The organism is Aeromonas sp. FDAARGOS 1411, assembly GCF_019047125.1.
Lineage (GTDB): Bacteria > Pseudomonadota > Gammaproteobacteria > Enterobacterales > Aeromonadaceae > Aeromonas > Aeromonas veronii.
Genome location: NZ_CP077214.1, coordinates 1092980 through 1150081 on the forward strand (window position 1 = coordinate 1092980; position 57102 = coordinate 1150081).

Here is a 57102-nt window from a genome sequence, read left to right on the forward strand (position 1 = left end):
GCCTGCGGCAAAACGAGGTGCTGAGCGAGACGGATCTGGAGCAGTTGCAACAGGTGTTCAGCCAGACCCGGGAAGAGGTGTCACACTTCCTGTTGACCGGTGAGCAGCATGAAAATTCGTATAATCCCTATTCATCAGGGGATGATCGCATGTCACAGTGAATTAAATAGTAATTATTCTCAACCATCCTGGTTCGGGATATGATGAGCTTTCGTTCGAATCGCCTCCAGCCGGAGGCGATTGTTTTCATTCTTCTATTTCTGCGTGGCTTCTCTGATGGCCGCTCCTTGGAGCGGTCACGGGCAGAGAGCGCTAAAGGTTGGTGGTGTGAGCGTATTTTTACGATTGAGCTGGTTTTTCAAGGAGCAGTGGCCCCGTTATCTGGCCGCCATCTCCCTGCTGCTGATGGTGGCCCTGTTGACCGTGATTCCGCCCAAAGTGGTGGGCTGGGTGGTGGATGGCATCACCAAGGGTGGTCTCGACAATGGCACCCTGATGCGCTATCTGGCGGGGCTGTTTGGTCTGGGTGTGCTGATTTATCTGCTGCGCTACGTCTGGCGGGTGATGCTGTTTGGTGCCTCTTATCGTCTGGCCTATGTGTTGCGCAATCGCCTTTTCAGCCATTTCACCCGGATGAGCCCCGATTTTTATCAGCGCCACCGTACTGGCGATTTGATGGCCCATGCCACCAATGACATTCAGGCTGTTGAGATGACCGCTGGCGAAGGGGTGCTGACTCTGGTGGACTCCATCATGGTCGGGGTATTGGTGCTCTCCATCATGTGCAGCCAGTACTCCTGGCAGTTGACGCTGGTCTCCTTGCTGCCGCTGCCGGTGATGGCCTATTTCATGAACCGCTTCGGCACCCAGATCTACACCCAGTTCAAGGCGGCGCAAGGGGCATTCTCCAGGCTCAACAACAAGACCCAGGAGGCCCTTTCCGGCGTGCGGGTGTTGAAATCCTATGCGGTTGAATCGCTGGAAGATGAAGGCTTTGCCGAGCTGACCAAACAGGCGGGGGAGCGCAATATGGCGGTGGCCCGCATCGATGCCAAGTTCGATCCGGTCATCTATCTCTGTATCGGTTGCTCCTACTTCCTCGCGGTGGCGGGGGGCAGTGTGCTGGTGCTGCGCGATGAGCTGACCCTGGGTGAGCTCACCAGCTTCACCATGTACCTCGGCCAGCTGATCTGGCCGATGTTTGCCATCGCCTGGCTGTTCAACATCATCGAGCGGGGCAGCGCCGCCTACTCCCGTATCGAAAGCCTGCTGGGGGAGCGCAGCGATATCGAAGAGCCCGCCCAGCCGGCCGCGTTTACCTCTGCCTTTCCTTTGCAGATCAAAGGGGTAAGCTATCAACTTGAGCAGCGCACCCTGCTTGCGGATATCGACGTTACCCTCAAACAAGGGGGGATGCTCGGGGTGGTGGGGCGCACCGGGGCAGGCAAGAGCTCCCTGCTCAAGCTGTTGATGCGCCTTGCCAATCCGACTCACGGTTCGATTGTCATGGGTGGCGTTCCGATTGACCAGCTGCCGCTCGCCACACTGCGCAGCCAGTTTGCCTATGTGCCGCAGGAGCCATTCCTGTTTTCCACCACTATCGCCGCCAATATCGCCCTGGGCAAACCCGATGCGAGCCGCGAGGAGGTCGAACGGGTGGCGCGCATTGCCTGTGTCCACGATGATATCGTGCGTTTCCCCAAGGGCTATGAGACCGAGGTGGGGGAGAAAGGGGTGACCCTCTCCGGCGGCCAGAAACAGCGGCTGGCCATTGCCCGCGCCCTGCTGCTGGGTGCGCCCATTCTGGTGCTCGATGATGCGCTCTCGGCGGTGGATGCCCACACCGAGCAGCAAATTCTGCATGCCCTCAAGGCACATCGTCGCACCCTGATCCTGGTCAGCCATCGCATGACGGCGGTGGAGCAGGCCGACGAGATCCTGGTGCTGGAGCAGGGAACCGTTAGCGAACGGGGTCATCACGGCACCCTGATGGCGCACAATGGCTGGTACGCAGATATGGTGCGTTATCAGCGTCTCGAAGAAGCGGTGGAGGAGAGCCTGTGAATCCGACCATTAAACGACTGCTCGCCTACTGCGCCCAGTATCCTCGCTGGCTGATCCAGGCGGGGATTTGCCTGCTGCTCGCCACCGGCGCCGAAGTGGCCGGGCCGCTGCTGATCAAGCTCTTTATCGATGACTATCTGGCGCCTCGCAATATCGTGCTGCCCACCATAGCCCTGATTGCAGCGGGCTATCTGGGCTTGCAGGTACTCTCGGCGGCGGGCTTCTATTTGCAATCCCTGCGCTTTAACCGTATCGCCCAGGCGGTGGTGCAAACCTTGCGCGAGCAGGTGTTTGCCACCGCCATCCGCTTGCCGGCCCGCTACTTTGACAAGCATCGATCCGGCTCGCTGATTTCCCGCATCACCAACGACACCGAGGCGATCATGAACCTCTATGTGCAGGTGATCGGCTTGCTGGTGCAAAAGGTGGTGCTGTTGTGCGGCATCCTCATCTCGATGGCGCTGCTGGATCTGCGGCTGATGCTGGTCTGCTCCCTGTTGCTGCCCGCAGTGGGCGGGGTGATGTGGCTCTACCAGAAACTGAGTGTGCCGGTGGTGCGAGCGACCCGCAGTCTGCTCTCCGACATCAACAGCCGCCTCAACGAGTCGCTGCAGGGGATGCCGGTTATTCAGGCGATGGTGCAGGAGCGCCACTTTGCCAACGCCTTTGCCGAGGTGAACCAGCAGCACTGGTCGGCACGGATCAAGAGCCTCAAGATCAACGGCATTTTGCTGCGTCCGCTCATCGATCTCTTCTACATGATGGTGCTGATCGGTCTGTTGGCGCTGTTCGCCCACGAGGGGGTGAGCCACGCCGGTGCCATTCAGGTGGGGGTGCTCTACGCCTTTATCAGCTATCTGGGCCGGATGATCGAGCCGCTCATCGAGATGACCAACCAGCTTAACCAGTTGCAGCAGGCGATGGTGGCGGGGGAGCGGGTCTTTGCCCTGCTCGATGAAACCCGCGAGAGCACCGAGGGCGAGCTGCGCCCGCTGGAAGGACGGGTCAGTTTCGAGCGGGTGAGCTTCTCCTACGATGGCGAGCAGCAGGTGCTGCGGGAGGTCAGTTTTGCCGCAAAACCGGGCCAGATGCTGGCGCTGGTGGGCCATACCGGCAGCGGCAAGTCCACCATCATCAGCTTGCTGATGGGCTTCTATCCGCTGGATCAGGGGCAGATCCGCTTCGATGATCACGCACTGGATACCCTGTCGCTGGCGGCGGTGCGCCGCAGCATCGGGTTGGTGCAGCAGGATCCCTTTATCTTCGTCGGCACTCTGGCGGAGAACCTGCGTCTCGGCCGCGCCGGCATAGATGACGCGCGGCTCTGGCAGGCGCTGAGCGAGGTGCAGCTGGCCGAGTTTGTGCACAGCTTGCCACAGGGGATCAACACCCTGATGGAGGAGGGTGGCAAGAACCTCTCCGCCGGTCAGCGGCAACTGCTCTCCTTTGCCCGTGCACTGGTGGGAGATCCGCGTATCCTCATTCTGGATGAAGCGACGGCGAGTGTGGACTCCCAGACCGAGTTGGCGCTGTCGCAGGCGATCTCTGCTGCCCGTCGTGGCCGCACCACCATCGCCATCGCCCACCGCCTCTCGACCATCGTCGATGCGGACGAGATCCTGCTGCTCTCCCGCGGTCAGGTGAATGAGCGGGGTACCCATGGTGAGTTGATGGCCCTCGGCGGTCACTATGCCCAGCTGTTCGAGATGCAGAGTCAGGGGGCTTGGCTGGAAGAGAAGCGCGCCTGAGTGGCACATTTGCTGTAACAGCGACATGAACGAAAAGAGGGAACCGATACGGTTCCCTCTGTTTTTTTGGGTTGGGCAAAAGGTCGTAACCGTGAACCCTGTGCTTGTCGAATGGCGCAGATGCAGGCAACATGTTGTTTACATTAACTCATCGGATCAGTTCGCATATGGATTTGCAACGCTTCAAAGCCAATCTGGCGCTTCGGCTGTTTGCCTGGCGCTACATTCCCGTCATCGGGTTTTGTGCCCCGATCATCGAAGAGATGAACGCCAAGGCGCTGCGCATTCGCATTCCTCTTGGCTGGCGTACCCGCAACCATCTGGGCAGCATGTATTTTGGTGCGCTGGCGACCGGCGCCGATCTGGTAGGCGGTCTGCTGGTGATGGAGAAGGGGCGGCAGCGGCGCAAGAAGGTGCACTTCGCCTTCAAGGATGTGCAGGGGGAGTTTTTGAAACGACCGGAGGGGGATGTGCAGTTCGACTGCGCAGCGGGGGAGGAGATTGACGCCATGATCGACGAATCGTTGGCAAGCGGTCAGCGCATCAATCGCCCCATCCGAGTGGTAGCCACCTGCCCGTCATTGAACGGGGATGAGGCGATGGCGCGTTTTGTGCTGACCCTGTCGATCAAGGCCAGCTAGTGGGTTGCCGGAGAGTGGCTCCCCAAGACGGGGTTAGCCAATCTCCGGGCTGACGCCCTCTTTCACCACGACCTTCATGCCGTTGAAGTTGACCACCTGTTCGGCCACGATCTTGCAGCGCTTGCGGGTCTCGACCTGACCGTCCACCTCGACCAGCCCTTCGGCAACGAGGGCTTTGGCGGCGCCGCCACAATCGGCCCACCCTTGATGTTTGATAAGGTCACACAAGGCAACGAAGGGGTGACCTTCGAGCAGAAACGTCTCCATGGGAAATCCTCTAGATGGATGAATGCCGGATACAGCAGGGCGACTATTTTAGGCAGTTCGCTCAGGCAAAGAAAGGAAGAGGGGCCACTCGCTGCGAAAAAGTGGCCGATTGTCCTTAAGGTGGCGCTTTCGCAAGACCTGATGGAGAGGTGAGAGGGCCACCCGTGACGTATCGTGACGCACCTCGTCCCTGCTGGTGTGCCCACACTCTCCCCTGACTGTTAGGATCGGGTCACTCTCAATGGCCCAAGGAACTTCCCATGACACTCTCCCGCCTGCTGCTGGCATGCAGCGCCCTGACTCTGTGCGGTGTCGCGCAGGCCAGTACTCCGGTGCAGGTCTCGCTGCCTGGGGTCAATTTGCCCGCGTCCCATCAGGTGGAAGGGGCGCGCGCCTCGCTGCTCTACGGTCGGACCGGTCAGGTGAAGGGCATTGATCTGCCGATCTTCGCCCTCTCCGATGTGGATCAGTTCAGCGGCCTGCAGCTCGGGGTATTCCTGGGTGCTGGTCGGGTGCGCCACCAGTTTGGCGGGGTGGCCATCAACGCCATCAACTGGCACGAAGGGCAGGATACCGGCGTCAATCTGGGGCTGGTCAACCTGACCAATAACGTACAGGGGCTCAACTGGGGGGCGGTCAATATCGCCAAGGGCAATGCGCTGGCCAACGTCGGCCTGGTCAACTATGCCGAGCGTACCACTTTCCAGATTGGCTTTATCAATGCGACCAAGCACCTCGATGGCTTGCAGATCGGGCTGGCCAACTATGCCGCCAACGGCGTGTTCCCCATTCTGCCGCTGGTGAATTTCCAGAAATCGTTCTGAGTGGGCGGTTCGCTTTGCGTTAAGGGCCTCTGCTGATTACCCTGTGCCTCTTGCAACTTGTGACAGGCGAACAGAGGTAATTGATGACGGCAGGGCAGATGAGTGCAATCGGGATCGGCTGGGATGTGCGTGGCTGGCAGGGCAGTGCCCAAGCGGTGGCCGTGGTGGGCTGGCAGGCCGAATCCAACCGCCTGCACTGGCTCGGGGTGTCGCCTCTGTTTCGTCTGAGCTCGCGGGTGGCGCCGGATCTGGCCGCTCTGCTGCGTCCCGCCCTGCAAAACGAGCTGACCCTGATGCAGGTAGAAGCCTGCCCGCAACTGGCGCTCGGTATCGATGCGCCGCTCGCCTTTCCCCGCACCTTGCGGGATCTGCTCAACGGCCAGCCACACAGCTGCGCCGTGCCCGAGCGGGAGATAGACAACCACTACGCCTATCGCGACTGCGAGCGCTGGTTGTATCAGCAGTACGGCAAGAAGCCGCTGTCGGCCACCTTCGACCGGCTCGGCAACAACGCCACTCTGGCGCTCTCCATGCTGCCGCGGCTCTCTGATCTGCAACTGGTGCCGACCGTTGCCCCGAAGGCCAGTCGTGCCGTGCTGGAGGTCTATCCGGCATTGGCCAAAGTGGGCGGCAAGGCCTCCCCGGCACGGCCCGAGCTGGCGGCCTTACTGCCTGCGGACGTGCTGGTCGGCACCGATCGCTACGATGCGGTGCTCTGCGCCCTGATGGCGCTGCAATATGCCGCTGGTGGCAAGGTGACGGTATTGCCTGAGCTGATTTCGCCACCCAGTGACATGCCTTGTGATGAGGGATGGGTCTATCACTTTGCCCGTCATGCTGTAGAGCACAACGGCATGTGACGACGGGGACGCGGCACATCATGGCGCCGCTCACCCTGTGGAGGCGGGCCAAATGGCGCAAAAAACCTGTCTTTAGTCAGGAAATTGCCTGTTCATCCCGCGCCAAGGTGGCGCATCGTTATCTTCATCCGATATATTGCCCACCTTGCTGATCCTTTGCTGTGGTATTCCCGATGAAATCCGTTCTCTCTATTCAGTCCCACGTGGTCTTTGGTTGTGCCGGCAACAGCGCGGCCGTCTTCCCCATGCGCCGCCTCGGTATGGATGTATGGCCCATCAACACGGTGCAGTTTTCCAACCACACCCAATATGCCCAGGGGTGGCAGGGGATGGCGATGCCGGCGGGCCATATCAGTGCGCTGGTGAAAGGATTGGGCAATATCGAGGTGTTGAGCCAGTGTGACGCCGTGCTGAGCGGTTACCTTGGCTCCGCCGAACAGGGAGACGAGATCCTGACCGTGGTCAACGCCGTCAAGGCGGCCAACCCCGATGCCATCTACTTCTGCGATCCGGTGATGGGTCATCCGGAGAAGGGGTGTATCGTCGCTCCCGGCGTCACCCGTTTCCTGACCGAGCAGGCGTTGCCGGTGGCCGACATGATGGCCCCCAACCTGCTGGAGCTGGAGACCCTCTGTGATACCCATCTGGCTGATCTGGATCAGACCCGCGCGGCAGCCCATCAGCTGCTGGCCCGCGGCGTCAAGCTGGTGCTGGTCAAGCATCTCGGTCGTGCGGCGCAGGACTCCAGCCGCTTCGAGATGCTGCTGGCCACCCCGCAAGGGGATTACCTGATTGCCCGTCCGCTTTATGACTTTGCCCGCCAGCCGGTGGGGGTTGGCGATCTTATCAGCGCCCTGATGCTGGCCAATTTGCTGGCCGGTCACGATGCGGTCAGCGCGTTCGAGCGCACCAACGCCTCGGTGGATGCGGTGCTGCAGGAGACCTGGCGCCAGCAGGCTTACGAGCTGCAACTCATCGCCGCGCAAGATGCCTTCGCCCTGCCAGAGGTAGCAGTGCGAGCGGTGAAACTGCCCTGAGTCAACGCGGACTTTCGTCTATCCCGACAAGGGGTGGGATGCAGATGAAAAAGGCTTGCCAATGGGCAAGCCTTTTTACTGTTTGCCTATTTAGTGCGGCAAGCAATCAGATGCGGGGATGGCGGAGGCGATAACGCTCAGCCATGGCATTGGCCGCTACCATGGCGGCGTAGACATCCTGTTCACTCACTGTCATCGGCATGTTGCCCATGGTATCGAGGGGGTCGCAGGCCAGCTGCGCTACCTTGCGCCACTCGCTTTCATCAAAGTGGGTGAGCCCCAGCTCTTGCAGCGTCATGGGCAGACCTGCACAGTCGATGATGCGAAACACCTCATCAAGCTCATGTTGCGGGGCGCGCTCAAGCACGAGTTGGGTCAGCAGGCCGAAGACCACCTTCTCGCCATGCTGGGCACGATGGAGCTCCGCGATCAGTGACATGCCGTTGTTGACGGCATGAGCGGCGGCCAGTCCACCGGCTTCTGCGCCGACCCCGCTGAGGTAGATGGTGGCCTCGATAACCTGCTCAAGCGCCGGGGTCGAGACATGGTGGCGTATCGCATCCATGGCCAGCTCGATGTTCTCACCAAGCAGCTCGTAACAGAGCTTTGCCAGACCAAGGCCAGTGCGTGAAGGGCGCTTGCCGACCAGATTGAGCCCGTCCGACCGATAGCAGGCGCGCGCCTCGAAATAGGTGGCCAGGGCATCACCAACGCCTGCGGAAAAGAAGCGGGGAGGGGCGGCGGCAATGATGGCCGTGTCAGCCAGCACCACGTCCGGATTTTGCGGCAGGAACAGATAGCGTTCAAATTCACCCGCCTGGTTGTAGATCACCGCCAGCGCCGTACAGGGGGCATCCGTGGAGGCAATCGTCGGGAACAGTACAACCGGACGGCGCAGATAGAAGGCCACGGCCTTGGCGACATCCAGCGTCTTGCCGCCGCCGATCCCGACAATCACGTTCGCACCATATTGCTCTGCAAGGTGGGTCAGGCGGTGGATCTCCTGTTCGGTGCATTCGTAGCGAAACTTGTCGACCACTCCCCTGAGACCTGCCTGCAGGAGCCCCGCCAAAGCTTCTTCCCGTACCCGCTCCAGAATGAACTCATCGCTGATGAGCAACGCATAGTCACCAAAATCTTTAACGTGCTCATGGAGTTGCGGGAGAAGGTGTTGACCGATGATGAACTTTTTGGGGGAGGTAACTGTACGGGGCAAAGTGGGCATCCATTATTCCTCAAGGCAGTGAATAACATAAGATTGATTATCAAATGGGTCTCTTACGATACGCCTGATGAGGCAATAGATGAAGAAGAAAAGGGGGGCGTTTTAATCATTAATTAATCTTTCTATTTGTTTGGCTGTATTTTGGGGCGGCGATTGGCGGTGTTGAGGCATACAGGAGCACTGGCCGTATCGTGGCAATCCGTCGCAAGCCAAATTGCTGCAACAAACAGTCACGCGGGCAACAAGCAGGGCCGCTTGGTGCGGCCCTGCTGTATGTGGATAAGAGATAGGGGATGGTCAGAGCGGTTTATAGAAGATGACGGTCGCAGCAAGAGAGCCATCGGCGTTGCGCGCAAAGATCGGGATCTGGCCCGCCTCCAGATAGCCGAGTTGACGATAGAGGTGGGAGGCCACATCACCGGCGCGAGTATCGAGCACCAGCAGCGAACGGCCCGCGGCATGGGCGCCTTGTTCCATTGCCTGCATCAGCGCATGACCGACACCTTTGCCTCTCGCCGTTTGCAGTACCATCAGTTTTTCCACCTCGGCCCGGTGGCGACCGTTGGCCTTGCCACAGAGCGCGAGCTGAACCGCTCCCACGAGCTGTTGTTGCTCAAGGGCAAGCCACAGCTTTCGGTGACCTGCCACAAGATCCGCTTCAACTCCTTGCCAGTAGCGGGTAGATTCCTCCGTGGTCAGCGGCGGTAAAAATCCGACCGAGGCGCCGCTATCGACACAATCTTGCAGCAGGGTGATGAGCGCACTTTGGTAGGTCGCTGCGCTATTAACTTCCACAATGTCCATCTGACATCCTTGTCGTTGCGCTGTTATGTGGCTGATTGCCACCGTTGGTTCATATGAGGTGGATACGTATGCTTGGCGCAAGCACGACTTGTCAGCGGATCAGCCCCTGCTCAACCAGCCAGACAAACAGCAGGCGGGAGACGGGGGAGAGCTCATCGAGGTGAGAGCTGTCGAGCCAGCGCAGCTCGGCAATTTCGGCCGATGCGATCGGGGTGCCGCTCGCTTCGCCGGTGTAGCAGCGCAGTCTCACCTCGACACCTGCAGGTTTGCCATCGGCCTGGGCGTTGAATTCGCAGGCAAAGCGCAGGGTGTCGGGTTGCAGGGTGACAGCCAGCTCCTCCTCAATCTCGCGGATCAGCGCCGCCTCGTCGCTCTCGCCCGGTTCCCGCTTGCCGCCTGGGATGTAATAGATGCCCTTGCCGTGGGAGCGGGCGCAGAGCAGTTGCTGATCTTTAAAGGTGAGCCAGGCGAGTTTGTCGATCATTGAGTTGCATCCTCTGGTTGTGTGGTGTGTATTGTCTGCATGTACCGGGTGAACAGGGCGCGGTAGGAGCGAGGCTCCTGCGCATCGGGAGAAAGTCCCAACTGATCTGCCAGCGCGAGCAGTTGCTGGCGAAACGCCGGGAGGCGTTCCTCGTCATCGGTCATGATGGCGAGCTCGGCAAAATCCCCGATCTCGGCCAGATGATCCAGGGTGACGTGAAACGGGCCAATGAAGTAGATGCTGCGCCTTTTGGTGATCACGAGTATCTGCCGGTAGTTCATGGTCAATAGCATGCTGACGGCCTTGTCCGCATCATTGATAGTGACCGCCTCGCAGCGATCCGTCTCGGGCCCCTTGACGATCCAGAGCTGGATGCCGGAGGGCTGCATGGTGCGGATAGCCAGACTTTTGCCAGCCTGGGCAAGGGCATCGTCCGGGGTGTCGAAGTAGCGATCCTGCTCCAGATTATCCTCCAGCATGATCTCCGGATTGAGGGCGAGCAGTGCCTTGAGGAAGGCGGTGCGATCCGTCAGCTGATATTTGAACTCGACTTCGAAGCTGCCCTGAAAGTGCGCCTGTGACATCAAGAAGATCCCTCTGTGAGCCTGTGTGGCAGGCAGCCTAACAAAGATGAAGTTGAGTCCCAAGGAGAAAGAGGGGATAGGCCGGAAACGCACTGTTTCCAGCGCGGTGACCGCGTAGCTGAATGAGTGCGCAATGGCTGGTTCGCCACAGCTTTCTCGTCCCTAAAAAAGCGGACTGGCGCACATCACGACAGGGCCGGACTGGGCGAAGGCGGGGTCCTTGTGGTTTAATCTTGCCACTTTAGCGGTAGTAGGCGACGAGCCTGCTACCTTGCGTGGGCAAGATGCAGGTGAGCAAGATGCAGATAGCAGCAGAGAGCAAGTTTATTGGACTCGGGGTCGCGGGCAATTTCGCCGGTCATCTGGAGCAGGCGGGTGAAGCGTCGGACTTCGTAGCGGTCGTGGTGCGCGATACCACCGCGCCCAAGGCGCTGTTCCCCTTCTTCGTGCCGGGCCATCCGGGTCAGCTCGGGGTATTCCCGTTGAGCGACAAGGCGATCTTCCTGCCGGAAGCGGCGGTCAGTGGTGACGAGAAGGTGCAGATCGAGCCGGAAGTAGCCCTCTGGTGCGAGCTGGAGTATGCCGGCAAGCAGGTGGTGGCGATCCATCCCCGCGCCTTTGGTGCCTATAACGACTGTTCCATCCGCCGTCCCAACGCCAAGAAGATTAGCGAGAAAAAGAACTGGGGCGAAGAGAGCAAGGGGTTGGCGGCCAACCTGCTGCCGCTTTCCGGTTTTGCCGCCGGTTGCGAGCTCGATGACTATCGCATCGCCTGCTATCTGGAGCGCGATGACGAGCTGCACGCTTACGGGGTAGACAGCGCCGCCATCGACTACAGCTACTTCCATGGCAAGCTGCTCGACTGGGCTATCGACAAGTTCAATCATCAGCAGGATGAGGGGCCGGCGGAGCACATTCAGGGACTGCTGGCGCAGGCGGGACATCCTCCCCATGCGCTCATCAGTATCGGCGCCACCCGCTATACCCCGTTTGGCGAGACCCACTTCCTCAAACCGGGCGACACTTCCTGCGTGGTGGTCTACCCGGGCAGCCGTTATAGCGAAGCGGATATTCGCGAGGCGATCCGCAGCCGCCACTTTGGTGCTGATATGTCGGTGCTGCTGCAGGCGGTGCAGGCGCGCTAATCAGATTGGCCCGCGGGAAGGTGTCTCTTCCCGCTGGTTATCATATCGAGTCATTTCATGACGATTGTTCAGGTATCCCGGGCCGATTATCCGGCCCTGATCGATCTGTGGGAGGCCTCTGTTCGGGCGACCCACCACTTCCTGCCCGAGGCCGAGATCCTCGCGCTTAAACCGCTTATTCTGGAGCACTACTTCGATGCGGTGACACTGCACAGTGCCCGCTCAGAAGAGGGGCAGATTACGGGTTTTAGCGGAGTGTACGAGGGCAAGCTGGAGATGCTGTTTGTGGCTCCCGGGGCGCGCGGCAGTGGCGTGGGGCGTTTGCTGGTGGCCCATGCCATCACGCAGGGCGGCGCGACGCTGGTTGACGTCAACGAGCAGAATGAGCAGGTGGTGGGCTTCTACCACAAGATGGGGTTCGCCGTGACGGGCCGCTCGCCGCTGGATGGTCAGGGCAAGCCCTATCCGCTGCTGCATATGGCGCTGGCGCCGACCTGATCGTGCCTGATGAGGCGCAGTACCCATAAACCAACGGGGGATGGCATCAGCCATCCCCCGTTTTTTTGATCGTGTTTGTTACTTGCTGGCGACCTTGTTCACCACCTGGATCAGCTGATAGCGCACGGAGGGGGCATCGGCCGGCACATCGGTGAGTTGCTCCTTGCTGACTGTGAGCTGATACCGGTAGCCCGGCTCGAACTGGAAACCTTCGATATTCTGGTAGAACAGCGTCCAGGGCTGCTGCTCATCACTGCGAACCTGCATGCACTGCATCGGGCCAACTCCAACGCAATCGACCAACTGGCTGTTGATATAGAGGGTCTCTTCCTGTGACGGGGCGGGGGCGCTCTGGCAGGCGGTCAGCAGCAAGGCTGCGCTGATAAACAGTGGTTTCATAATGGACTCCTTAACGCGAAAGGGGGCATTAGAGCGGCAAACAAAAAGGCGGTCAATGACCGCCTTTGTAACAAACCATATCAGCGCAGTGGTTAGCGCTGCTCGAGCGGAGTGAACTCGCGCAGCGGGTGGCCCACGTAGAGCTGGCGTGGACGACCAATCTTGCTGTCCGGGTCTGAGTGGAACTCGTTCCAGTGGGCAATCCAGCCGATGGTGCGGGAGATGGCGAAGATCACGGTGAACATGCTCATCGGGATGCCGATCGCCTTCATGATGATGCCGGAGTAGAAGTCCACGTTCGGGTAGAGTTTCTTCTCGACGAAGTAGGGGTCGGAGAGCGCAATACGCTCCAGCTCCATGGCGACGTCCAGCAGCGGATCCTTGATCTGCAGCTCGGTCAGTACTTCGTGGCAGGTTTCGCGCATCACAGTGGCACGAGGGTCGTGGTTCTTGTAGACGCGGTGACCAAAGCCCATCAGACGGAACGGATCATTCTTGTCCTTGGCCTTGGCGATGTACTCGGGGATGCGATCCACCGAGCCGATCTCTTCCAGCATGCGCAGGCAGGCTTCGTTGGCACCACCGTGGGCCGGTCCCCACAGGGAGGCGATCCCCGCGGCGATACAGGCGAACGGGTTGGCACCGGAGGATCCAGCCAGACGAACGGTGGAGGTGGAGGCGTTCTGCTCGTGATCCGCATGGAGGGTAAAGATACGATCCATGGCGCGTTCAACGATGGGATTGACCTTGTACTCTTCGGTCGGCACGCCAAACATCATGTGCAGGAAGTTACCGGCATAGGAGAGGGCGTTACGCGGCTGCATGAACGGCTGGCCGATGGAGTACTTGTAACACATGGCTGCCAGAGTCGGCATCTTGGAGAGCAGACGGAAGGCACAGATCTCGCGATGCTGCTCGTTGTTGATGTCGAGGGCATCGTGATAGAAGGCGGAGAGGGCGCTGACCACACCGCACATGATGGCCATGGGGTGGGAGTCACGACGGAAGCCGCGGAAGAAGAAGGCGATCTGCTCGTGCACCATGGTGTGGCGAGTGACCAGGCGTTCGAATTCGGCATATTGGGCCTTGGTCGGCGCTTCACCGTACAGCAGGATATAGCAGACTTCCAGATAGGTGGCCTGGGTGGCCAACTGGGCGATGGGGTAACCACGGTGCAGCAAGACACCCTGATCCCCGTCAATGTAGGTAATGGCAGATTTGCAAGAACCGGTGGCCATAAAACCGGGGTCAAAGGTGAAATACCCCTGTGATCCCAATTTTCTGACATCGATGACATCCGGGCCGATGGTGCCGGAGAGGATCGGCAGTTCAACCGGATCTTTTCCGGGCAGGTGTAGGGTGGCTATCTTATCAGCCATAGCACGTCTCCTTTGCTCTTTATAATTTGGTTCCAGTCCTACTCTATTACGACTTTTATGACGCTGGCAAAGGTTGTTACCCATACCGAAGTGGCTGGAGCGCCTTATTTGAAACAGAGTTCCTTATCAATGTCAATTTTGCTGGAACCCCATTAATGGCATTAATGAAATGTTAAATTAAATATGCGATCGAGTTTGCGGTTTTGTGTTTTCTTTGTAGCTAATTGATTGTCTTCGGTTAAGGCCGCCGATATACTGCGCCACGTGGGTCATGGCTGCGGGTGTTTGAAACGCTTTGGCAAAGCCTGATGTGAAACCGAAAACTCGCGTTTTGGCTTTTTCAGAGTGTTTTGGTAACAAAAAACCAACAATCACCATTCCGTGCCCTCAAGTGTGAGTTAAAACAATAACTAACGTGCTCAATGGAGCTGAGTGGGCAAGCGTGAAAAACAAACAGAGACCGGTCAACCTCGACCTACAGACGATCAGCTTTCCTGTCACTGCCATTGCATCCATCCTGCACCGTGTTTCAGGGGTCATTACCTTTGTTGCACTGGGCATCTTGCTGTGGATGCTTGGTACTTCACTCGCCTCTCCCGAAGGGTTTGAAACCGTGGTTGCCATCATGGACAACTTCTTGGTCAAACTCGTGCTGTGGGGGATCCTGACTGCGCTGGCATACCACATTGTGGGCGGCTTGCGTCATCTGGTCATGGATATGGGCTATTGGGAAGAGCTGGAATCCGGCAATCAGAGCGCCCGCGTGGCCTTCGTGATCACCGCGATCCTGGCTGTATTGGCGGGAGTGCTTGTATGGTAACCAATTCTGCAACCTTCGGGCGCAGCGGCGTTCACGATTACATCCTGATCCGCGCCACCGCCCTCATCATGACCTGTTATGTCCTCTATCTGGTGGGCTTTGTCGCGTTCAACGACATCACCTACGAGGTGTGGGCAGGCTTCTTCGCCAAAACATTCACCAAAGTATTCACCCTGTTGACCCTGCTCTGCGTACTGATCCACGCCTGGATTGGTCTGTGGCAGGTGCTGACTGACTATATCAAGCCGGTAGGGCTGCGCGGGGCGCTGCAATTTGCCCTGGTCGTGGTGCTGTTTGTCTATCTGATGACGGGTTTCGTCGTGCTGTGGGGTGTGTAAGGTGACTATTCCAACTCGTGAATTTGATGCGGTGGTGATTGGTGCCGGTGGTGCCGGTATGCGCGCCGCGCTGCAGATTGCCCAGTCCGGCAAGAGCTGCGCTCTGTTGTCCAAGGTTTTTCCAACCCGTTCTCACACTGTCTCCGCCCAAGGCGGGATCACGGTTGCGCTGGGCAATGCCCACGACGACAACTGGCAGTGGCATATGTATGACACGGTAAAAGGTTCCGATTACATCGGTGATCAGGAAGCCATCGAGTACATGTGCAAAACCGGCCCCGAGGCTATCTATGAGCTGGAGAACATGGGCTTGCCCTTCTCCCGTTTCGACAACGGGTCTGTCTACCAGCGTCCGTTTGGTGGTCAGTCCAAGAATTTCGGTGGCGAGCAGGCTGCTCGTACCGCAGCGGCCGCCGACCGTACCGGTCACGCCCTGCTGCACACCCTCTACCAACAGAACGTCAAGAACAAGACCACTGTCTTCTCCGAGTGGTATGCGCTGGATCTGGTGAAGAACCAGGATGGCCACGTGGTGGGTTGTACCGCCATCGACATGGAGAGCGGTGAAGTGGTCTACTTCAAGGCCAAGGCGACCGTGCTGGCCACCGGCGGTGCCGGTCGCATCTACCAGTCCACCACCAACGCCCACATCAACACCGGTGACGGCGTCGGCATGGCGCTGCGTGCCGGCGTCGGCGTGCAGGACATGGAGATGTGGCAGTTCCACCCGACCGGCATCGCCGGGGCAGGGGTGCTGGTAACTGAAGGCTGCCGTGGTGAAGGCGGCTATCTGCTCAATAAAGATGGCGAGCGCTTCATGGAGCGTTACGCCCCGAACGCCAAGGACTTGGCCGGTCGTGACGTGGTGGCCCGCTCCATTATGATCGAGATCCGCGAAGGACGTGGTTGCGACGGTCCCTGGGGTCCTCACATCAAGCTCAAGCTGGATCACCTCGGCAAAGAGGTGCTGGAATCCCGTCTGCCGGGCATCTGCGAGCTCTCTCGCACCTTCGCCCACGTGGATCCGGTCAAAGAGCCGATCCCGATCATTCCGACCTGCCACTACATGATGGGCGGCGTGCCGACCAACGTGAATGGCCAGTGCCTGACCCAGGACAAGAACGGCAACGACGTGCCGGTGGTCGGTCTGTTTGCGGTGGGCGAGATTGCCTGCGTCTCGGTGCACGGCGCCAACCGTCTGGGCGGCAACTCCCTGCTGGATCTGGTGGTGTTCGGCCGCGCTGCTGGCATGCATCTGGTCAACACTCTGGGCGAGATGGATCACGGCCGCGATGCTTCCGAGTCGGATCTGGATGCCGCACTGGCCCGCTTCAACCGCTGGGAAAATTGCCGTGACGGTGAAGACCCGGTGCAGATCCGCAAAGACCTGCAGCGCTGCATGCAGAACAACTTCTCCGTATTCCGCGAAGGTGCGGCGATGGCAGAAGGGTTGGCTGAGCTCAAGGTTATCCGCGAACGCCTCAAGTCAGCCCGTCTGGATGACACCTCCAAAGAGTTCAACACCCAGCGCATCGAGTGCCTGGAGCTGGACAACCTGATGGAGACGGCGTTTGCCACGGCGGTTGCCGCCAACTTCCGTACCGAGAGTCGCGGTGCTCACTGCCGCTTTGACTTCCCGGATCGCGACGATGAGAACTGGCTGTGCCACAGCCTCTATCATCCGGACACCGAGTCCATGACCCGTCGCGCTGTCAACATGTCACCCAAGACCCGTGAGGCGTTCCCGCCCAAGGTCCGGACTTACTGATTGCGGAGCCAGCCCTATGAACGTCACATTCTCTGTCTACAGATACAATCCGGATGTTGATAACGTCCCCCATATGAAGGAATATCGTCTTGATATTCCTGAAGGTTCCGACATGATGGTGCTCGACGCACTGATCCAGTTGAAAGAGCTGGATCCCACGCTCGCCTTCCGCCGCTCTTGCCGCGAAGGGGTCTGTGGATCAGATGGTCTCAACATGAATGGCAAGAACGGTCTTGCCTGTATCACCCCGCTCTCCGACCTGCTGAAGAAGGGCAATAACGTCGTTATCCGCCCCTTGCCCGGCCTGCCGGTGATCCGTGATCTGGTGATCGACATGACCCAGTTCTACACCCAGTGGGAGAAGGTCAAACCCTTCCTCATCAATGATGACAAGTTGCCGCCGGTGCGTGAGCACCTGCAATCCCCCGAAGAGCGCGCCAAGCTTGACGGCCTGTACGAGTGCATTCTCTGTGCCTGCTGCTCCACTTCGTGCCCCTCCTTCTGGTGGAATCCCGACAAGTTCATCGGTCCGGCCGGGCTGCTCGCCGCCTACCGCTGGCTGGCTGACAGCCGCGACACCGCGACCACCGAACGACTGGGGAATCTGGACGACGCATTCAGCGTGTTCCGCTGCCATGGCATCATGAACTGCGTGAACGTCTGTCCGAAAGGCTTGAACCCGACCAAGGCGATTGGCCAGATCAAGTCGATGTTGCTCAATCGGGCTGTTTAGTATCAGGGCCGGCCAGGTGCTGGCCCGACCTCTGGATAGCCATCCCACCCGTGGCAGGATGGCTATTTGACCCCTACAAGCTGCGCAGCAGTAACAAGAAGTACAAGGGATAGAAATGCATAACGGCGTGATGAAGGCCTGGTTGGAGTCATCTCACCTGGCTGGTGCGAATGCAAGCTATATCGAGGATTTGTACGAATCCTTCCTGGAAAATCCTGACTCCGTGTCCGACGAGTGGCGCAGCCTGTTTAGCGAGCTGCCCCAGGTCAATGGCCATGCGGTTGAACAACCCCACTCCCAGGTCCGCGATTATTTCCGTCGTCTGGCCAAGGATCCCTCTCGCTACAGTGCCCCCGTCTCCGATCCGCAAGTGGATGCCAAGCAGGTGCGGGTATTGCAGCTGATCAACGCCTTCCGTTTCCGTGGTCACCAGAATGCCAATCTGGACCCGCTGGGCCTGTGGCAGCGTGAAACCGTTGCCGAACTGGATCCTGCGTTCCACAACCTGCAGGGCGCAGATATGGAGGCCACCTTCAATGTGGGCTCCTACGCCATCGGTCGCGAGACCATGGTGCTCTCCGACCTCTACGCCTCGCTGAAGAAGACCTACTGCGGCTCCATCGGCGCCGACTACATGCACCTCACCTCCACGGAAGAGAAGCGCTGGCTGCAACAGCGTCTCGAATCCATTGAGGGGAAGGGGAGCTATACCCTCGAAGAGAAGACCCGTTTCCTCGAGAGCCTGACTGCCGCCGAAGGGCTGGAGAAATATCTGGGCGCCAAGTTCCCGGGAGCCAAGCGCTTCTCGCTGGAAGGGGGCGACGCCATGATCCCCATGCTCAAGGAGCTGATCCGTCGCGCCGGTGAGCAGGGCTGCAAAGAGGCCGTTATCGGTATGGCACACCGCGGTCGTCTCAACGTGCTGATCAACGTGCTCGGTAAACGGGCGCAGGATCTGTTCGACGAGTTTGCCGGCAAGCATGGTGAATCCTGGGGGACCGGTGATGTGAAGTACCATATGGGCTTCTCCTCCGACTTCGCCACCCCGGGTGGCAACGTCCACCTGGCGCTGGCGTTCAACCCCTCTCACCTCGAGATTGTCAACCCTGTGGTCATCGGCTCGGTCCGTGCCCGTATGGATCGTCGTGGTGACAAGGATGGTTCCAGTGTGCTGCCCATCACCATTCACGGTGACTCGGCCATGGCCGGTCAGGGCGTGGTGGCCGAGACCTTCAACATGTCCCAGACCCGCGCCTATGGTGTCGGCGGGACGGTGCGCATCGTCATCAACAACCAGGTCGGTTTCACCACCTCCTATATCCGTGACCTGCGTTCCACCGAATATTGCACCGACATCGCCAAGGCGGTGCAGGCGCCGGTGCTGCACGTCAACGGGGATGATCCGGAAGCCGTGGTGCTGGTGACCCAGATTGCCTTGGATTACCGCAACACCTTCAAACGCGACGTGGTGATCGAACTGGTCTGCTATCGTCGTCACGGTCACAACGAAGCGGACGAGCCGAGCGCGACTCAGCCGCTGATGTACCAGAAGATCAAGCAGCACCCGACCCCGCGCAAGATCTACGCCGATCAGCTGGTGGCCGAGGGGAGCCTCGCTCAGGAGCGGGCGACCGAACTGGTCAACGAGTATCGTGAAGCGCTGGATCGCGGCGAGCGGGTGAGCAAGGAGTGGCGGCCGATGGAGCTGCACTCCGTCGACTGGACCCCTTATCTGGGCCACGACTGGAACATGGCCTATGAGAGTGCCGTGCCGATGGATCATCTCAAGAGCCTCGGCGAGCGGGTGAGCCAGTATCCGGCGACCCACGTGCTGCAGCGTCAGGTCGAGAAGATTTACGAAGACCGCCGTCTGATGGCCGCTGGCGAGAAGCTGGTGGATTGGGGCTTTGCCGAGACCCTGGCCTACGCCACTCTGGTGGACAAGGGGTCCCGCATCCGCTTTACCGGTGAAGATTCCGGCCGTGGCACCTTCTTCCACCGCCACGCCGTGCTGCACAGCCAGACCGATGCCAGCACCTACACCCCGCTGTGCAACCTGCACGACGAGCAAGGCCCGTTCGAGGTGTATGACTCTGTGCTGACCGAGAACGCGGTACTGGCCTTTGAATATGGCTACGCCAGCGCCGAGCCGGCTGGCCTCACCATCTGGGAAGCCCAGTTCGGCGATTTCGCCAACTGTGCTCAGGTGGTTGTGGATCAGTTCCTCTCCTCCGGTGAGCAGAAGTGGGGCCGGATGTGCGGCCTGACCATGCTGCTGCCGCACGGTTACGAGGGGCAGGGGCCGGAGCACTCCTCCGCCCGTCTGGAGCGTTATCTGCAGATGTGCGCCCAGCACAACATGCAGGTGTGCGTGCCCTCTACCCCGGCGCAGGTGTTCCATATGCTGCGTCGTCAGGTGGTACGTCCGATGCGCCGTCCGCTCATCGTGATGACCCCCAAATCCCTGTTGCGCCACCCGTTGGCGGTGAGCAAGCTTGAAGAGCTGGCGGAAGGTACCTTCCAGAACGCCATCGGCGAGATCGATGCGCTGGATCCGAAGGCGGTCAAGCGCGTGGTCTTCTGCTCCGGCAAGGTCTACTACGACCTGCTCGATGCCCGTCGCAAGGCCGAGCAGCAAGATGTGGCACTGGTGCGAATTGAGCAGCTCTACCCCTTCCCGGAAGAGGAAGTGCGCGCCATTCTGGCCGATTACAGCCACGTCACCGATTTTGTCTGGTGTCAGGAAGAGCCGCAAAACCAGGGCGCCTGGTACTGCACCCGTCACCACTACGATGGCGTGCTGCCAGCCGGAGCTACCCTGCGTTATGCCGGTCGCCCCGCGTCAGCCTCACCGGCCGTCGGTTACATGTCTGTCCACGCCAAGCAGCAAAAAGCCTTGGTGGAAGATGCCCTTACCCTGTAAAGCCTCTGGCATAGAAGTAAAAAGGAACTGATTGGATGACTATCGAAATCAAGGTACCGGATCTGCCGGAATCAGTGGCCGATGCCACTATCGCCACTTGGCACAAAAAACCGGGCGATCTGGTCGCCCGTGACGAAGTGCTGGTCGACATCGAGACCGACAAGGTGGTGCTGGAAGTGCCGGCACCGCAAGCCGGTGTGCTGGGGGATATTCTGCAAGGGGAAGGGGCGACTGTGTTGTCCCGTCAACTGATTGCCATCCTCACCGCCGCCCCGGTGGCCGGTGAAGAGACCAAAGAGAAACCCGCTGAAGCGGTTGCCGATGATGGTGCCGATGGCTTGAGCCCCTCGGTGCGCCGCCTGATTGGCGAGCACGATATCGACGTGACCAAGCTGACCGGTACCGGCAAGGGTGGTCGCATCACCAAGGATGATGTGGAAGCCTTCATCAAGGCCAAGAGCCAGCCTGCGGCAGCCGCACCGGTCGCCGCTGCCGCTCCGGCAGCCAAGGTTACTCCGCTGGGTGGTCGCACCGACAAGCGGGTACCGATGACCCGTCTGCGTAAGCGCATCGCCGAGCGTCTGCTGGAAGCGAAAAATACCACCGCCATGCTGACCACCTTCAACGAGGTCAACATGAAGCCCATCATGGATCTGCGCAAGCAGTACGGCGAGATCTTCGAGAAGAAGCACGGCATCAAGCTCGGCTTTATGTCCTTCTACGTGAAGGCGGTGGTGGAGTCCCTCAAGCGCTATCCGGAAGTGAACGCGGCGCTCGATGGTGATGACGTGGTTTACCACAACTACTTCGACGTCAGCATCGCCGTCTCTACCCCCCGTGGTCTGGTGACGCCGGTGCTGCGCGACTGCGACAACATGAGCTTGGCGGACATCGAGAAGGCCATCAAGGATCTGGCGGGCAAGGGCCGTGACGGCAAGCTGACCGTGGATGAACTGACTGGCGGCAACTTCACCATCACCAACGGTGGCGTGTTCGGGTCCCTGATGTCCACCCCGATCATCAACCCGCCCCAGAGCGCCATTCTGGGCATGCACAAGATCCAGGATCGCCCGATGGCCGTTGACGGCAAGGTCGAGATCCTGCCGATGATGTATCTGGCGCTCTCCTACGATCACCGTCTCATCGACGGACGCGAATCGGTAGGCTTCCTGGTCTCCGTCAAGGAGCTGCTGGAAGACCCGACCCGTCTGTTGCTGGACGTCTAAGCCTGTGGTACCCGGGCAAGGGGTTTGCGCCCCGAGCTGAGTGTGCTGCTGGACGTTTGAGTAATACCCGAGCGATTGAAAGATAACGAGGGGCCGCCCAGGCCCCCATTCACAGGGGATTGAGAAACACCAGCCCCGGACGGAAATACCTACAACACGGATAGAGCATCTATGAATCTGCATGAATATCAGGCAAAACAGCTGTTTGCCGAGTATGGCCTGCCGGTCTCCGAAGGTTATGCCTGTGCTACCCCACAAGAAGCGGCCGAAGCGGCCGACAAGATTGGCGGCAATACCTGGGTCGTCAAATGCCAGGTACACGCCGGTGGCCGCGGTAAAGCGGGCGGCGTGAAAGTGGCCAAGAGCAAGGATGAGATCCGTGCTTTTGCCCAAAACTGGCTTGGCAAAAATCTGGTGACCTACCAGACCGACGCCAACGGCCAGCCGGTCACCAAGATCCTGGTGGAATCTTGCACCGACATCGCCAAAGAGCTCTACCTGGGCGCCGTGGTTGACCGTGGTTCGCGCCGTGTGGTCTTCATGGCCTCAACCGAAGGTGGCGTGGATATCGAGAAGATCGCCCACGAAACCCCCCATCTGATCCACAAGGCGGCCATCGATCCGTTGGTGGGTCCGCAGGCTTATCAGGCCCGCGAACTGGCCTTCAAACTGGGTCTGGTCGGCGATCAGATCAAACAGTTCACCAAGATCTTCATGGGTCTGGGCCAGATGTTCCTGGATTGCGATTTCGCGCTGCTGGAGATCAACCCGCTGGTGATCACCGCGCAGGGCAACCTGCACTGCCTGGATGGCAAGATCAACATCGATGCCAACGCACTGTATCGTCAGCCCAAGCTGCGCGAGATGCACGACCCGTCACAAGATGACCCCCGCGAAGCGCACGCCGCCCAGTGGGAGCTCAACTATGTGGCCCTCGATGGCAACATCGGCTGCATGGTCAACGGCGCGGGTCTGGCCATGGGCACCATGGACATCGTCAACCTGCACGGCGGCAAGCCGGCCAACTTCCTTGACGTCGGCGGTGGTGCCACCAAGGAGCGCGTAACCGAGGCGTTCAAGATCATCCTCTCCGACAGCAATGTCAAAGCGGTGCTGGTCAACATTTTCGGCGGCATCGTGCGCTGCGACATGATCGCGGAAGGCATTATCGGTGCGGTCAAGGAAGTGGGGGTCAAGGTGCCCGTCGTGGTTCGTCTGGAAGGCAACAACGCCGAGTTGGGTGGTATCAAGCTGGCCGAGAGCGGCCTCAACATCATTGCGGCCAAGAGTCTGACCGATGCCGCGCAGCAAGTCGTCAAAGCAGCGGAGGCCAACTGATGAGCGTACTGATCAACAAGGACACCCGAGTCATCTGCCAGGGCTTTACCGGCGGTCAGGGTACTTTCCACTCCGAGCAGGCGCTCTCCTATGGTACCCAGCTGGTGGGCGGCGTCTCCCCGGGCAAGGGTGGCACCACCCATCTGGGCCTGCCGGTGTTCAACACCGTCCGTGACGCGGTCGAAGCGACCGGTGCCACCGCCTCCGTCATCTATGTGCCGGCGCCGTTTTGCAAGGATGCCATCCTGGAAGCGATCGATGCGGGCATCAAGCTCATCGTCACCATCACCGAAGGCATCCCGACTCTGGATATGCTGGACGTCAAAGTGAAGCTGCAAGAGACCGGCGTGCGGATGATCGGTCCCAACTGCCCGGGCGTGATCACCCCGGGTGAATGCAAGATCGGCATCATGCCGGGCCACATTCACAAGCCGGGCAAGGTGGGCATCGTCTCCCGCTCCGGCACCCTGACCTACGAAGCGGTCAAGCAGACCACTGACGAGGGCTTTGGCCAGTCCACCTGCGTCGGTATCGGTGGCGACCCCATTCCGGGCTCCAATTTTATCGACATTCTGGAGATGTTCCAGAACGACCCGCAGACCGAAGCGATCGTGATGATCGGCGAGATCGGCGGTAACGCCGAGGAAGATGCGGCCGCCTATATCAAGGCCCACGTCACCAAGCCGGTGGTCTCCTATATCGCCGGTGTGACCGCCCCTCCCGGCAAGCGGATGGGCCACGCTGGCGCCATCATCTCCGGTGGCAAGGGTACTGCCGCCGAGAAGTTTGCCGCGCTGGAAGATGCTGGCGTGAAAACCGTCCGCTCCCTGGCCGATATCGGCAAGGCCTTGCGCGAAGTGACCGGCTGGTAATTCCTGTTAGCCCGTTATCTCTAATAAAAGTGCCGCCCGATGGGCGGCATTTTTTATGGGTTTTAAAGTGGTTTGATTTAACCAATCATCGCGATTCAGGCGCTAAACGAATTTTATTACAGGAGACCAGAAACAGTGTGGATACTAAAATAGTCTGCGATTTGAACTTGTCAGATTGATTTGTTCCTTTACCCATTGCATCGAGTGACCTGTTTGTGGGTAATGCTAAAAGTCATGCAAGGATGTCAGTGAGATAACGTAGTGTCAGGAGGACATAATGATTTCACGTATTTTGGGAATTGGCTGCCTTACCAGTATCTGCTTGCCAACAGCATGGGCGGCGGATTGCCCGAACAGGCAACCGGGGCAGCATCTAGAGTTTCTTGGGCGTTCGGCTGACAATTCGGTATCACTATGGCTTTCAAGTCCAGGTTCCGGGGGGAATTTTCGCCTCTCTGCTCCCGGGGTATCTGAAATCGATAGTTGGAATGCAAACCGCGCGTCGTTGCACTTGAGTGTCTCACCTGTAGTACTTGATGGCCTTAACGGGACTCATAAACTGGATCTCCTCAATGCGGATGGTTCTTTCAACTGCTTCCTCGATTCGAGAAACCAGAACAATCCTGTATTTCCAAATATTCCCCCGATCGATGGGGGAGATAGTAACGGTGGCACTGGTGGCGGAACCGGCGGTGGGGATGGCGGCAATGGTGGAACTGGTGGCGGAACCGGCGGTGGGGATGGCAGCAATGGTGGTAGTGGTGGTGGCACCGGTGGTGGGAGTGACCCGATCCGCAATATTGTGACCAGTATCAGTGCAGATGCCTTGATGGGCTATTTGAGCGGCTCCCTCAGTATTTCAGATCGTGTCGTTGTCGGGCTTGACCAATTTGAAGATATTGCCGGTCAAAAGGGGTTGTGGCAGGTATGGACTGATGTACGCCATACCGGAGTCTCCGATGATCGTAACGAGATAGACACATCCGGACATGCCAACAGCTTTTTGATCGGTATACACAGATCCTTTGGTAAAGACGGGCTGGGCGGTATTGCATTTGCCAATAGCAAAACCTCTCTTGGCACGTTTGGCAGTTCGGTACGAAATGAGGGGGACAGCTTCTTTGTTGGGCCATATGGCGGCTATAGGCTAGATACGCACTGGCTGCTGGATGGCTGGGCTGCATGGGGACGAACTGATAACGATACCGAACTCGATGTACTTAAAGGGAGTTTCAAGACAACGACCGGGTTGATCTCAGCCAACCTGACCGGTGGCTACGATGTTGGTGAATATCTGCTGCGGCCCAAGCTTGCCCTCTTTTACAGTCACAATAAATCCGATGCGTTTGATTACACAGGCTCATTGCCTTATGCAAACCAGATTTATAACGTGACATTGCGGGTTAATGAAAACTCTTTTGAATATGCCACCAGTGAAGCATCAGGGGATATCAGTCGTATTTTCACCACAACCGATGGTGTTCAAATTATACCGGCCCTGCGTCTTGGGGTTCGTTATGATATTGAGCGTCCCAATGATGGTCAGATCCTGAATGAAAATCTGACAATGGAAAGTACGACCCCGTGGAGTGGATCTGCACGGATTGCACTGGCGGTAGCCCCTCAGCGTCATCAGCGTTTTGAAGTTATCACCGGTTATTACAGTATCGGGCGTCAGGACCTTGACCTCTGGGATATTAGATTTAACGCCGCAGTGAATTTTTAACTTACATAGGGAGATAAAAGTACCGATAACTTGGTCGGCACTTTGATTTAAATTACTTGTATGGAGATGGTATTCACCTCATAGTTGCCAACAAAAGGGAGTGGTCATACGGCTTCATACCGAATAACAAACTGCATCCCTTGTGGTGGCCCGTGAGAGCCTTATTTAGTTGATGGATATATCCACAAATGGGTGTGTCAGGAGTGCCGAATAGCTAGAGACGGATATCCGGATGTAGGGCTGAAAAGGGAAAATGTGTGCGCAGGAACGTCAGCTTTGCGAAATAGCAAAAAGGCACCCGAGGGTGCCTTTTTCACAATCTGAGTGGCTTGCCTATCAGGCTGCGGCTTTCAGCTGTACGGCGGCGGCTTTCTTGTGATCGCCGATCGGCATCACGGTGCGGCCGAACTGCTCGTTGATCACGGTGGCCATGGCCAGGTAGATGGCGCTGGCGCCACAGATGATACCTTCGAAACCGGCGATGGTGCCGATCAGGGTGCTGCCGGTGAAGTCACGGGCGGCCAGCAGGAAGAACAGCACGGTCAGGGAGGCGAACACGAACTGCTTGGCGCGCGGGTAGTTGATGGTGCCAACCAGCATGAACAGGGTGAACATGCCCCACATCAGCAGATACCAACCCATATAGGCGTGCGGAGTGGCTTCGGCCAGACCCATGGTCGGCATGATCAGCAGGAACACCAGGCTCAGCCAGAACAGGCCGTAGGAGGTGAACGCGGTCACACCGAAGGTGTTGCCACGCTTGTACTCCATGATGCCAGCGATGATCTGTGCGATGCCGCCGTAGCACAGGCCCATGGCCAGGATCATGGCGCTGATGGGGAAGAAACCTGCGTTATGGATGTTCAGCAGGATGGTGGTCATACCGAAACCCATCAGACCCAGAGGGGCAGGGTTGGCCAATTTTTCGCTCACGTGGCGTTCTCCAAAAATAGAGGTGGGGGTTAACAAAAGACGCGCGATTTTAGGCAGGCTGTGGCGAGCCCGCAAGGGGGCAAGGGGGATAAATCGTAAAAAAACTACGTGATTATTTGCATCAGAGGCCAAATGCTCACCAAGGCAGGCTGTTTGGTGAGCAAAAGGTGTCAAAATAGTTGAGGGGTTGTATTTTTATTACGCTTTTTACGAAGTGCGGCGGCGTCACTGATCCAGTGTCAGGATCACTTTGGCTTCCTTGTCCTCTTCCTTGACCTGGCTGTCGAGCACGAACAGCCGTTCCGGGGCGATCCCCTGGCTGTCGACCAGAAACTCCTTGGTATTTTGGGCGCGGCGCATGGCGAGATTGCGCAGGGATTTGGCGGTGATGAGCTGCTGATCCCGCAGCAGGATCACCGCCTGGGCCCGCAGTGCCGCGCTCTCTTCATCCAGATGGAGGCGGTCCGCCAGATCTTCAAGATCTTCGCCGAAGCGCTCTTCATAGGCCCGGGCCAGCGCCTCTTGCAGGGCCGGGTCCTGTTCCAGCAGGTCGAGATCCGCCTGATTGCCGGTGAGCTTGGCCAGTACCCGCTCCAGCTTTTGTCGTTGCAGGATGGGGCGCTCCTCGTTGAAGTTGACCTTGCCGCGAATGTTCATGCTGAGCTTGGGTCTATCCTTGAGGGCCTGCGCCAGCTTGACCAGTTTCTCCTGCTGGGTGGGGGTGAGATCGGGATCCCCCGGCAGGAAGGGAAGTTCGTCGAGATCTTCGGTGCCATCGGCCAGCGAGGCGAGCAGGGAGAAGGGGGAGGTGATCGCCTTGCTCAGGGTGTTGCCCAGCACATCCCAGAAGATATTGCCGATGCTGAAGTCCGGTTGATCGAGATCCCCCTTCACCTTGAGGTTCATCTGTATCACTCCGTTGGCATCGCTCAGCAGGGCGATGGCCAGCCCCAGCGGCAGATCCTTGGCCTGATCGCTCTTGATCTTCTCGCCCAGTTGCAGCTTCTTGATGGTGATGTCGTTATCCCCCTCCAGCCGGTTGCCCTCCAGCTTGTAGTGCAGCTTCATGGAGAGCTGCCCCTTGTCGATGGCATAACCGGCATAGGTGCCCGAATAGGGGGTAAAGGTGGTGAGCTCCAGATTGTGGAAGGCCACCGCGATGTCGAGGATCGGGTTGGCGACCAGCAGGTTGGTACCGCCGCGAATGGTCACCGGCGCATAGCGATCCACCTTGCCGTTGAAGGCGAGATCGGAGCGTTGCCCCGGAATATTGCTGATATGGCGACTTTGGCCGCTCAGCGAGGCGATATCGGCCACAAAATCCTGACTCAGACTGCGATCAGCAAAGCGCAGGTTGCCCTGCTCGGTGCGCAGCTGGTCGATGGTGAAACGAAAGTCGGGAGCCTTGCTGCCTGCCTTTGCTTCAGTACTTTTTGCTGCCGCCGGTTGCGGCAACAGCAGCTGTTGCAGGTTGGTGGTGCCATCCTCGTTGATCTCGATGCGGGCGAAGGGCTTGTTCAAGGCAATGTCCTTGATCCGCATCTGCTGGCTGATGCCGTCGTACGTCAGACCGGTGAGAGCCAAGGTGTTGAACTCCAGCAGCCGCTGATTGTCTGCCCGATCGACCACCTTGAGCCCGTTGACATCAAGCCCCCCCTGCAGGGTCAGCTTGCTGAGATCTCCCTGGGTGGTGGTGGCGAGATCAAGTCTGGTCTTGCTGCTCAGCAGCCCGTTTTGCACCTTGATGCGTACCAGATCGGCCAGATAGGGCTGTGCCAGCGTCAGGGGCAGCCCCTGCTGGTTGATGTCGCCGCTTAAGGTGAAAGGAGTCAGGGTCAGTTGGCCATCAAAGGCGAGGGGGCTGCTCTGGTTGAAGTGGGTGGCCAGAGTCAGTTTACTCGGTTGCTCCCCCTTGCTGCCCAGTGGCCCCAGCGCCAGCTTGAGGCCGGAGAGCTGGCGTGCCTGCGGTTTGCCGCTGCTCGATTCGGTGAGGGTGAGATCGCCCTTGTCGATAAGGATCTGCTTGATCTGCCACTGCCAGGGTTTGTCTGGCGTATGTTGCTTGCCGTTACCGGCGGTCTTTGCTTGTTGTGCCGACTTGGGCGCCGCATTGTTGGCCACCTCGTTTGCGGCGTGGGCCCCTTTGGCGGGTTTGGCGGGGGCCTGTTCAATCAGCAATTCCGCCAGATCCAGCTCCTGCTGTGGGTTGAGGGTGGCCTTGAGCAGGGGCTGTTGCAGGGTCACCTTGCCGATCTGGAGCGACTGTTTCTGGCCATCGACAGCCAAATCGCTAAGGGCCAGCTGGCCGAAGCGTGCAAATTCGTCGCCCTTGTGTTTTTTAAGCTGCCAGTTGTCCAGGGTCAGCTTGCCTTTGGACAATTGCCACAGCACCCCTTGCTTGCCCTCTTTAAGCTGGTATTCCACCTCTGCATTGGCGTGGCCCTTGGCCAGATCCAGCTTGAGATAGGGTGCCCAGAGCGGGGCGAAGGGTTTCAGGTCGACCTGTTTGAGGCTCGCTTTGCCCTGACCCATGCCGCTCATCACAGCGAGTTTGCCATGAGCGGCGAGGCTGCTTTTGCCGTTGATGGTGGCGCTCAGCTGATAGGCGGTCGGGTGATTTGCCTCGGTGCGCAGGTTATCGAGCTTGAGGGTCACTTTTTCCAGATTGAGGGGCGGCAACCAGCCGGGTTCGCTCTCCTTGCGCTGATCCTGATAGCGCACATGCCCGTCAGTGACATTGACACTTGCAATATCGACCAGCAGCGGGGCGCTGGCTGTTTCGGGCTCGTGGGAGGGCGCAGGGGCGAGCAGGGTCGCTAGCGCATCGGTCAGATTGAGCCGAACATCCCCCTTTTTGTCTGCCAGCCGTTGCAGCAGCACCACGGGTTTGGTCAGGGTGACGGCGGAGAGCACGACCCCTTTCTGCTGCCAGCTGGCTTGCAGGTTTGGGGTGATAAAGAGCTGCTCAAAACGGATGATAGGCTGCTGTTTGGCATCGAGCAGGGCAGTCGCGCCGAGGGTGAGAGAAGGGTTGCGCAGACCTACGTCAATTTCCCCCAGCGTCAGCTGCAGGCCGTAGTGCTCGGCCAGCCAGCCGGGCAGATAGCGCTGGATCAGACGGGGGGTTTGCCACAGCAGCAGAGTGATCAGGATAAGAAACAGCAGGAAAGCGTAGGCAAGGTAGCGCAGCAAGCGGAGCTTGGGGGACGCGGGCTCGGTGGTGTTCATTTGGTGCACTCCCATTTGGTTCCCGCCATGGTACAGAAAAGTTGGATAGTAATCATGGGGTTGCGTGCTGTTGTACGCCGTACTTTGTCCAAAGGCGATTCAGTTCCCCCTTTTGTTGCAGCGCTGCCAGCCACTGTTCCAGCTGGGCAGGGGTAATGGGGGCCTCAGGGTGAAGGATGGCGCGGTGTTGATATCGTTGATCCCATTTCTGCGAGATCAGCAACTGGTCGGCGGTGTCGGGGTGGGCCAGTAGATACTGGTTAAGGTAGGAAACGTTGAGAATGGCTACTTCACCACGCCCTTTGAGTAGCGCTTGCAGGGCGCTGACGTTGTCCTTAACCAGGGTGATATTGAGCTTGCGCTGCAGGTAGACGGGATCGGCATTGAACTGGCCAACGCCGTAGTGGTAGCCGGTCACCCCGATAAGATGATGCCGAGAGGGGTCATCGAAAAAGCGCTGATCCCGACCCACTTTGTTCAGGGCCACATAGACCTCACCACCACCGAGAAAAGGGGCTGTCATTTTGAATTTATCTGTGTCCCAGCCCCACTTGATGTCTTCAAACAGCATCAGCGAGAAACGGCCCAGATCGAGCGCTTTGTAACGGTTGGCGGCCGAGGTGGGAACAAACACGAATCTTACCTCTTGCTGGATCTCGTTTAGCTTGGCGATGAGGTCCAGCGTCAGTCCTTCATAGTGTGAATCGGAGAGTTTGACCACAAAGGGGGCATAGGGGTATCCACCAACCTTGATGAGGGGATGGCTCCAGCCAGAGAGGCTGAACAAGAGCAAAAACCAGCACCAATATCTCATGGGATCCCCAAGGCAATAGCTTGCTCCCAGATTCGGTTAATCTGCGCCAGTTTTCAAGCTGTTAAGGGAATTAACACAGCGCTGTTCGGCGGCTTCCAGCTCGGCCATCACCATCTGGATATCCTCCAGTTGTTGGCGCAGCACGCCGCGTTTTGTCTCGATCAGCTGGATCATGGAGTGGAGCTGGGTTTTGCTCGATTTGTCGGTGTCGTACATATCGAACAGCTCGCGGATCTCGGCCAGGCTAAACCCCAGCCGTTTGCCGCGCAGGGTCAACTTGAGCCGGATCTTGTCCCGATGGCTGTAGATGCGGGTTTGCCCCTCCCGCAGCGGGGTGAGCAGCCCCTCGTCCTCGTAGTAGCGGATGGTGCGCGGCGTGACATCGAACTCGTGGGCCAGCTCCGAAATGCTGTAGGTGATCTCCTTGCCGGGCAGGGAACGGGACATGGTTATGACTCCTGTTGCTGGGCGTGTGGCTGGCAGAGGCGGGCACGCAGCCGCTCGGCATTGGCGTGCAGGGCCTGACCGACCCGCGAGCCATTGGGGCGGCCGAGCTGTTCGCTCACCCACTGGCCGGTGGCCGCCAGTTTGTCGAGATCCACCCCGGTTGTCATGCCAAGGCCGTGCAGCAGGTAGACCACCTCTTCTGACGCCACATTGCCGGAGGCGCCCGGCGCATAGGGGCAGCCGCCAAGCCCCGCCACCGAGCAGTCGATGGTGCGAATGCCGCGCTCCAGCGCGGGTAGCAGATTGGCCAACCCCTGGCCGTAGGTGTCGTGAAAATGGACCGCGAGTCGACCCGCCGGGATCTCGTGCAGCACCGCATCCAGCATGGGCGCCACCGTGCCCGGAGTGCCGACGCCGATGGTGTCCCCCAGCGAAATTTCGTGGCAACCGAGATCCAGCAGTTGCTCGGCCATGGCAGCGACCCGTTTCGGGCGGGTCGGGCCATCGAACGGGCAGGCGATGACGGTGGAGAGGTAGCCGCGCACCTTGATGCCGAGGCGGCGCGCCTCCTGCACCAGCGGGGCGAAGCGGACCAGCGACTCCTCCACGCTGATGCCGATATTGGCGCGGGTAAAACCGTCGGAGCAGGCTGTGAAGAGGCCAATCTCATCGGCGCGGGCGGCAATGGCTGCCTGCAAGCCTTGCAGATTGGGCACCAGAGCGCCGTAACGGGTTGAGCCCTTGCGCGGCAGTGCCTCGAACAGCGCTGCGGAGTCCGCCATCTGCGGCACTTTTTTGGCAGAGACAAAGGCACCCACCTCGATGCGTTGCAGGCCGCTGTCGCTAAGGCGCTGGATCAGCTCCAGCCGCTGTACCAGGGAGAGGGGCGCAGCTTCATTTTGCAGGCCATCTCGCGGCCCCATCTCCACCAGACTGACCCTGTCGTCACGGACGTCCTGTGATCGGTTCATGGGTGATCCTCCTGTATGGCTATCTCTTCGGCAAAGCGTACCAGTACGGCCCCCTGGCTTACCTGCTCGCCCTGTTTGCACTGCAGGGCTTCAATTACCCCGTCCCGCTCTGCACGCAACTGGTGTTCCATCTTCATCGCCTCCAGCACCAGCAGGGGTTGCCCCTTGCTGACCGTTTGGCCAGGTTCGATCATCACGGCTACCACTATGCCGTGCATGGGAGCGATGGCGCCCTGCGCCTTCTCATTTGTCTGATCATGATGGTGGCTGTGCTGCCGATCATCGGCCGCGAAGCGGATGCGCTGGCCCCCCAGGGTCATGACAAAGGTTGCCTCCGAGCCTGCGACCGTTTGGACGGGGATCTGCTGCCAGCAGCCCCCCTGTTGCAGCCAGATATGATCGTCACCTCTCTGGTAGCAACAGGTCTCCCCTTGCCACTCAAACTGACCGTCATGATCGTTAAGGGTCAATACCCGGTGCTCATCACCGATGCGCACCGCCGCCGTCCAGCAGCGATCCGGTCCCAGCCGAAATCCGCAGGCTTGCTGCCAGGGGGAGTGACCCGCAGGGCGGCTCGCCAGCCAGAGGGTGGCCAGCGGCCAGGCGAGTTCAGGAATGGGCTGCGCTGTGGTGGGGATGGGCCACTGGGTATGGTGGCCCATGGCCAGGACGTCAGGCTCTTCACAAAGGCGCAGCAGTAGCGGGCCGTTGTGCACCAGCGGGCCGAGATCCAGTGCCGCCAGCGCATCGGCCAGTTTGGCGAACGCCTCGGTGCGGCTCTGGCCGTGGGCGATCAGCTTGGCGATCATGGGATCGTAATAGGGGCTCACCTCATCGCCAACGGTAACGCCGGTGTCGATGCGCACGCCATCCGGCCAGTGGAGCCAGTGGATAGGCCCGCTGGCAGGCAGAAAACCGGCCGCCACATCCTCGGCGTAGAGGCGCGCCTCCACCGCATGGCCACGCAGCACCACTTCCTCCTGGGTGAGTGGTAGCGGCTTTCCTTCGGCTACGGCCAGCTGCCAGGCCACCAGATCCTGCCCGGTCACCGCTTCGGTGACCGGATGCTCCACCTGCAGCCGGGTGTTCATCTCCATAAAGAAGAACTCATCCTTGCAGAGCAGGAACTCGATGGTGCCCGCCCCCTGATAGTGGATGGCTTTGGCTGCGGCCACGGCTGCCTCCCCCATGGCGCTGCGCAGAGCCGGAGGGATGTCGGGGGCGGGCGCCTCTTCGATCACCTTCTGATGGCGTCGTTGCAAGGAGCAGTCCCTGTCCCCCAGATAGATGGCGTTGCCGAGGCTATCGGCAAAGACCTGCACCTCAACATGGCGAGCCTGGGGCAGATAGCGCTCCAGCAGCACCAGATCGTCGCCAAAGGCGGCCTTGGCTTCCCGTTTGACTGCCGCCAGCGACTCGTCAAAGTCGGCCAGCTGATCGACCCGGCGCATCCCCTTGCCACCGCCGCCACTGGCCGCCTTGATAAGTAGCGGGAAGCCAATCTGGCTCGCCTGATCGCGCAAGAAGTCCGGTCGTTGATCCGTGCCGTGATAGCCGGGCAGCACAGGTACGCCGGCAGCCTGCATCAGCGCCTTGGCGCCCGATTTGTCGCCCATGGCGAGAATGGCGGCGCCGCTTGGGCCGACAAAGCGCAGGCCGCGCTGTTCGCAGGCGGTGGCAAAATCGCTGTTTTCCGACAGAAAGCCGTAACCGGGATGGATGGCATCGGCGCGCGCCTCTTTGGCAATCTTCAGCACCTTGCCGGTGTCGAGATAGCTCTCTCTGGCCGGTGCGGGCCCCAGATGCCAGGCCTCATCGGCCAGACGGGTGTGCATGGCATGGGCGTCGGCATCGGAGTAGAGGGCGATGGTGTGAATGCCGAGGCGTTTCGCCGTCTTGATGATGCGCACGGCGATTTCGCCACGATTGGCAATCAGCAGGCGTTTAATCTGAGTGTGATGGGTCATGTCTCATCCTTGAAACGGGGACGCCAGGCGGGAGGGCGTTTGTCGAAGAAGGCCTGCATCCCCTCCTGGGCTTCGAGTCCCACCCGAACCCGGGCGATGGTCTCGACGGTTTTCTCTTCGTGCAGGCGGGAAGGATGGGCCTCTATCGCCGCCAGCAGTCGTTTGGTCTCTTTCATCGCTTCCGGCCCGTTGCGGCATAGACGAAGGGCCTGCGCCCGTCCCTCCGCCAGCAGTTGATCCGGCTTGCAGAGTTGATGTGCCACATTGAGCCGACAAGCGGTGATGGCATCGAAAGGCTCGGCACTGAGCATGTAGCGGCGCGCCTGACGCATTCCCATGGCACGTACCACGTAGGGGCTGATCACCGCAGGCACCAGACCCAGGCTCACCTCGGAGAGACAGAAGCGGGCATCATCGCTGGCCAGCACCAGATCGCAGGCACAGATCAGCCCCAGCGCCCCGCCGTAGGCGGCCCCCTGCACCAGCGCTACCGTGGGGAAGGGGAGCTCGTCGAGGGTCTGCATCAGCCGCGCCAGTACCCGGGCGTCTTCGCGATTGTGCTCGAAATCGGCGTGGGCCAGATTGCGCATCCAGTTGAGGTCGGCGCCCGCGCAAAAGTGTTTGCCCTCGGCACGTAGCAGCAGGGCGTGAGGACGTTCGGCGAGATCATGACCATGAAGATGGGCCAGATCATCGAGACAGTCGAGCAGCCCCAGCATCAGGTCGGCATCAAAGGCGTTGTGGCGGGCCGGGCGCGACAGCACCAGCTCGGCCAGCGGGCCGTGCCGCTCCAGCCGAAACGGGCCCAGTGTTGAAGAGCCAAGTGCTGAGGAAGTAAGTGGATCTGACATGGGTTTGCTCCTTACATCCGGAAGATGCCGTACTGCTCGGGTTCAATGCGGGCACCCTGACAGGCGGCGAGCGCCAGCGCCAGCACGGTGCGGCTCTGGGCCGGGTCAATGACGCCATCATCCCAGAGGCGGGCGCTGGCGTAGTAGGGGTGACCCTGGCGCTCATACTGCTCGATCACGGGCGCGCGGATGGTGGCTGCTTCCTGTTCGCTCAAGTCTTTGCCCTCGGTAGCCAGCTTGTCCCGACGCACCTGCACCAGCACCCCGGCAGCTTGCTCGCCCCCCATGACAGAGATACGGCTGTTGGGCCAGCTAAAGAGAAAATCGGGCTCATAAGCGCGGCCACACATGCCGTAGTTGCCGGCACCAAAGCTGCCGCCGACGATCAGGGTGATCTTGGGCACCCGGCTGCAGGCCACTGCGGTCACCAGCTTGGCGCCGTGCTTGGCGATCCCATCTTTTTCTGCGCTACTCCCCACCATAAAGCCGGTGATGTTCTGCAAAAAGAGCAGCGGGATGGCACGCCGGTTACAGAGTTGGATAAAGTGGGCCCCCTTCTGGGCACTGTCGCTGTGCAGCACGCCGTTGTTGGCGAGGATCCCCACTTCCATGCCGCAAATACGGGCAAAGCCGGTCACCAGGGTGGTGCCGAACAGCGCCTTGAATTCGTCAAAATCAGAGCCATCCACCAGTCGGGCGATCAGTTCGCGGGCGTCGTAAGGACGTTTGAGACTGGTGCCCACCAGACCGTAGAGCTCCTCGAGCGGGTAGCAGGGGGGCTCGTAGCCGGGGCTGCTCTCTATCGGCTCGTTACCCAGATGAGTAACCAGCGTGCGGGCGATGGCCAGCGCATGGGCATCGTCACGGGCCATATGATCAGCAACGCCGGAGTGGGCACAGTGCACTTCGGCGCCGCCCAGGGCTTCGGCGCTGATCTCCTCGCCGGTGGCGGCCTTGACCAGCGGCGGACCCGCCAGAAAGATGGTGGCTTGCTCCCTGACCATGATGGATTCATCAGCCATGGCGGGCACGTAGGCGCCGCCAGCGGTGCAGAGCCCCATCACCACTGCCAGTTGAGGGATGTTTTGGGCCGACATGCGGGCCTGGTTGTAGAAGATGCGGCCAAAGTGATCCCGGTCGGGGAACACCTCGTCCTGCATCGGCAAGAAGGCGCCTCCGGAATCCACCAGATAGAGGCAGGGGAGACGCAGCCGCTCGGCAATGGTCTGGGCGCGCAGGTGTTTTTTCACCGTGAGCGGGTAGTAGGTACCACCCTTCACGGTGGCGTCGTTCACCACCAGCATGCAGAGCCTGCCCGAGACTCGGCCGATGCCGGTGATGATACCGGCGGCGGGCACCGGCTCGTCATAGACCAGCCAGCCAGCCAGCGCCGACAGTTCGAGAAACGGGGAGCCCGGGTCCAGCAGCTGATTGATGCGCTCGCGGGGCAGCAGCTTGCCACGGGCCTGATGGCGGGCGTTGTTGGCCGCGCCGCCCCCTTGCGCGATCTCGGCAATGCGGGCATTAAGGTCGTCGACCAGCCCCTGCATGGCGGCCCGATTGGCCGCATATTCCGGACTCGCCGTGTCGAGACGGGAGTGGAGCCTGCTCATGCGTTATCCCCCATCAGCTCGCGACCAATCAGCCAGCGGCGGATCTCCGAGGTGCCGGCACCTATCTCGTAGAGCTTGGCGTCCCGCAGCAGGCGGCCGGTGGGGTATTCGTTGATGTAGCCGTTGCCGCCGAGCAGCTGGATGGCATCGAGTGCCATCTGGGTGGCATTTTCGGCGGCAAACAGGATGGCGGCGGCGCAATCTTTACGGCTGGTGCGGCCCTGATCGCAGGCGCTCGCCACCGAATAGACCAGCGCCCGGCTGCTGGCGAGGCGGGTATACATGTCGGCGAGCTTGCCCTGCACCAGCTGGAACTCGCCGATGGCTTGACCAAACTGCTTGCGCTCACGCACATAGGGCAGCACTACATCCATGCAGGCCTGCATGATGCCAAGGGGGCCCGCCGCCAGCACCACCCGCTCGTAGTCGAGTCCGCTCATCAGCACCTTGACCCCGCCATGCAAGGGGCCCAGCAGGTTCTCCTGCGGCACCCGGCAGTTGTCGAACACCAGCTCGCAGGTGCTAGAGCCGCGCATCCCCAGCTTGTCGAGCTTCTGGGCGGTAGAAAAACCGGGAGTGCCAGCTTCAACGATAAAGGCAGAAATTCCTTTGGGGCCCGCACTGGTATCTGTCTTGGCATAGATGACGAAGGTGTCGGCATCGGGCCCGTTGGTGATCCACATCTTGTTGCCGTTCAGCACGAAGTGATCGCCCTCGCGCTCCGCGGTGAGGCGCATGCTGACCACATCGGACCCGGCTCCCGGCTCGCTCATGGCCAGCGCCCCCACATGCTCGCCGCTCACCAGCGGGGGGAGGTAGCGTGCTTTTTGCTCCGCCGTGCCGTGGCGGTGGATCTGATTGATGCAGAGATTGGAGTGGGCGCCGTAGGAGAGGCCGACCGAGGCGCTGGCGCGGCTTACCTGTTCCATCACCAGCACGTGGGCCAGATAGCCGAGGTTCACCCCGTCATACTCCTCCGCCACCGTGATGCCGTGCAGCCCCAGTTCACCCATCCGGGGCCAGAGATCACGGGGGAAGGCGTTGCTCTGATCGATCTCGCTGGCGCGCGGGGCGATCACTTTCTGGCAGAAGGCCGCAACCTGTTCGGTCAGGGCATTCAGGGTCTCATCCATCTGCATCCATGCTCTCCTTGCGGATATGACAATCGGGTAGGAAGGTTGGGTCGACCGGCTGACTCGGCGTTACGGCTGGCAGTGGTCGGTCCATTTTGTACTTCACTTCTGCCACAAGTTTACGTTAGCGTAAACGTAAATCAATTGTTAATCTGTTGTGTGTCGATAAAGCGGTGGTAGTGAGAGCGTCAGCAGCTACCACGACAACAGCGCCATAGTGGCAGATCCGACTGACGCAGCGTGTGGGTGCCGCGTCATAAAGCGCTAACGCGGGAAAATAAGCGCGTGGCAACAAGGGAGAGAACGACGAGATGGATTTTACCCTGACCGATGATCAACAGGCGTATGTGGAGGCGGCCGCCGCCTTTGCCGATGAGGCGCTCAAACCCCATGCCGCGCGCTGGGACAAGGAGCATGAGTTTCCGATCCCGACCATCAAGCAGGCGGCCGGGCTAGGTTTTTGTGGTCTCTATACCCCGGAGCAGTTTGGCGGATTGGGGCTGCCGCGCCTCGATGCGAGCCTCATCTTCGAACGCCTCGCCATGGGGTGTACCTCGACTACTGCGTATCTGACCATCCACAACATGGTGAGCTGGATGCTGGGTAACTGGTTGCCCACCGAGGTTGCCAAGGAGTGGGTGCCCAAACTGGCCAGCGGCGAGCTGCTGGGCTCCTATTGCCTCACCGAGCCGGGGGCGGGTTCCGATGCTGCGGCACTCAAGACCCGGGCGGTGCGCGAGGGTGACAGCTACCTCATCGAGGGGACCAAGGTCTTTATCTCGGGAGCAGGCAGCAGCGATGTGCTGGTGGTAATGGCCCGTACCGGTGGTGAAGGTGCGAAGGGGATCTCTGCCTTTATGGTGCCGGCAGATAGCGCGGGTATCGTCTATGGCAAGCCGGAAGAGAAGATGGGCTGGAACAGCCAGCCGACCCGGGAGGTTGTTTTCAACGGGGTTCGCATTCCTGCCTGTTATCGGTTGGGCGAAGAGGGGGAAGGATTCAAGTTCGCCATGCAGGCCCTCGATGGGGGGCGCATCAATATTGCCACCTGTTCGGTGGGCACCGCCCAGCAGGCGCTGGACGATGCGCTGGCCTATGTGCAGCAGCGCCAGCAATTTGGTCACCCGATCAGCGAATTCCAGAGCGTGCAGTTTCGCCTGGCCGATATGGCGACCGAGCTGGCTGCCGCCCGTTTGCTGGTGCGTCAGGCCGCCGACAAGCTGGATCGCGGGGCACCCGACAAGAGTGCCTGGTGTGCCATGGCCAAACGGTTTGCCACCGATGTGGGTTATCGAATCTGTGATGAGGCTCTGCAACTCTTTGGCGGCTATGGTTATATCCGCGAGTATCCGCTCGAGCGCTATCTGCGCGATACCCGGGTACACCGCATTCTGGAGGGCACCAACGAGGTGATGCGACTCATCATCGCACGCCGCATGCTGGCCGATCCCGGCTTGTCGCTGGGCTAACCGGTGGTCGCATCAAGGGTGTGTTGCCTGCCACCCGATTTGCACCATGCCATGCCGGTTTCGGCTTTGTGAGCCAGCCACAGGTTGGCGTCATTCAAGACTGTCATCATGGCGGCAGCTTCATCGACAAGGACAATGTTATGACAAGGATCAGACTCGAATATCATGGCCACGTGGCCTATATCACCCTCGACCATCCCTCTGCCAACACCTGGACCCTTGCCAGCCTGCAGGCCTTTTTGCAGATGATGGTGGAGCTCGACAGTCGTCCCGATGTGGTGGCGCTGGTGATCCGTGGTGCGGGCGACAAATTTTTCTGCGCCGGTGCCGACCTCAATATGTTTGTCGAGGGGAATGTCGAGCTGGCCCGCGAAGTAGCCGAGGCCTTTGGCAAGGCCTTCGAGGCGCTGGCCCGTTTTCACGGCGTCAGTATCGCCGCCATCAATGGTTATGCCATGGGCGGTGGCCTGGAAGTGGCGCTGGCCTGTGATATCCGCATCGCCGAGCAGCAGGCGTTGCTGGGACTTCCGGAAGCCTCGGTGGGCTTGCTTCCCTGTGCCGGTGGCACCCAGCGTTTGACCGAGCTGGTGGGGCCGGGCTGGGCCAAGCGGATGATCCTCTGCGGTGAGAAGGTGAGTGCCTCGCTGGCCTACGAGATGGGGCTGGTGGAGGAGGTGGTGAAAACCGGTCAGGCGTGGGAGGCGGCGCACCAGATGGCCCATCTGGTGGAGCGCCAGAGCCCGAGCGCCCTGCGCGCCTGCAAAACCCTGATCAATCAGGGCCGCAGTGGCCCGCGGGATGCCGCCTTGCCCCTTGAGCGGTCGCTGTTTCTCGATCTCTTTAGCGATGCCAATCAGCGTGAAGGGGTGGCCGCCTTCCTGGAGAAACGCTTACCGCGCTGGCAATATGGCCCAACAGAATAAATCCATACGGAGCCGTTTATGAGTGAGCCGGTCAAGGTTAGCTGTTATCCCACCGAAGATGGCCATCAGGTCGGGGTGTTGACCCTCGACAGCCCTGCGTCTCTCAACGCATTGAGCCTGCCGATGATCCAGATCCTGCAACAGACGCTGACCCGTTGGGAGCAGGATCCCGCCGTCGTCTGCGTGCTGTTGCAGGGGGCGGGTGAGAAGGCATTTTGTGCCGGTGGCGATATCCGCTCCTTCTATTACCGCAAACAGGAGGCGAGCGGTTCGGAACTGTTCGAATATGCCCGCGACTTTTTCGAGCAGGAGTACCGGCTCGACCACCACATCCACTCTTACCGCAAGCCCCTGATCTGCGTGGCGGACGGTATCTGTATGGGGGGCGGTATTGGCCTGTTTGCCGGAGCCGATTTTCGGGTGGTGACCGAAAGAAGCCTGTTCGCCATGCCGGAGGTGACCATCGGCCTCTACCCCGATGTGGGAGCGAGCTGGTTTTTAAGCCGGATGCCGGGGCGGCTCGGGCTCTGGCTCGGTCTGACTGGCGCCCGCTTTAATGGCGCAGATGCCCTTGGGGTTGGGTTGGCGGATCACGCCATCGCCAGTGGCGAGCGCAGTGCGCTGTTATTACGCCTCGCCGTGCTCGACTGGACTGGCAGTGGTGATCCCCGTGAGCAGATCGATCTGCTGCTCAGGGGATTGCACCGTGAGGTGGCGGCCCGCTTGCCTGCGCCTGTGCTGCTGCCCCATCAACAGAGGATCGATGCCTTGCTGGCGGGGCGCACGTTGCAAAGGGTATTGGTGCGGTTGTTCGAAGCTCAGTTCGATGAACAGGAGACGGTACTCCAGCAGGCGCAGCAGCTCTGCCGCACCGGCAGCCCCATCAGCCGCGCCATTTTGTGGCGTCAATATTGGCAGGCTCGCCGCAACTCACTGGCAGAGGTATTTGCCGAGGAGCTGACCCTCTCGGTCAACTGCGTGCTGAAGGGGGATTTTGTGGAAGGGGTGCGGGCACTGCTGATCGACAAGGATAAAGCTCCCCGCTGGCAACAGTTGCCACCGGAGGGGGAGTGGCTGAATGAGTTCTATCGCTGGCCTCAGGGGCGCAATCCGTTGGCCTGCAAGGAATAACATCTTGGCAACCGGCGGAAGCCGCCATCAGCAACGCAAGGAGCAAGCGGGATGACAAGGATAGGGTTTATCGGGCTCGGCAACATGGGGGGCCCCATGGCGGCCAATCTGGCCAGGGCCGGGCATACGGTGCAGGTGTTTGATCTGGTTGCCCAAAACATTGAGCGCGCTATCGCCGCTGGCTGCATCGCCACGGGGGATGCCCGTGAGGCGGTGACCGGCTGCGAGGTGGTGATCAGCATGCTACCTGCGGGGGAGCATGTGCGCGACCTTTGGTTGTCTGAGGGGCAGGATCTGCTGGCAGCCCTGCCGGTTGGTGCACTGGTGATCGACTGCTCCACCATAGATGTCGACTCTGCCCGTCAGGTCGGGGAGGCGGCCCGCGCACGCGGTTTGCGCTTTATTGATGCCCCCGTATCGGGCGGTGTCGCCGGTGCGGCCGCCGGGACGCTCACCTTTATCGTTGGCGGCAACGCGGCGGATTTCGAGGCGGCGAAACCTCTGCTCGCCTGCATGGGGCAGAACCTGTTTCACGCCGGGGCGCTGGGTGCCGGGCAGATCGCCAAGATGTGCAACAACATGCTGCTTGCGATCCACATGGCGGGCACTGCCGAGGCGCTGGCCCTCGGGGTGAAGGAGGGGCTGGATCCCGCTGTGCTCTCCACCATCATGGGCAAGAGCTCCGGCAACAACTGGAGTCTGGAGCGCTACAACCCCTGGCCCGGGGTGATGGAGAATGTCCCTGCCGCCCACAACTATCAGGGGGGCTTTATGACCCGTTTGATGGTGAAAGATTTGGGATTGGCCATGGCGCTGGCCGAGCATGGCCACAGCGCTGTGCCCATGGGGGCGCTCGCGCGTAACCTGTTCAACCTGCATGCCGCTCAGGGGCAGGGGAGCCGCGATTTCTCCAGCATCGTCGAACTCTATCTGGATAAACAGGATCCCGCCTGACGGGCACCTCTCTTCAAGGCATCTCCCCTCGACCAGCTACAAGGAGCATTGATGGATATCAAAGATAAGGTCATCGTTATTACCGGTGCCGGACGTGGCTTGGGACGGGCCATTGCGCTGGCCCTGAGCGCACAGGGGGCGACGCTGGCGCTGCTCGACATCAATCGCGCCGATCTGGAGGCGACCGCCGCCATGGTTCACTGCCAGAATGATCAGTGCGATCAAGATAGCCAGTGCGAGCTGTTTGTCTGCAATGTGGCGAGCGAAGCCGAGGTTGAGTCGGTTTTTGCTGGCATCAAGGAGCGTTTTGGCGTGCTGCACGGTCTTATCAACTGCGCCGGTATTTTGCGCGATGGCATGCTGATCAAGGTGAAAGAGGGTGAGCTGGTGGAGAAGATGACGCTGGCCCAGTGGCAGAGCGTGATTGACGTCAACCTCACCGGTACCTTCCTCTGCGGGCGCGAAGGGGCGGCGCTGATGGCGCAAGGGGGGCAGGGGGGCGTTATCATCAACATCTCTTCCATCGCCCGTGCCGGCAATATTGGCCAGAGCAACTATGCCGCCAGCAAGGCAGGGGTTGCCTCGCTGGTGGTGACCTGGGCGCGGGAGTTGGCGCGCCATGGCATTCGGGTGATGGGGATTGCCCCCGGGGTGTTTGCCACCGACATGACGGCGGCGATGAAGCCGGAGGCGATGGCGCGGATGCAGCAGGCCATTCCGGTCGGCACCCTTGGCGAGGCGCAGCAGCTGGCCGAGACGGTGAGCTTTATTTTTGCCAACGACTATCTGTCGGGAAGGATGATAGAACTGGATGGCGGTTTGCGTTTATAGGGATTTACATAATGGGCCCCGGTGTTTCCACCGGGGCTTTTTTATGCAGATTATTTATACAGAGAGTGCCTGAATGGCGATGCATAGGAACCATGCGAGTCAGGTTGTGTTGGCAGAAAAATGAGAAATATCAATGGGTCTTGGTTAATTTGAGCCAGCTCACAGGCCATATGGGCCAGTGCTGTAAAATTGCGCGCGGTCAAGGCGGTGCATGATTGACGGGACGAGGGATTGCGGTCGGAATAGTCATGCAATATAGTTGCCGCCTTTTTCACGGGGTCAGGATTCCCAGCCCCTCCCATATTGCGCGCAGTATGAATACGGACGCTCTGCCGCCGCCTAAATAAACAGGATTGAAATGGACAAGAAACTAGGGCTGGGCGCCCTCATTTCGCTGGTGATCGGCTCCATGGTCGGCGCCGGGGTCTTCAGTCTGCCACAAAACATTGCTGCGCATGCCAGTGCCGGGGCGGTCGCCCTGGGTTGGGCCATCACCGGTCTGGGCATGATCTGTCTCGCGCTGGTCTATCAGAACCTCTCCATGCGCCGCCCCGATCTCGATGGCGGTATCTTCAGCTATGCCAAAGCCGGTTTCGGCGATTTTATCGGTTTCAACGCCGCCTGGGGTTACTGGCTCTGCCAACTGCTGGCCAACGTCTCCTACGCCATCGTGGTGTTCAGCGCCCTGAGCTACTTCTTCGATACACCTGACAACGTCATCTTCGGTGACGGCAATACGCCGGTGGCCATCACGCTGGCCTCCATCCTGATCTGGTCGGTGCATGCGCTGGTGCTGCGCGGGGTACAGGTTGCTGCGCTGGTGAATATCGTCACCACCATCGCCAAGATGGTGCCGCTCATCGTCTTCTCTGTTGCGATCCTGCTGGCTTTCAACATGGATACCTTCACTCTGGATATTTGGGGCCAGAACAACATGGAGCTGGGCTCCGTGATGGATCAGGTCAAGTCCACCATGAAGGTGACCCTCTGGGTCTTTATCGGGATTGAAGGGGCCGTGGTGGTCTCTGCCCGTGCCCGTCATCGCAAGGATGTGGGCCGAGCTACCGTGCTGGCGCTGCTCGGCGCCCTGACGCTTTACGTGATGGTGACCTTGTTCTCGCTGGGTGTCATGAGCCAGCCGCAACTGGCGGCGCTCAAGAACCCTTCGACCGCCATGATCCTTGAAGCCGTAGTCGGCCCCTGGGGCGCCTGGCTTATCAACATCGGTCTGGTGGTGTCGGTAATGGGTGCTCTGCTCAGCTGGACCGTGCTGGCCGCTGAAGTGCCCTATATCGCAGGCAAGACCGGCGTCTTCCCGGGCTGGTTTGCCAAGGAGAACAAAAACGGCTCGCCGCAGGTGTCCCTCTGGTGCTCCACCTGTCTGGTGCAGATCTTCCTGATCATCATCTACTTCCAGAGCAGCACCTATCTGGCGCTGGTCAACATCGCCACCTCGGCGGCGCTGGTGCCCTACGTTTTCTCCGGTGCCTATGGCCTGAAGCTGGCATTGAAAGGGGAGACCTATCAGGGTCAACCTCATCAGCGCAAGCGTGACCTGCTGCTGGCCCTGGTGGCGACCGTTTACGGCTGCTGGCTGGTCTACGCTGCCGGTGTGGAGTACCTGTTGCTGGTGGCGCTGCTCTATAGTCCGGGCATCTTCATCTACTGGAAGGCGCGTCAGCATCACGGTCTGCGCGGCCTTAACCGGTTGGAGCAGGGGATGACGGCGGCCCTGCTTGGCTGTGCCGTGCTGGCCTTCTACAAGGTGATGGACGGTACCATTCCACTGCACTAACCGGCACAATGAAGAGATGGCCCTCGCGCCATCTCTTTTTTTTCATGCTGATATCCACAGTTGCCCGGCCGTGTTGGCCAGTTTTTGTTTAACACAGGAATTTTTATGCTGTTTATGGGTTACCTCCTGCTGGGCGCCTTTGCCGGTATGCTGGCGGGACTGTTCGGGATCGGCGGCGGTCTTATCATTGTCCCCGTGCTGGTCATGACTTTTCGCGCCCAGGGCATCGACCCTGAAATCATTACTCATCTGGCCCTTGGCACCTCGTTGCCCACCATGATCTTTACCGGATTCAGCTCGCTGCGGGCCCACCGGGAGGCGGGCGCCGTCGACTGGGTGATGATCCGCCGACTCGGCGCCGGCATGCTGATCGGGGGCTGGCTTGGCGGCATGACCGCCAATCTGCTCAGCACCAGCACCCTCAATATAATCATCGGTTGTTTCGCCTGGAGCATGGCGCTACAGATGGGGCTCAACCTTAAACCCAAAGCGGAGCGCCATATGCCGGGGGCGCTCGGCACAGGTATCGCCGGTACCATCATTGGCTGGATGTCAGCGCTGTTTGGTATTGGCGGTGGCTCGCTGACCGTCCCTTATCTGAGCTGGAACTCGGTGCCAATGCGCAATGCGGTAGCGGCATCTGCAGCTTGCAGCATGCCCATCGCGCTAGCGGGGAGCCTCAGCTACCTCTATGCGGGTTGGGGTCATGCCGATCTGCCCGAGTGGAGTGTGGGCTACATCTATCTGCCCGCGCTGCTCGGCATTGTGCTGACCAGTACCCAGTTTGCCCGCCTTGGTGCCAAGCTGGCACACCGCCTGTCACCAAGACGCCTCAAGCAGGCATTTGCTCTGCTGATGCTGCTGGTGGGGGCGAAATTTATGCTGTTTAGCTGAACCCTTGGCCAGTTTGTTGAAAAATAAGGCAAACGATCTGTTGGAGGGTAGAAAGCCGTTGCATTGAACGCCCAGTTTGCCTATTCTCCTCGCCGGTGGTCCTATTGGTCCTCTCGCATTGATAACCCGTCGACCTGGTCAGGACCGGAAGGTAGCAGCCAAGGCGGGGGACTCGAGTGCCGGGATGTGGCTGGTAGGGCCACCACTTGTTTCTGTAATTCAATAAGTTAGCTTCCTAAAGCCCTTGGTCATCCACTTTGTGTGGACGACGAGGAGCTCATCGATGAATCTCTGGCTCAGTCCCCACGGCATCTGGTATTACCGGAAAGTCACCACGCTCCCCTGTGGTCGCCGTAAAGAGATCAAAAAATCCCTGCATACCCGAGACAAACTTTGTGCACGTCATAAGGTGACTCAGCTGCTTGCCTGCGTGCGTTCCAGACCCAAGCCCATTCAGTTGCCTGTAGACGTCAATGCTGCCCCACATGAGCAATCAGTAGCCCAGCCGATGACTCCGGCGACCAAACCGCGTGCACCGCTCCTGTCAGTCCTGAGTGACCGTTATCTGAAAGAGAAGGCCCTCTCTTGGGCACCGAAAGAGCTCAGCAACCAGAAGAACTACATCGGCTGCTTCATCAAGGCGCTGGGTGATAGACCGGCTGCTGACTATGCGAAAGCGGATGTGGTCAAGTTCAAGGAGGACCTGCTGAACTCCGGCAAGAGTCCGACCACCATCAACAAGTATCTGCAGAAGCTCTCCCTGCTGTTTAGCTGGCTGGCTAACCATCAGGATGGGGTCATCAACCACTTTGCCGGATTGAAGCTACAGCGAGCCAAGGAGGTGAACTCACGAAGTGGGTACACAGCGGAAGAACGTCGCAAGTTTATCGGGTGGGCTAAGCAGCAAGAGCCCCACCGTAGGTGGATTGCTCTGCTGGGTCTGTTCACCGGAGCTCGTGCCAACGAAATCTGTCAGCTCTATGCCGATGATGTGCAACAGGTTGACGGTATATGGTGCTTGAATATTCGCAGTGGACGGCCAGACCAGAAACTCAAGACGGCCAACAGTGCTCGTCTCGTTCCTCTCCATCGACACCTCCTCCAGAGCGGTTTCATCGAGTTTGTGAAGGGGAGGATAGGGGGACGCCTTTTCCCTGAACTGCCACATCGCCAGGATGGATACAGCCACCTGTGGGGGCAGTGGTTTAGCCGCCATCGCCCCGTCGACAAGGACTTCCACAGCCTGCGGCATACCGTGGGAACCGCCCTCAAAGATCACGGAGTGCCATTGCAGTATGCGGCGGCGATCCTGGGCCACACCAACGGGGCGATCAGCTATGACCGATACGGAGGGGATGTCTCGCTGGAGAAGCTCAAAGAGGTGATAGAAGCGGCCCTTTCATCCTTTGCTGATGCCGGATAAAGGGAAAGATGGGTCTGCTGAGATGCTGAAATTTTGGCATTTTTAAGAACTTTTTCTACGATGTCTCATACAGGAAAAGTTCTATAAATAGCTGAAATTTCGGCAGATTGACTGCTTGGTTTGGTCCATTTTCCTTTGTTGGCGGGCAAAACGGGAAAGTCAAAAACGGCAGATGTGATTTGGTTTTGTGGTCTTGCATGTCAGCACAAGGGAGAGTGGATTCATTCGTCTTCAATGTGCCCAAGACTATGTCTTTGCATCACATTTCTTCTAACCCAAAGTAGATACTCGACATATCTCCTTGATAGCTTAGTCGCCTCGACATGTTTAGCCTTGGACTGCCTGCCAGCTTATCGAGTCGGGATTTACTAATCATATTGAGCATCATGGAGAGTCGTATGCGTTATGTTGCGTTTGCTGTTGGATTAGCACTTTTTGGTTCGGTTGCCCATGCAGCCACCCAGTACACAGGCGATAAGGTCCAAGGTATACCTGTGATTTCAGCACTCGATGTCGCTGATCTTGCTACAGGCCAGCACCGTTTTATGTTCGAGGGCGTCGAGACCGGAACTGGTCAACGTTGGTACGTGCCGATCATGGTGGCCAAAGGGGCTACCGATGGTAAAAAAGTATTGCTACAGGCTGGAGTACATGGTGACGAACTCAATGGTGTTCGGATCGTACAAAAGGCGATGGCACAACTTGAACCGGCCAAGATGAAAGGGACCGTCATTGGGGTTATTGGCCCCAATCGTTCCGGTTTAGAGCGAGTGTCGCGTACATGGGCAATATCGACTGACGGTGGTGATGTGATCGATTACAACCGGATTCATCCAGGTAAAGAGACAGGTAATGCTCCCGAGCGTCAGGCATGGCTGATGTGGAACAAAATCTACAAAGGGAATGTCGATTTGGCCATCGACTATCACACTCAGTCTACTGGGACGGCATACCCACTCTTTATTTATGCCGATTATCGCAATGCGGATGTAAAGACCATTGCGGAACTGTTCCCTGCCGACCAAATTAAAAAGGATCCTGGTGAAGCGGGGTCGATGGAAACTACGTTTGTTGAGAATGGCATTCCGGCTATAACCGCAGAAGTAGGCGAGCCACGGGTGTATCAACAGGATATGATTGATCGAGGCTTACAGGGGGCCTTAAACGTATTGCGTCACTACAAGGTGATAGATGGAAAGCTTGGGGCCACCGCCGAGAGCCACAAGACATACATAGGTAATGAAATGAGCTCGATTCGGGCAACGACTGGTGGCTTTGCAGAAGTCCTCGTCAAGTTGGGGGACGATGTGAAGAAGGGCCAGAAGGTTGCTTTGCAGCGTAATGCTTTTGGTGATGTAGTGGCTGAATATACTGCGAATATGGACGGTAAAGTGCTTGCAGTCGGCACTGATGCTGTACGTGAGCCTCGGGCGTTACTGGTTCGGATTCTGGGGCAAAATCCTGCGGACACTTGCAAAAATGGCTGCTAAGTAAGGGATGCAGCTATCGCGACAAGGAACATGTTTCCGTCAAGGTCAGCTTTGGATGCACGACCAAACACTCTATATTGAGCGTCACTTTTAGATCAAAGTATGAGGGGCCCGCAGGCCCCTCGTTTGGTTATACGGTGTAGTTGGCACCGAGCTCTGTCTTACTGGTGGATGATGCCGTCATGTCAGCCATCTCGCTATCGAGCAGGGTCAACCCGATGACGGTTGCCTTGCTGTTGTAGCGGGGGACTGCAAAGCCCTTCTCCATCAGCTTCTTCTTGAGGGCCAACTGCTTCATGGCCCATTCACCGTTCTGCTCTGCCCAGCGGCTGTAGGCCGCATAGACCTCGCTCATGGGCACTTTGGCCCCTGCTCTGGCCTGGGTGCACTCTTCAAGGAAGCAGCCAACCATATCCGACTCGGCACGGTAGGTCTCGACATCCTGCTTGAGGCGAGCAGGAATCGACGCCTTGAGCCTCTGCTCTTGCCACATCTGGCAGCCCTGGATGGCCCAGTTCAGAATGCCGGGCATCTCGGCTCGCAGCTTCTCCATCAGCATGGGGTCCAATTGTGCCTTCGTGAAGGAGGCATTGAAGGGCAGCATCAACATCCGACGCCACATGCCATTGCTGGTATCGCGGATCTCGGGCTTGTGGTTGCCCACCATCACCAGAGAGAAGGTAGGACGGAACTCCATCTCCTTCTTGGCGTAGGGTGCACGAGCGACAATCACGTCATCCCCTGTCATGGCCTTCACCAAGTTCTCATCCATACGGGCCCCCTCAGGCAGCTCGTTGGCGACCACGAGACGTGCATCCACCAGCTTGGTCAGGGACGGGTTCGGCCCGGTATTGCCGTTGCGGTTGAACAGCAAGACGTTACTGCTGATCTGCCGACTGAACTCTCCCAGCAACTGCTGAATGACCGACATGAAGGTACTCTTGCCGTTGCAACCGCCTCCGTAGAGGAAGAACAGGAGTTGTTCATCGGTGCGGCCGGTGATCCAGTAGCCCACACAACGTTGCAGGAAGGCGGCATACTCGGCATCGTCACAGGTGATCTCGCTGATGAACTGCTCCCATCGCGGGCAGACAGCGGCTGGGTCATAGGCCACTGGGCTATGGTGGGTAATCATGAATGCCCGTCTCGGTGCCAATAGGCGACCCGACTTCAGGTCGATGACACCATTCGCCGTGCCCAACAGCATCGGATTGGCGTTCAGCTCGTGCAGTCTTGCCGTCATCATCGGCTTGGCCAGCTCCAGCATATTTTGAATGCCAGCCCGGTTAAGGCTGCTTGAGCCGTGTCTGAGCACTGCATAGGCCCAAGACAGCTCCTCTTTCTTGCACGCTTGCTTGATCAACATCTGTCCGATTTCCTGGATCTCTTTGCCCACGGTTTGAGCAAGGGTCATGGGCGTCAAGTCATTCTGGGTCCAGTGCGTACCATCGAAGTAGATAAAGCCACCTAACTCAGGGACGAACTTCAGGTTATGCCCGTGCATCTGCACAAACCGTTCGGCGTTGGCCGAATCGTTGAGCTCGTTTTCAAAGATGGCAGTACGTGGCATGACCTTGACGACTTCCGGCTGCTGATCATCGTCCTGAAAGGCTTCGGCTTCGGCTTCGGCTTCGGCTTCGGCCAAACTGCAAGATGCGGTAGATGATGGGGCTACCCTGCAGATCCTTTACGAGGGAAAGACTGCCGACAGTGCCATCAACGATAAGTCTGGTTTCGACACAAAGTTCGAAGACCTGTTCAAAGATCGCTCCGAGGCAGAACTATTGGCCATTCGCCGCAAGTACGGGGCGGAAGGGGATATCCTGGAGGCCAAGGCCCGTATTGAGGCCATTGCCAGAGATTTGGTAAAACACTACCTTCGCAACATTTTGCCATCCGGTTTCAAGGCTCAGGTTGTCTGTTCTTCCAAGTTGGCAGCTATCCGTTATCAGGAAGCCATTGACAAGGCTCTGGCCGAAGAGATTGCAGCCTACGAAAAGCAGCCGCCCTCGTCAGTAAGCCCTGAGTGGCTGGTTCGTCTCAAGTTTCTCAAGACTGCAGTGGTTATCTCTTCGGATGGTACTAACGAGTCGGCTGCATTTATTCAGGCTCGCAAACAGGCCAATGAGCTCAATGCGGTTGAGAACTTCAAGAAAAAATTTGACGAGGCCAATCCCAATACGGGTGTCGCGTTCCTGATCGTTTGTGACATGCTGCTTACCGGCTTCGATGCCCCCATCGAGCAGGTGATGTACCTGGACAAGAAGTTGCGGGAACACAACCTGTTGCAAACTATTGCGAGGGTAAACCGAACCGCCAAGGAGAAGACTCGTGGCTACATCGTCGATTACATCGGTTTGGCCCATCATCTGCACGAAGCTCTCGCTATGTACTCACAGGATGATCGAAACGATATCCTGAACAGTTTGCAGAGTATCGACAGTGAACTGCCGGTACTTGAGAGCCGTTATCGCCGCTTGCTACAACTTTTTACCGATGCTGATGTTCAACAAATTGAAGCCATGGTGATGCAAAAGCTGGGGCCAGATGAACATTATCAGGTGCAGTTGAATGCTATCGAAGTGTTGGAAGACCCCAGACGGCGGGACAGTTTCAACGTGTTCCTGAAAAAGTTTTTGCAGAGTATGGATATCGTCATGCCAAGTGCCCTGGCCAATCCATACAAGATCCCCATGTACCAGTTTGTCCACATTCAGGCGAAGGCGAAGGAGCGTTATAAAGACGAGACCATGAGCTTTAGCGGGGTGGGCGAGAAGATCCGCAAGCTTATAGACGAACACCTGATCAGCCTGGGTATCAACCCCAAGATCAAGCCGATGGAGCTGTTTAGCGACAGCTTTATGACCCAGAACGCCCAAGAGCCTGACTTGAAGGCTCAAGCCAGCGAAATGGAACATGCCATCCGTAAGCACTGCAAGGTAAATGCGGAAGATGACCCGGTTTTCTTCAAAAAGATGAGCGAGAAGCTGGAGGAGATCATCAAGAAGCACGCTGGCAACTGGGAGCAGATGATGCTTGAGCTGGCTGCTTTGCGTAAAGATGTGCTGGCGGGGCGAGGCCCCGACGCCAAAGTCGAAGATCCCTTCTTTGATTTGATAGTCAGTATCGCCTTTACGAGTGGCAATTTGACTGAGTATGTGGAGCAGGTGAAAGCATGCCTCGACAAGATCATGGAATTGCTGAATGAAAATATCGGCAATCTGGATTTTTGGGAAAGGGCCGATCTGGTATCGGACCTGAAAGGGCAAATCAAGAAAGAGTTGTTTCTCAGCAAAGTACCGCAACTGAAGGCTCAACGGGAACAACTGGCGGTTGAGGTTGTTGCTCTGGCTCGTCGTCGTAGTGCCGAGGTATTGGGCATGAGCCATATGGCAGACAGTAGTGAGTCGATTTGATGCTCTGTTACAAAGACATCCAGTACCGGCTCAAGCAGAGCAAACGCAAGACGACCAGCATCTTTATTGAGCGAGACGGCAGCGTGTCAGTGTTGGCTCCAGAAGGATATGATGCCGAAAAAATCGAGCAGATCCTGGAGCAGAAGCGTAGCTGGATTTATCGTAATCTGGCCGAGTGGGAAGACCTTAACCGAACTCATGTCGAGCGTCAGTTTGTCAGTGGTGAAGGGTTCCCCTATCTAGGCAGCAACTATCGCCTCAAGCTGGTGGATGATCAGCAGGAAGACCTGATCCTCAAGAATGGTTACTTCTTGATGAGGCGTGACAGAGCTGATCGGGGAATGGAGCTGTTCAAACACTTCTATCGCAATAAGGGATTGGCCAGGGTAACAAAGCGAGTTGCCTATTACGCTCCCAAACTTGGAGTAGACTACCGGACAGTCAGAGTGATGGAGCTGCAGCATCACTGGGCTTCCTGTTCGACCAAGGGGGATCTGAATTTCCACTGGCGTTGCCTGATGGCACCGCTGTCTGTGCTGGATTACATCGTTGTGCATGAATTGGCCCATCGGCTCCACCGCAACCATAACGCTGCATTCTGGGATGCTGTCGATAAGGTGCTGCCGGATTACCAGAAGCAAGTCTCCTGGCTGAAACACAATGGGGCAGGGATGACGCTTTAGATGTGCCTATCGCCCGGAAAAGGGGATACACAGAGCCATAGGGGGCGACTCAGAACAGCCATTCTGCTGAAATTTTGGCATTTTTAAGAACTTTTTCTACGAGATTTCAAACAGAAAAAGTTCTATAAACAAATGAAATTTCAGCAGATTGAACATCCGACATGGCCCCTTTGCCTTTGATGGCGGGCAAAAGGGCCAGATCCAAAATCAGCAGATATTAGCTTTGCGGATTTCGCAGTGGGCGCCAGACGTATCCTGATAGCTCTTTGGCATTTGCCGGGGGCAGAGTATGCAGATCATCTGCTTCGAAACCGAAAAGATTCATCATCTCTGACAGGGAGTGACAGAGGTACTCGCCATCAGCTCGGCTGAATGTGCCGTCATAGCGCTGGATGAAGTTCGGGGTGAAGCTCTCACCTGTTGTGCAGACTGGTTGTGTCTGTATCTTGAAGTCTTCTGACTCACCTTCTGTAATCTTGACGGCGTATCCGAGCAATGGGTAACGCTCAAGGGTCGTTTCTCCGTTGTCATTTGGTTCGACAATGATGTAACCGTACTCACTGGGCTGAGCGGGGATAAAATGAGTAGTTGCCACTGGTGTTCTCCTTCACACAAAACGAGACGATATTGCTAAAGATTGGTCTCAAGTGAGTTTTAATCCCTCTTTTTTTGACCACAAGTGGAAACATATCGCGTCATAAAAGGGAAAACCGTGAAATCCGTCTAAAAATTTTTAAGAGGGCTCATAGGTGAACGTGGGCCCCTGCACCCCTTATACCGGTTCCGTTCGGATTCAATAACAACTAGGCCCCCTGGCATAAGTAACTCGTGTACCCAAACGACGCGAGGTTACTGTTATGACACATCACTACGACGATCACCCCGGACAGGGCGATCACATCATCAATCAGGCATTAGCGATTCTGGAAAGCCGACAGCGGCATCTGGGCCACGTCTTCACTCAGCCCAAAGCGGCAGCAGACTTCCTGCGGCTCAAGATGGGGGAGTACGAGCGGGAAGTGTTTGCCGTCATGCTGCTCGACAATCAACACCGACTACTCGATTACCAGGAGCTGTTCTTCGGCACCATCAATGCGGGCACTATTCATCCCCGTGAGGTGGTCAAGGCGGCCCTCAACAGAAACGCCGCAGCGGTCATTCTGGCCCACAACCATCCCTCCGGTATGGTCGACCCTTCAGACGCAGACAAAGCGATTACTACTCGTCTCAAGGATCTACTCGAGATGGTAGACGTGCGAGTGCTTGACCACTTTGTGGTGGGACAGCATGACATCGTCTCGTTTGCCGACAGGGGGCTGCTATGACCCCATCCGAACCGTTACAGGCTCTGTTCACCAAGATCATTGGCAGCTACCCCGATGCCACTGCCCTGACCCTCAACTTCCGCAGTCCCGATTATTCCGCCGACACCGGTGGTTACCGTCCGGTCGAAATCCGTCTGGAAAAACGGGCTGGTAGCTGGGGGATGGCCTACGTCACTGAGTTCACTTACCTCGGTGGTGAGCTGGTCAAGGATCTCGATTTTGACTTCAACGCCGGGCTGACCTCACAGCTCTGGTGTGGAGAGCGGCCGCTGGCCATCACCATGGACCTCTACCGGCTTTGGGAGAGGAACTTTCTCGACTATCACCGGATGGAGGTCTACCGCCTGAAGATAACCCCTGAGTAATCGCTATGAATGACTTCATGAAAACCTTGCTGCTGGACGCCTTGAAGGCAGCACTGACGGCGTTCGCGTCTGTCATCGTCAACGCGATGATGGCCCGCTACATGCCGCCACACTTCTACAACATGAACGAAGAGGACTACCCATGAACAAAATGATCCTGACCTAGGTGACTCTGGTTGCCATTGCAGGGGGAACCCTGATGATCCGCCTAATCGCTCGTGACAAGGCTCATGCCGAGGAGCTGGCCAAGGTATTGCGGATGCCGGGCGGGGCGACGCGTCATTGAGATCCCCCGGTCGGCACCCTGTATGACCAATACATAGAGCAGCCAGAGCATCTGGTTGACTACCCCTGCGGGCCCTCCATCACGGAGTGGCCCGTTTTCATTTGTATCACTGGCACAGGTCAATAGACCAAGCCCGTGTGACGCGAGCGAAAGTGCCACTTTTTGCCGGTCATATGGGTTCCTTTCGACCTTCTGACCGGTCGCGTCAGTGTACCTTGCCCTATTGACCAGGAGGAGACCATGGCACTGGTGGGATATGCACGTGTCAGCACTGTGGGGCAGAGCCTGGATGCCCAGCTTCAGGCGCTGGCCGAGTGCAGCAAGATTTTTCAGGAGAAGGTGAGCGGGGCCAAGGATGATCGCCCGCAGCTCGCGTTGATGCTGGATTTTGTTCGTGAGGGAGACGTAGTGATGGTGACCAAGCTGGATCGCTTGGCTCGCAACACTCGCCACCTGTTGGAGATCTCGGAGTACCTACACGCTAAGCGGGTTGCTCTGAGGATTTTGAATCTGGGTATCGATACCTCGACACCTACCGGAAAACTGATGTTAACCATGATCGGTGCCATCGCCACGTTTGAGCGGGAGCTGATGCTGGAGCGTCAGGCAGAAGGGATTGCTATGGCAAAACAGCGTGGGGTCTACAAAGGTCGCAAGCCGACCGCCATGGCTAAAGGGGAGGAGGTGCTGTCACTCGCTGAACGGGGACTAGCCAAGGCCGAAATCGCACGTCGAACGGGGATCAGTCTCTCCAGTGTGCAGCGGATCTTGCGTGGACTGTCTGGCGAATGAATAGTTTTGACAACAAGGAAAACGACATGGAACAAGAGAAGACGAAACAAGAGTCCGGCCGGTTCTTCGAGCAGCGGGAAACTGCATCGGCACAGGTCGCAGGTAAGTGGGCCCGCTATCGCGATTGGCTAAAGCAATCTGTGCGACTAGAACTTCCGTCCAATTCAAGCGAGGTCAACAACAACCCTTATCTGCGGGGCGGGATCTGCAGTTATAACGCCTATCTCTCGGGCATGCTGAGGGCTCACCTGTGGGGGTTGTGGCTGACGGCACTTCTCGTGCTCGCTTGGCAGTTTCTACTGCCTCGAATGGGATTAAGCATTAACTACAAAGCAGGGCTATGGCTCATCATGAGCACAGTTGTCGTTGGGACATTGCATTGGGCCATTCTGGTCTTTATTGGCTACGAGAAACGCCTCCAAGCAGCCGCACTCACAGACCCACTGAGCCGCATGATTGGTGTAGCGATCGTAGCGATGACAGCTGCAGGGGTGATCCTTGGGTGGTTCCTAAGCATTGAGCGGTCAGCGTGGTTCACAATGTTTGCCGAACATTCGAGAATTAATGCAGAGGTCTATGGGCGGGGCTTTGATGTGAAAGCCAAGACAGCAGAGCAGCTGTCCTCAATGGGTTACGATTCATGGATATTGGCAGGCCAAGTGATGGTCTACATTGGCTTGGCTTTGCTCTTCCTGATTCCCAGTTACCGCAACAGCGATAACCTTGCAGAAGAGGCGAAAGAGGCGCTAGGGAAGGCACAGGGCTATCCTACTCCGATCCTGTTGGTGTTCCATTTGCTTCTGCTGTTTCCGGCAGTGGCGATTCTGGCCTAAGGCATCGAATAAAAGGAGTTCAAAATGGGCTCCTTTTTTGCTTTAACTCTCACAAGTCGATACTGTTTGCGTGTTTTACTAACACTTGCTCTCTTGATTCAACTACGCTGGCGATTTTTAAACAGGAGGCATGGTGGTGGCCGATCAAGAGTGGCGTTGGGTGGTACAGCAACTGACTCTCTCTATGGGGAGTGATGTCATCATTTTGGGGGATTTCAACTGGTTATGTGATGACTTGCTTAGGCTAGTCGAGGGGGCGGCGCTGTGTGCGGAGGATAGCAGTGCATCACTGCAGTTGTGGGGGGAAAGCCTTTCACTGCTGGGACTAGATTGGTGTGCTCAGTGGCACGTATCTGACCTCGGGCTTACGATCAACTTTCTCCCGCTCAGTGAGGAACCAAATCATGGATCTTTATGGTGGTTGATCCAGCTATGGTATTTGAGTCTTCGATATTGTTATCCCGATCTTGAGTGGCGCTTACTCTGGCCGAAAGTCCGTGGTATATCTCAAGAACTTCCTTCGTTTCTTCTTTCTTGCCGTTATCACCGAACACCTACATTACACATTGATACTGTACAGGTGAATCGCATGCCTTCTGGGCCATTAATGGCAATGAAGGGGGCGTTGAGATATATGCTTCATCGTCTGTCACATTTTACGACCAAACCACAGGGAATGTTAGAGCAGGTCAAGAGTCAGCTGCTTCAGTCTCTACCTTATCCTCTTCCTCTTGCCGAGTTAGCCAGGGTTCGTCAAACCCCAGTCAGAACGTTGCAACGGCAATTGGGGGACCAAGGCACTACCTATAACCAGTTGCTCGAAGAAGTTCGG

54 protein-coding genes and 1 other RNA gene (2 of these 55 only partly in view) are annotated in these 57102 nt (G+C 58.4%); 36 read left to right on the forward strand and 19 right to left on the reverse strand.

Annotated elements, in window-relative coordinates:
- From I6L41_RS04820 to I6L41_RS04835, 4 genes are all read left to right on the forward strand, one after another.
- Nucleotides 1–161: the end of a response regulator gene (locus tag I6L41_RS04820; RefSeq protein ID WP_216962333.1), read on the forward strand. 2644 nt of this gene lie to the left of the window's left edge; the window shows 161 of its 2805 coding nt (coding positions 2645–2805); its start codon lies beyond the left edge, outside the window; the stop codon is at nt 159–161.
- A 166-nt stretch (nt 162–327) separates the two neighbouring features.
- Complete coding sequence (locus tag I6L41_RS04825; protein WP_216962338.1) at nt 328–2064, forward strand: ABC transporter transmembrane domain-containing protein; 1737 nt, start codon at nt 328–330, stop codon at nt 2062–2064.
- Nucleotides 2061–3812, forward strand: a complete 1752-nt coding sequence (locus I6L41_RS04830; protein ID WP_206874625.1) for an ABC transporter transmembrane domain-containing protein — start codon at nt 2061–2063, stop codon at nt 3810–3812. Before I6L41_RS04825 ends, I6L41_RS04830 begins: the two co-directional genes overlap by 4 nt.
- A 167-nt stretch (nt 3813–3979) precedes the next feature.
- Nucleotides 3980–4453, forward strand: coding sequence for a DUF4442 domain-containing protein (locus I6L41_RS04835; RefSeq protein ID WP_005352552.1), 474 nt, complete (start codon nt 3980–3982; stop codon nt 4451–4453).
- A gap of 33 nt (nt 4454–4486) precedes the next feature.
- Here I6L41_RS04835 and ybcJ read toward each other — a convergent pair whose 3' ends face one another.
- A complete protein-coding gene (ybcJ, locus tag I6L41_RS04840; RefSeq protein ID WP_005361116.1) occupies nt 4487–4720 on the reverse strand; it encodes a ribosome-associated protein YbcJ in 234 nt (77 codons plus the stop codon).
- 260 nt (nt 4721–4980) lie between these two features.
- Between ybcJ and I6L41_RS04845 the strand changes: the two genes are divergently transcribed.
- The 3 genes from I6L41_RS04845 to pdxY all read left to right on the forward strand — a co-directional run bounded on the left by I6L41_RS04845 (nt 4981) and on the right by pdxY (nt 7441).
- The gene (locus I6L41_RS04845) at nt 4981–5544 is read left to right on the forward strand and encodes a phaC PHA synthase (protein ID WP_107684906.1); all 564 of its coding nucleotides are present in this window, start codon (nt 4981–4983) and stop codon (nt 5542–5544) included.
- 83 nt (nt 5545–5627) lie between these two features.
- Nucleotides 5628–6404 (forward strand): DUF429 domain-containing protein, encoded by a 777-nt coding sequence (locus I6L41_RS04850; RefSeq protein ID WP_216962341.1) that lies wholly within the window; start codon nt 5628–5630, stop codon nt 6402–6404.
- A gap of 173 nt (nt 6405–6577) precedes the next feature.
- Nucleotides 6578–7441, forward strand: coding sequence for a pyridoxal kinase PdxY (gene pdxY / locus I6L41_RS04855; protein ID WP_019446110.1), 864 nt, complete (start codon nt 6578–6580; stop codon nt 7439–7441).
- Between the two features lie 106 nt (nt 7442–7547).
- On the opposite strand, the gene I6L41_RS04860 is transcribed toward pdxY, so the two are convergent.
- From I6L41_RS04860 to I6L41_RS04875, 4 genes are all read right to left on the reverse strand, one after another.
- Nucleotides 7548–8666, reverse strand: coding sequence for a glycerol dehydrogenase (locus tag I6L41_RS04860; RefSeq protein WP_139436296.1), 1119 nt, complete (start codon nt 8664–8666; stop codon nt 7548–7550).
- A gap of 297 nt (nt 8667–8963) precedes the next feature.
- Nucleotides 8964–9470, reverse strand: a complete 507-nt coding sequence (locus tag I6L41_RS04865; protein ID WP_216962344.1) for a GNAT family N-acetyltransferase — start codon at nt 9468–9470, stop codon at nt 8964–8966.
- Nucleotides 9471–9561: 91 nt separating this feature from the next.
- Nucleotides 9562–9954, reverse strand: coding sequence for an NUDIX domain-containing protein (locus I6L41_RS04870; RefSeq protein WP_075115100.1), 393 nt, complete (start codon nt 9952–9954; stop codon nt 9562–9564).
- Complete coding sequence (locus I6L41_RS04875; protein WP_216962347.1) at nt 9951–10538, reverse strand: class IV adenylate cyclase; 588 nt, start codon at nt 10536–10538, stop codon at nt 9951–9953. The genes I6L41_RS04870 and I6L41_RS04875 overlap by 4 nt, the downstream gene beginning before the upstream one ends.
- A 299-nt stretch (nt 10539–10837) precedes the next feature.
- Here I6L41_RS04875 and I6L41_RS04880 point away from each other — a divergent pair, with 299 nt between their 5' ends.
- Entirely contained in the window at nt 10838–11683 is an 846-nt protein-coding gene (locus I6L41_RS04880) for a DUF5718 family protein (RefSeq protein ID WP_216962350.1), read from the forward strand.
- 57 nt (nt 11684–11740) lie between these two features.
- The gene (locus tag I6L41_RS04885) at nt 11741–12181 is read left to right on the forward strand and encodes an acetyltransferase (protein ID WP_216962352.1); all 441 of its coding nucleotides are present in this window, start codon (nt 11741–11743) and stop codon (nt 12179–12181) included.
- Between the two features lie 78 nt (nt 12182–12259).
- Here the strand turns inward: I6L41_RS04885 and I6L41_RS04890 are convergent, their stop codons facing one another.
- The 3 genes from I6L41_RS04890 to I6L41_RS04900 all read right to left on the reverse strand — a co-directional run bounded on the left by I6L41_RS04890 (nt 12260) and on the right by I6L41_RS04900 (nt 14337).
- Entirely contained in the window at nt 12260–12580 is a 321-nt protein-coding gene (locus I6L41_RS04890) for a DUF4377 domain-containing protein (protein WP_216962355.1), read from the reverse strand.
- 92 nt (nt 12581–12672) lie between these two features.
- The gene (locus I6L41_RS04895) at nt 12673–13959 is read right to left on the reverse strand and encodes a citrate synthase (RefSeq protein WP_005333572.1); all 1287 of its coding nucleotides are present in this window, start codon (nt 13957–13959) and stop codon (nt 12673–12675) included.
- Nucleotides 13960–14136: 177 nt separating this feature from the next.
- Nucleotides 14137–14337, reverse strand: a complete 201-nt coding sequence (locus I6L41_RS04900; protein ID WP_124929313.1) for a hypothetical protein — start codon at nt 14335–14337, stop codon at nt 14137–14139.
- A 64-nt stretch (nt 14338–14401) separates the two neighbouring features.
- Between I6L41_RS04900 and sdhC the strand changes: the two genes are divergently transcribed.
- The 9 genes from sdhC to I6L41_RS04945 all read left to right on the forward strand — a co-directional run bounded on the left by sdhC (nt 14402) and on the right by I6L41_RS04945 (nt 25703).
- The gene (gene sdhC, locus I6L41_RS04905) at nt 14402–14779 is read left to right on the forward strand and encodes a succinate dehydrogenase cytochrome b556 subunit (protein ID WP_005333571.1); all 378 of its coding nucleotides are present in this window, start codon (nt 14402–14404) and stop codon (nt 14777–14779) included.
- Nucleotides 14773–15117, forward strand: coding sequence for a succinate dehydrogenase, hydrophobic membrane anchor protein (gene sdhD / locus I6L41_RS04910; RefSeq protein WP_005333558.1), 345 nt, complete (start codon nt 14773–14775; stop codon nt 15115–15117). Before sdhC ends, sdhD begins: the two co-directional genes overlap by 7 nt.
- A gap of 1 nt (nt 15118) precedes the next feature.
- Nucleotides 15119–16885 (forward strand): succinate dehydrogenase flavoprotein subunit, encoded by a 1767-nt coding sequence (gene sdhA, locus I6L41_RS04915; RefSeq protein ID WP_040066317.1) that lies wholly within the window; start codon nt 15119–15121, stop codon nt 16883–16885.
- A gap of 16 nt (nt 16886–16901) precedes the next feature.
- Nucleotides 16902–17618: a succinate dehydrogenase iron-sulfur subunit gene (locus tag I6L41_RS04920; protein WP_005333549.1), complete on the forward strand. Its 717-nt coding sequence runs from the start codon at nt 16902–16904 to the stop codon at nt 17616–17618.
- 115 nt (nt 17619–17733) lie between these two features.
- The gene (sucA, locus tag I6L41_RS04925; RefSeq protein ID WP_005333548.1) at nt 17734–20541 is read left to right on the forward strand and encodes a 2-oxoglutarate dehydrogenase E1 component; all 2808 of its coding nucleotides are present in this window, start codon (nt 17734–17736) and stop codon (nt 20539–20541) included.
- 35 nt (nt 20542–20576) lie between these two features.
- On the forward strand, nt 20577–21767 hold the full coding sequence (gene odhB / locus I6L41_RS04930) for a 2-oxoglutarate dehydrogenase complex dihydrolipoyllysine-residue succinyltransferase (protein ID WP_043824260.1): 1191 nt from the start codon (nt 20577–20579) through the stop codon (nt 21765–21767).
- Between the two features lie 171 nt (nt 21768–21938).
- Nucleotides 21939–23105 carry an ADP-forming succinate--CoA ligase subunit beta gene (gene sucC, locus I6L41_RS04935; protein ID WP_005361097.1) on the forward strand — a complete coding sequence of 389 codons (1167 nt, stop codon included), beginning with the start codon at nt 21939–21941 and terminating at the stop codon, nt 23103–23105.
- Nucleotides 23105–23977, forward strand: a complete 873-nt coding sequence (gene sucD, locus I6L41_RS04940; RefSeq protein WP_005333542.1) for a succinate--CoA ligase subunit alpha — start codon at nt 23105–23107, stop codon at nt 23975–23977. Before sucC ends, sucD begins: the two co-directional genes overlap by 1 nt.
- Nucleotides 23978–24254: 277 nt before the next feature.
- Nucleotides 24255–25703, forward strand: a complete 1449-nt coding sequence (locus I6L41_RS04945) for an autotransporter outer membrane beta-barrel domain-containing protein (protein ID WP_216962358.1) — start codon at nt 24255–24257, stop codon at nt 25701–25703.
- A 336-nt stretch (nt 25704–26039) separates the two neighbouring features.
- On the opposite strand, the gene I6L41_RS04950 is transcribed toward I6L41_RS04945, so the two are convergent.
- The 9 genes from I6L41_RS04950 to I6L41_RS04990 all read right to left on the reverse strand — a co-directional run bounded on the left by I6L41_RS04950 (nt 26040) and on the right by I6L41_RS04990 (nt 37666).
- Nucleotides 26040–26636 carry a GPR1/FUN34/YaaH family transporter gene (locus I6L41_RS04950; RefSeq protein ID WP_005336948.1) on the reverse strand — a complete coding sequence of 199 codons (597 nt, stop codon included), beginning with the start codon at nt 26634–26636 and terminating at the stop codon, nt 26040–26042.
- A 225-nt stretch (nt 26637–26861) separates the two neighbouring features.
- Nucleotides 26862–29864 carry a DUF748 domain-containing protein gene (locus I6L41_RS04955; RefSeq protein WP_216962360.1) on the reverse strand — a complete coding sequence of 1001 codons (3003 nt, stop codon included), beginning with the start codon at nt 29862–29864 and terminating at the stop codon, nt 26862–26864.
- Nucleotides 29865–29916: 52 nt separating this feature from the next.
- The gene (locus I6L41_RS04960; protein ID WP_216962362.1) at nt 29917–30678 is read right to left on the reverse strand and encodes an ABC transporter substrate-binding protein; all 762 of its coding nucleotides are present in this window, start codon (nt 30676–30678) and stop codon (nt 29917–29919) included.
- A gap of 36 nt (nt 30679–30714) precedes the next feature.
- On the reverse strand, nt 30715–31125 hold the full coding sequence (locus tag I6L41_RS04965; RefSeq protein WP_031227613.1) for a MerR family DNA-binding transcriptional regulator: 411 nt from the start codon (nt 31123–31125) through the stop codon (nt 30715–30717).
- A 2-nt stretch (nt 31126–31127) separates the two neighbouring features.
- Nucleotides 31128–32096, reverse strand: a complete 969-nt coding sequence (locus I6L41_RS04970) for a hydroxymethylglutaryl-CoA lyase (protein WP_201910123.1) — start codon at nt 32094–32096, stop codon at nt 31128–31130.
- Nucleotides 32093–34063, reverse strand: coding sequence for a biotin carboxylase N-terminal domain-containing protein (locus I6L41_RS04975; RefSeq protein WP_216962364.1), 1971 nt, complete (start codon nt 34061–34063; stop codon nt 32093–32095). Before I6L41_RS04975 ends, I6L41_RS04970 begins: the two co-directional genes overlap by 4 nt.
- Entirely contained in the window at nt 34060–34914 is an 855-nt protein-coding gene (locus I6L41_RS04980) for an enoyl-CoA hydratase-related protein (RefSeq protein WP_216962366.1), read from the reverse strand. Before I6L41_RS04980 ends, I6L41_RS04975 begins: the two co-directional genes overlap by 4 nt.
- Nucleotides 34915–34925: 11 nt before the next feature.
- Nucleotides 34926–36527, reverse strand: a complete 1602-nt coding sequence (locus I6L41_RS04985) for a carboxyl transferase domain-containing protein (protein ID WP_216962368.1) — start codon at nt 36525–36527, stop codon at nt 34926–34928.
- Nucleotides 36524–37666 (reverse strand): isovaleryl-CoA dehydrogenase, encoded by a 1143-nt coding sequence (locus I6L41_RS04990; protein ID WP_201938396.1) that lies wholly within the window; start codon nt 37664–37666, stop codon nt 36524–36526. Before I6L41_RS04990 ends, I6L41_RS04985 begins: the two co-directional genes overlap by 4 nt.
- Nucleotides 37667–37971: 305 nt before the next feature.
- Here I6L41_RS04990 and I6L41_RS04995 point away from each other — a divergent pair, with 305 nt between their 5' ends.
- From I6L41_RS04995 to I6L41_RS05040, 10 genes are all read left to right on the forward strand, one after another.
- Entirely contained in the window at nt 37972–39129 is a 1158-nt protein-coding gene (locus tag I6L41_RS04995) for an acyl-CoA dehydrogenase family protein (RefSeq protein ID WP_216962371.1), read from the forward strand.
- Nucleotides 39130–39269: 140 nt separating this feature from the next.
- The gene (locus tag I6L41_RS05000) at nt 39270–40052 is read left to right on the forward strand and encodes an enoyl-CoA hydratase (protein ID WP_216962373.1); all 783 of its coding nucleotides are present in this window, start codon (nt 39270–39272) and stop codon (nt 40050–40052) included.
- A gap of 18 nt (nt 40053–40070) precedes the next feature.
- On the forward strand, nt 40071–41183 hold the full coding sequence (locus tag I6L41_RS05005) for an enoyl-CoA hydratase/isomerase family protein (RefSeq protein WP_216962376.1): 1113 nt from the start codon (nt 40071–40073) through the stop codon (nt 41181–41183).
- A gap of 51 nt (nt 41184–41234) precedes the next feature.
- On the forward strand, nt 41235–42137 hold the full coding sequence (gene mmsB / locus I6L41_RS05010; RefSeq protein ID WP_113739413.1) for a 3-hydroxyisobutyrate dehydrogenase: 903 nt from the start codon (nt 41235–41237) through the stop codon (nt 42135–42137).
- Nucleotides 42138–42188: 51 nt separating this feature from the next.
- The gene (locus I6L41_RS05015) at nt 42189–42968 is read left to right on the forward strand and encodes an SDR family oxidoreductase (RefSeq protein WP_127008683.1); all 780 of its coding nucleotides are present in this window, start codon (nt 42189–42191) and stop codon (nt 42966–42968) included.
- Nucleotides 42969–43326: 358 nt separating this feature from the next.
- Entirely contained in the window at nt 43327–44763 is a 1437-nt protein-coding gene (gene arcD, locus I6L41_RS05020; RefSeq protein WP_216962379.1) for an arginine-ornithine antiporter, read from the forward strand.
- Nucleotides 44764–44868: 105 nt separating this feature from the next.
- Nucleotides 44869–45657: a sulfite exporter TauE/SafE family protein gene (locus I6L41_RS05025; protein ID WP_064336211.1), complete on the forward strand. Its 789-nt coding sequence runs from the start codon at nt 44869–44871 to the stop codon at nt 45655–45657.
- A gap of 102 nt (nt 45658–45759) precedes the next feature.
- Nucleotides 45760–45856: signal recognition particle sRNA small type (ffs, locus tag I6L41_RS05030), an RNA gene on the forward strand.
- Nucleotides 45857–45940: 84 nt separating this feature from the next.
- Entirely contained in the window at nt 45941–47080 is a 1140-nt protein-coding gene (locus tag I6L41_RS05035; protein WP_216962382.1) for a site-specific integrase, read from the forward strand.
- A 398-nt stretch (nt 47081–47478) separates the two neighbouring features.
- Nucleotides 47479–48570 (forward strand): succinylglutamate desuccinylase/aspartoacylase family protein, encoded by a 1092-nt coding sequence (locus tag I6L41_RS05040; RefSeq protein WP_216962385.1) that lies wholly within the window; start codon nt 47479–47481, stop codon nt 48568–48570.
- Nucleotides 48571–48700: 130 nt separating this feature from the next.
- On the opposite strand, the gene I6L41_RS05045 is transcribed toward I6L41_RS05040, so the two are convergent.
- Nucleotides 48701–50215, reverse strand: a complete 1515-nt coding sequence (locus tag I6L41_RS05045; protein WP_254203396.1) for a phage/plasmid primase, P4 family — start codon at nt 50213–50215, stop codon at nt 48701–48703.
- A 139-nt stretch (nt 50216–50354) separates the two neighbouring features.
- Between I6L41_RS05045 and I6L41_RS05055 the strand changes: the two genes are divergently transcribed.
- Both I6L41_RS05055 and I6L41_RS05060 read left to right on the forward strand, forming a co-directional pair.
- Nucleotides 50355–51986: a type I restriction enzyme endonuclease domain-containing protein gene (locus I6L41_RS05055; protein WP_216962387.1), complete on the forward strand. Its 1632-nt coding sequence runs from the start codon at nt 50355–50357 to the stop codon at nt 51984–51986.
- Nucleotides 51986–52669, forward strand: coding sequence for a M48 family metallopeptidase (locus I6L41_RS05060; protein WP_042657739.1), 684 nt, complete (start codon nt 51986–51988; stop codon nt 52667–52669). Before I6L41_RS05055 ends, I6L41_RS05060 begins: the two co-directional genes overlap by 1 nt.
- Before the next feature lie 217 nt (nt 52670–52886).
- Here I6L41_RS05060 and I6L41_RS05065 read toward each other — a convergent pair whose 3' ends face one another.
- On the reverse strand, nt 52887–53264 hold the full coding sequence (locus I6L41_RS05065) for a hypothetical protein (protein ID WP_216962389.1): 378 nt from the start codon (nt 53262–53264) through the stop codon (nt 52887–52889).
- A 262-nt stretch (nt 53265–53526) separates the two neighbouring features.
- Here I6L41_RS05065 and radC point away from each other — a divergent pair, with 262 nt between their 5' ends.
- From radC to I6L41_RS05090, 6 genes are all read left to right on the forward strand, one after another.
- On the forward strand, nt 53527–53994 hold the full coding sequence (gene radC, locus I6L41_RS05070) for a DNA repair protein RadC (protein ID WP_216962391.1): 468 nt from the start codon (nt 53527–53529) through the stop codon (nt 53992–53994).
- Entirely contained in the window at nt 53991–54359 is a 369-nt protein-coding gene (locus I6L41_RS05075) for a DUF2787 family protein (RefSeq protein ID WP_216962394.1), read from the forward strand. Before radC ends, I6L41_RS05075 begins: the two co-directional genes overlap by 4 nt.
- A 17-nt stretch (nt 54360–54376) precedes the next feature.
- Complete coding sequence (locus I6L41_RS20800) at nt 54377–54505, forward strand: hypothetical protein (protein WP_254902196.1); 129 nt, start codon at nt 54377–54379, stop codon at nt 54503–54505.
- Between the two features lie 380 nt (nt 54506–54885).
- Entirely contained in the window at nt 54886–55437 is a 552-nt protein-coding gene (locus tag I6L41_RS05080; RefSeq protein WP_216962396.1) for a recombinase family protein, read from the forward strand.
- A gap of 26 nt (nt 55438–55463) precedes the next feature.
- Nucleotides 55464–56270, forward strand: a complete 807-nt coding sequence (locus tag I6L41_RS05085; RefSeq protein WP_216962398.1) for a hypothetical protein — start codon at nt 55464–55466, stop codon at nt 56268–56270.
- Nucleotides 56271–56406: 136 nt separating this feature from the next.
- On the forward strand, nt 56407–57102 hold the start of the coding sequence (locus tag I6L41_RS05090; RefSeq protein WP_216962401.1) for a helix-turn-helix transcriptional regulator. It continues 789 nt past the right edge of the window; 696 of the gene's 1485 nt are visible here — the first part of the coding sequence; its start codon is at nt 56407–56409; its stop codon lies off the right edge, out of view.

Bases quoted from the DNA above. Each gene is read 5' to 3' on its own strand.
- sucC (WP_005361097.1), top strand. From the start codon at position 21,939: ATGAATCTGCATGAATATCAGGCAAAACAGCTGTTTGCCGAGTATGGC.
- I6L41_RS04995 (WP_216962371.1), top strand. From the start codon at position 37,972: ATGGATTTTACCCTGACCGATGATCAACAGGCGTATGTGGAGGCGGCC.
- odhB (WP_043824260.1), top strand. From the start codon at position 20,577: ATGACTATCGAAATCAAGGTACCGGATCTGCCGGAATCAGTGGCCGAT.
- sucA (WP_005333548.1), top strand. From the start codon at position 17,734: ATGCATAACGGCGTGATGAAGGCCTGGTTGGAGTCATCTCACCTGGCT.
- I6L41_RS04885 (WP_216962352.1), top strand. From the start codon at position 11,741: ATGACGATTGTTCAGGTATCCCGGGCCGATTATCCGGCCCTGATCGAT.
- I6L41_RS04960 (WP_216962362.1), bottom strand. From the start codon at position 30,678: ATGAGATATTGGTGCTGGTTTTTGCTCTTGTTCAGCCTCTCTGGCTGG.
- I6L41_RS20800 (WP_254902196.1), top strand. From the start codon at position 54,377: ATGAAAACCTTGCTGCTGGACGCCTTGAAGGCAGCACTGACGGCGTTC.
- sucD (WP_005333542.1), top strand. From the start codon at position 23,105: ATGAGCGTACTGATCAACAAGGACACCCGAGTCATCTGCCAGGGCTTT.
- I6L41_RS05085 (WP_216962398.1), top strand. From the start codon at position 55,464: ATGGAACAAGAGAAGACGAAACAAGAGTCCGGCCGGTTCTTCGAGCAG.
- mmsB (WP_113739413.1), top strand. From the start codon at position 41,235: ATGACAAGGATAGGGTTTATCGGGCTCGGCAACATGGGGGGCCCCATG.
- I6L41_RS04880 (WP_216962350.1), top strand. From the start codon at position 10,838: ATGCAGATAGCAGCAGAGAGCAAGTTTATTGGACTCGGGGTCGCGGGC.
- I6L41_RS04845 (WP_107684906.1), top strand. From the start codon at position 4,981: ATGACACTCTCCCGCCTGCTGCTGGCATGCAGCGCCCTGACTCTGTGC.
- I6L41_RS04945 (WP_216962358.1), top strand. From the start codon at position 24,255: ATGATTTCACGTATTTTGGGAATTGGCTGCCTTACCAGTATCTGCTTG.
- I6L41_RS04860 (WP_139436296.1), bottom strand. From the start codon at position 8,666: ATGCCCACTTTGCCCCGTACAGTTACCTCCCCCAAAAAGTTCATCATC.
- I6L41_RS04985 (WP_216962368.1), bottom strand. From the start codon at position 36,527: ATGAGCAGGCTCCACTCCCGTCTCGACACGGCGAGTCCGGAATATGCG.
- ybcJ (WP_005361116.1), bottom strand. From the start codon at position 4,720: ATGGAGACGTTTCTGCTCGAAGGTCACCCCTTCGTTGCCTTGTGTGAC.
- I6L41_RS04900 (WP_124929313.1), bottom strand. From the start codon at position 14,337: ATGGTGATTGTTGGTTTTTTGTTACCAAAACACTCTGAAAAAGCCAAA.
- I6L41_RS04890 (WP_216962355.1), bottom strand. From the start codon at position 12,580: ATGAAACCACTGTTTATCAGCGCAGCCTTGCTGCTGACCGCCTGCCAG.
- arcD (WP_216962379.1), top strand. From the start codon at position 43,327: ATGGACAAGAAACTAGGGCTGGGCGCCCTCATTTCGCTGGTGATCGGC.
- I6L41_RS05015 (WP_127008683.1), top strand. From the start codon at position 42,189: ATGGATATCAAAGATAAGGTCATCGTTATTACCGGTGCCGGACGTGGC.
- I6L41_RS05025 (WP_064336211.1), top strand. From the start codon at position 44,869: ATGCTGTTTATGGGTTACCTCCTGCTGGGCGCCTTTGCCGGTATGCTG.
- I6L41_RS04895 (WP_005333572.1), bottom strand. From the start codon at position 13,959: ATGGCTGATAAGATAGCCACCCTACACCTGCCCGGAAAAGATCCGGTT.
- I6L41_RS04865 (WP_216962344.1), bottom strand. From the start codon at position 9,470: ATGGACATTGTGGAAGTTAATAGCGCAGCGACCTACCAAAGTGCGCTC.
- I6L41_RS05080 (WP_216962396.1), top strand. From the start codon at position 54,886: ATGGCACTGGTGGGATATGCACGTGTCAGCACTGTGGGGCAGAGCCTG.
- I6L41_RS04850 (WP_216962341.1), top strand. From the start codon at position 5,628: ATGACGGCAGGGCAGATGAGTGCAATCGGGATCGGCTGGGATGTGCGT.
- I6L41_RS04875 (WP_216962347.1), bottom strand. From the start codon at position 10,538: ATGTCACAGGCGCACTTTCAGGGCAGCTTCGAAGTCGAGTTCAAATAT.
- I6L41_RS05035 (WP_216962382.1), top strand. From the start codon at position 45,941: ATGAATCTCTGGCTCAGTCCCCACGGCATCTGGTATTACCGGAAAGTC.
- I6L41_RS05005 (WP_216962376.1), top strand. From the start codon at position 40,071: ATGAGTGAGCCGGTCAAGGTTAGCTGTTATCCCACCGAAGATGGCCAT.
- I6L41_RS05060 (WP_042657739.1), top strand. From the start codon at position 51,986: ATGCTCTGTTACAAAGACATCCAGTACCGGCTCAAGCAGAGCAAACGC.
- I6L41_RS05000 (WP_216962373.1), top strand. From the start codon at position 39,270: ATGACAAGGATCAGACTCGAATATCATGGCCACGTGGCCTATATCACC.
- I6L41_RS04955 (WP_216962360.1), bottom strand. From the start codon at position 29,864: ATGAACACCACCGAGCCCGCGTCCCCCAAGCTCCGCTTGCTGCGCTAC.
- I6L41_RS04920 (WP_005333549.1), top strand. From the start codon at position 16,902: ATGAACGTCACATTCTCTGTCTACAGATACAATCCGGATGTTGATAAC.
- pdxY (WP_019446110.1), top strand. From the start codon at position 6,578: ATGAAATCCGTTCTCTCTATTCAGTCCCACGTGGTCTTTGGTTGTGCC.
- I6L41_RS04980 (WP_216962366.1), bottom strand. From the start codon at position 34,914: ATGTCAGATCCACTTACTTCCTCAGCACTTGGCTCTTCAACACTGGGC.
- radC (WP_216962391.1), top strand. From the start codon at position 53,527: ATGACACATCACTACGACGATCACCCCGGACAGGGCGATCACATCATC.
- sdhD (WP_005333558.1), top strand. From the start codon at position 14,773: ATGGTAACCAATTCTGCAACCTTCGGGCGCAGCGGCGTTCACGATTAC.
- I6L41_RS04965 (WP_031227613.1), bottom strand. From the start codon at position 31,125: ATGTCCCGTTCCCTGCCCGGCAAGGAGATCACCTACAGCATTTCGGAG.
- I6L41_RS05075 (WP_216962394.1), top strand. From the start codon at position 53,991: ATGACCCCATCCGAACCGTTACAGGCTCTGTTCACCAAGATCATTGGC.
- I6L41_RS04970 (WP_201910123.1), bottom strand. From the start codon at position 32,096: ATGAACCGATCACAGGACGTCCGTGACGACAGGGTCAGTCTGGTGGAG.
- I6L41_RS04975 (WP_216962364.1), bottom strand. From the start codon at position 34,063: ATGACCCATCACACTCAGATTAAACGCCTGCTGATTGCCAATCGTGGC.
- I6L41_RS05040 (WP_216962385.1), top strand. From the start codon at position 47,479: ATGCGTTATGTTGCGTTTGCTGTTGGATTAGCACTTTTTGGTTCGGTT.
- I6L41_RS04870 (WP_075115100.1), bottom strand. From the start codon at position 9,954: ATGATCGACAAACTCGCCTGGCTCACCTTTAAAGATCAGCAACTGCTC.
- I6L41_RS04835 (WP_005352552.1), top strand. From the start codon at position 3,980: ATGGATTTGCAACGCTTCAAAGCCAATCTGGCGCTTCGGCTGTTTGCC.
- I6L41_RS04990 (WP_201938396.1), bottom strand. From the start codon at position 37,666: ATGCAGATGGATGAGACCCTGAATGCCCTGACCGAACAGGTTGCGGCC.